The following is a 57,671-nucleotide window of genomic DNA, read 5'->3' on the forward strand; positions in this document are numbered from 1 at the left end:
GGTGTATGGCCCTCGCGTCGCCAGCAGCCCCGCTTCGCCTCTCGGCACCGGATTACCGTCCATGTCTAACACCTTCACTTCATCGTCCGGGCTCATCGGGTAACCTTGCGTGGTGAAGGTATGTTCATCGCTGTCATCCAGTCGGGTGTAGTTCACCAGCCCTTCCGCCATACCGAGCACCTGCTGTAGCTGGCAGCCCAGCACCGCTGGAATACGTCGGGCAACGGTTTCACTTAACTTCGCGCCGCCCACCTGCAAGATTTTCAGGCTACGCAGCGCGCCGCCAAATTGTTCGGCGGCCTGGATCCACAGCGCGGCGGCAGGCGGCACCAGCGAGGTCATATCGATCTGGTGGCGTTCAATCAGCGGGAAACAGGTCATTGCCCCCGGATCGGGCGCCAGCACGACGCGTCCACCTGCGTAAAACACGCCGAGCGAACCGGGCGAACTTAAGGGAAAGTTATGTGGAGCAGGCAACGCGCATAGGTAGCGGGTGTGTGGCGTCAGCTCGCAAATTTCCACGCTGCGACGCACGCTGTAGTAGTAATCGTCATGGGTGCGAGGAATCAGCTTCGGCGTACCAGTGCTGCCGCCAGAAAGCTGAAAGAAGGCCACTTGCCCCGGCGCGGAAGGCTGATATTGGCTGACTGAAGCACGCGGTTGCAGCCACTCCGTCAGACTGTGCCCCAGCGGGCTGTCGCCGAGCATCACCACCGTTTGCAGGCGGGGAACCTGCGTCTGTAGCCGATCCAGAAATTCACCGTTGCCAAACAGCGAATGTTCGGCCGAGGCGATCAGTAAGCGTGGTTCGATCTGCGTGGCGTACGACAGCAGCTCCAGCTTGTTATGGCTGAACAACGCGTTAACGGGCGCGACGCCAATTTTCAGCAGCGCAAAAAAGGTCAGGTAAAACTCGGCCACGTTCGGTAACTGCACCAGCGCGGTGTCGCCACTGCGCAGGCCGCTTTCCGTCAAGCGCGATGCCAACGCGGAAGCCTGTTGGTCCAGTTCCCGATAGCTCCACTGACGTTCACCGCACACGACCGCTACCGCATCTGGTTGCGTCGTCAAATGGCGTTCCCAGACGTCCGTTAACGGCAGGCCAACCCAGTACCCCTTGTCGCGATAACGCAGTGCCAGTTCCTCTGGCCAAGGCGTAAATTCAATGCTCATAGTCCATCCACACCTGAGTTAAGCCCAAACGCATTCAGCATCGTGTTTAATTTGGCGGCGGTTTCAGCCCATTCCTCCTCGGGGACGGACGCCTCAACAATGCCCGCACCGGCAAACAGGCGGACTTTGTTGTGTTTGATGGTGCCGCAGCGAATCGCGATCGCCCATTCACCATCGCCGTTGGCATCACACCAGCCGACGATGCCGCTGAATACGCCGCGATCGTGCGGCTCCAGCTCGGCAATCAGCTGACGCGCTTCCTGTGTGGGGAAGCCACACAGTGCGGGGGTAGGATGGAGCTGGCAGGCGACCTGAAGCGCCGTCATCTCTGGGTTCGCCAGCTCACCGCGGATAGCGGTAGACAGGTGCCACATGGAGGCGGTGTGCATCAACGAAGGTGCCGATGGAATCGTTAACGACGCGCACAGCGGCATCAGGCGTTGGCGAACGTCATTCACCACCAGCTTATGCTCGTGCTTATCCTTGCCAGAATTCAACAAACGCTGGCTGTTCAGGTAGTCCAGATGTTCATCGCTCATCCGTCGTGCCGAACCCGCCAGCGGATTAGAGACAATCACACTCCCCTGCTTACGCAGCAGTAGCTCCGGGCTGGCACCCAGTAATACGGAACCATCCGGCAACGGCAGTGAGAAGTGATACCCCCCCGCATTCTGTACCATCAGGTTATTGAGGATCGTCTGAGCCTTAACGGGCTGGATCAGCTCAATGTCCAGAATACGCGACAGTACCACTTTGCTCAGTTCCCCACGGCGGAAGCGTTCAACCGCCTCAGCCACGATGGACTTGAACTGGCATTCGTCTGGGACGCTGTTTAACGTTAGTGCGGTAGGGCCCGCAGCCGTGTGCTTACGGGCACGGCTGACGAGTTCAGATTTCGTCGTAACGGTATAACTATCAGGGATATAGAGACAAGACGGTTGCGTGGTATCAAAGGGAATCGCCCCCACAACAATAGGCAGCGACTGCCCTGCCTGACGCGCTCGCTGGAATGCCTGCACGATTGCAGGACTAAGCCTGTCATCGTGCGAGCCAGGAACACAAACAGGGGACGAAATACGTTCAAATAAGCCTGAAGTAGAAAGGCTTTGGTGTTCCGATACATATAAAAAAGCGGTCTGTTCTGGATAGGTTAGCCCGCTAAATGTTTCAGTTTCTGTAATCAGTGTATCCACAAGACAGCTCCTGCGCTCGCAAATTAAATACCAATGATTATTAAAATCATTATCATTTATACCAAGCACAGTTAACCTACACTGAAGTAACGTGTTCGGTCAATCCTTCCACAAAATGGTTATTCCCTCCCATTAGTTGAGGGTTATATTAATGTTAATCAATTTTACTGTTCATCTTTCACAACCATTAATGATTAGCAATAGAAATGCATTGATTATAAAACCCACCTCACAAATGATAATGAAAATACTTATCATTTATTGTCAGGAGAATTAAGCTGCGCTAAACTGCGCCAATATTTTACTAATTGTGTCTAAATGTGAGACCGTCATGGATGAAAGCATGTACCGCCAGCACACCCGATCCGTTGTGCATCTGGCGTTGCTAATCAACATGCTTTCTCTCGGTAGCCTGATGATGGTGATGCCACTAGGCCCCGATTTCATCAGCGCGCTATCGATGGATGCCAAGAACATCGGCTATATTAGCGGCGGCGCAACGTTTGCCTCCGCCATCGTCGGCTTCCTCGCCGCGCCTTATCTGGATAGATTTAACCGTAAACACGCCCTGCTCGTTCTGCTGACGTTGCGCTTCGCCCTGACGGCTGCCTGCATGTTTGCCACCAGCCAAACCCATCTTTTGCTGCTGTTTATTCTGGCAGGCTGTGTTGCTGGCCCGGCATCTGGCGTCTTGATGGCGGCGGTTGTTGATATCGTGCCGGCCAACGAGCGTGGAAAGCAGTTGGCCTATGTCGGCATGAGCTTTTCGCTCGCGGCGATTGTCATCATGCCGCTGTCACTGGAGTTGGCTCACCGTATTAACTGGCAAGCACCGTTTTATACGTTCGGCCTCGGTGGTCTGCTGTTGGTATTGCTGGTACTGTGGCTGTTTCCTTCTATGCCACCGACACGCCGGACTCAACAAGGTCTTTCTCCTGGTACCGCGTCCGTTTCCGTATTAAACGACCTGCTGGCATCCCCCATTTTCCTATTGGGGCTGACGGTGATTTCGCTACAAATGTTCGGACATTTCCTGCTGATCCCTCATTTCTCCAACTATTTTCAGTTCAATCTGACTTTCCCACGGGATGATATTTCCCTGCTCTATCTCTGTGGCGGGCTGGCAAGCATGGTGACCATGCAATTGTGCGGCAACCTGTTGGATCGAGGATATGCCAGCCAGACGATCGTAGTCACAACGCTGCTGCTGGCCGTTGTGATTCTCTGCGGTTTCGTTTTGCCTTTTTCACTTTCCCTGTATCTGGTGTTCACTCTGTTCATGGCGCTCAGCGCCGCCCGCTCCAGCAGCACGCTGGCAATTACCGCCGGTATTCCGCTGCCGCATCAGCGCGCCGCGTTCATGTCCTATCAGGGAACCGCAGCCAACGTTGCGTCAGGGTTGGCCAGCGTTGCCTCAGCCGCTTATCTGAGCACCTCCGCCGAGGGGAAAATTGACGGATTCTCACAGCTTGCCGTGGCCAGCACCGTATTTGCGCTGGTCGCTATGCTGCTGACCATGCGCTTGATTCCGCAGTTGGCTGAGCGCAGCCGAAAGATGGCCGCACACCAAACGGTACAGGTTACAGAGCAATAAACCGAGTAGGTCGGCAATACACGCAACACAGTGAGTTACTTACGGGGATGTTTTTTTCTACTCTTTGATGGGGTCTTTGACATGCAGCTAAAACCGGACAGTCGTTTTTCACATCATCATTTTCCACACAGCAAGGTGTATCACGCCCTGCTGGTGACCGGATTATTGGCACTACCTGCACTCGCTCAGGCAGAAAACGCGGCAGATGAAAAAATCGTCGTGACAGCAACACAGACGAAACACACCACGCTGAGTGCTCCCGCCAGCGTCTCTGTCATCACCCGCGCCGAGCTGGAAAAGATGTCAGTGAATAACGTTTCCGACGCCATCAAAAAGCTGCCGAGCATTAATATTAACCCTTCTACCAGCTATGGCCGTAACGAGATCAAAATCCGTGGTATGCGGGCAGACTACACGCTGCTACTGGTGAATGGTCGACGTATCAACACCCAAGAATCACTCGCAACTGATATGGGGAATGATTTCGATCTGAGCTCCATTCCTATGTCGGCGATTGAACGTATCGAAGTCATTCGCGGCCCAATGTCTTCCTTGTACGGTGCCGACGCGCTGGGCGGTGTGGTAAACGTGATTCTGCGCCAGCCGGGTGAGAACGTTACCGGTGAACTCGGCTATAACTTTCAGGCACCGACCGAAGGTTCCGGCGGTGACCATAATCGTCTGAATGGCTACGTCAGTGGACCATTGGTGGAAAATACGCTGCTGGGCAGCTTGATTGTGGATGGTGGCAAACGTGACGCCTGGCGTACCGAGCAATCCAAGAATCGCAACTCAGATGCCTTGGAAAAACGCGATAACTACAGCGTACTAGGCAACCTGACGTGGTTGATCGATTCTCAGCAGAGCCTGGATTTTGATGCGACTTATACCAAAGATGACCGCTTCGTCGATTGGAATAACTCTGGCGCAACAGCTCACAACACACAAAAACTTGATCGCCTCGGTCTGGGACTCACGCATAACGGTAGCTGGGATAATTTCGATACGCGGCTGCGCTACTACTACGAAAATATCGATTTAATGGATAATTCTGAGCTTAATAAAGGCATTGCCGATATCACTCAGAATAATCAGACGGTTGACGGGCAAATATCTGGCTATCTGGGCGATCACCTGCTGACCGGCGGCGGCGAATACCGCATCACATCGCTGGAACACAGCATGAACCTGAAAAATGGCAAAGTGGACGTCAACCAGAGCGCACTCTTCCTGCAAGATGAATTCAAGATTGCGGATTTAGCCCTCACCTTTGGCGGTCGTGTTGACCATCATGAAGTCTACGGCACCGAGTTCAGCCCACGCGCCTACGCCACTTATAGTCTAACCGACAACTGGGTGATCAAAGGTGGCGTCAATAAGGCGTTTAAAGCCCCAACTCTCGCTCAATTTACCACGGGCTATACAAAAGCAGCATGCCGCGGCCAATGCTACATCGTCGGTAACCCTGATCTGAAGGCTGAAACATCCATCAGCTATGAATTGGGTACCGCCTACGAAGCCGAGCACTTCGGTACGGGCATCACCCTGTTTAACAATGACATCAAGGATATGATTCAAACCAATGCAGTGACACGAACCTATGAAAACGTGAGTAAAGCACGGGTGCAGGGAATCGAGACTTCATTCTGGGTCGATGTAATAGAGGATCTAAACTGGACCACCAACTGGACTGTGGTTGATGCTGAAGACCGCACCACCAGAAAGCGCCTGAAGCAAACGCCGAAAAATACGGTTAACACGCAGTTGAACTGGCAGGCACTGGATAACCTCTCGACCTATGTGTCCTATCAGTACACCAGTAACCAATTTTTACGCGATAAAGAAGCGTATAAAACACGCGGCTTCAATACCGTAGATATCGGTGCCACCTATACGCCGGTTAAAAACGTGGACCTGAAACTGGGCGTCACTAACCTGACCAACGAAAAGCGGGACTACGTTGCTACCGATATCGACTACTTCCTGTCTGGGCGTACGGTGTACGGTGGCGTGAGCTATAAGTTCTAAGCAGATAAGTTCTGAACAATGACTCTAGCCCGCTATTCGCGGGCTTTTTTAGCAGCAGAGAAAGGTGGTGACGTCGTACTCTCTTAACAGATACGCACCTTTAAAACGGCGTCCGGCATAAAACGTTGGCGTCAGATCGGTCAGCAGTTCCAGCTCGAATTCGCGTTTGGTGATATCCAGCGCCACCAGCCGGGCATCCAGAAAATCGAAATAGTGCCGGACCTGCGGGTAAAGCGCCTTGAACAGACTCTCTTTCGCCGAGAAGCTGATCGTCAGCAAGCAGCTAAATGCCTCATCTCGCTCCTGAAACCACTGGAACTCTTCATCGCCAATGATGCCGGGCCACAGCGACTGCGCACGCTCGTCGGACATAAATCCTTCGATATCCACACCCACGCACGATAGCGCATCGCTACGTAAATGGGCGGCGCAGAGTACGCTGTCTTTGTTATGGCTCAGCGAACCGGCGATGTTTTCCGGCCATTGCGGCGAGCGATCTTCCCCGCTATGCAGAACAAAATCGGGGTGGCTCAACTTATTCAACACATGTCTGGCAAGATAACGTCCAGCCAAAAATTCAGCCCGTCGTTTCGGTACGGCGCGCTCTAGCGCGTCGGAAAAAGGAATGTTCGCCTCGGCAAAAAGCGCGTCGTCGTAGGCAGACAAATGGAAATGGCAGCGTGCAGTAATACCTGGGTAGGCGGCACCGTCCGTTGCCCGTGGAAAAGAAATCCATTCAACATCATCAATAAAAGCAGAAAGCATGTTGCTCCACTCAGGCAAGCATATCGCACCCGCATTCGGTAAATGCTGCGCAAGCCACGCTTAAACCATGAAAAATGTAGGGGCATAAACGAACAATGGGCGACTTTCGCCGCCCATCATCTCGCTACTGCAAGAATGCCTGGTTACATTTACAAAGCCAAAAAGAACCCTGCAATGCAGGCGCTCATCAGGTTAGAAAGCGTACCTGCCGCAACCGCTTTCAAACCAAAGCGGGCAATATCCTGACGCCGAGTCGGTGCCATACTGCCCAAACCTCCAATAAGAATAGCAATAGACGAAAGGTTAGCAAAGCCGCACAGTGCAAACGAAATCACCGCTTTGGTATGATCCGACAGAACCTGCAAGCCCGCGGCCTGCACCACCTCATCCGCTTTCAGATATTCACTGAAATTCAGGTAAGCAACGAACTCGTTGACGATCAGTTTCTGCCCAATGAACGAACCCGCAACGGTCGCTTCACTCCAGGGAATACCAATCAGGAACGCGACAGGCGCAAAGCACCAGCCCAGAATCAGTTCCAGTGACAGCTGCGGATAGTCAAACCAGCCGCCAATGCCGCCCAGAATACCGTTCAACACGGCGATCAAGGCGATAAATGCCAGTAGCATCGCCCCCACATTCAGCGCCAACTGCATACCGGAAGCGGCACCGCTTGCCGCCGCATCGATGACGTTAGCTGGGCGATCGTCTTCATCGACAAACCCAACCATTTCATCATGGTCGTGCGTTTTTTCCGTTTCCGGCACCATCAGTTTGGCAAACAGTAACCCGCCCGGAGCCGCCATGAAGGACGCCGCAATCAGGTATTCCAACGGCACGCCCATCTGGGCATAACCCGCCATCACGGCACCAGCAATCGATGCCAACCCACCACACATCACCGCAAACAGTTCTGACTGCGTCATGTTGGCAATATACGGACGGACCACCAGAGGCGCTTCCGTTTGACCGACAAAGATATTGGCCGTCGCAGAGAGCGATTCAGTACGGGAGGTTCCCAGCAGTTTCTGTAATCCGCCACCGAGTACCTTGATGACTATCTGCATAATGCCCATGTAGTACAACACGGCGATAAGAGAAGAGAAAAAGACGATAATCGGCAAGACGCGGAGTGCAAAAACAAAGCCACCACCGCCAAATACTTCGAACATTTTGTCGGAGACCAGACCGCCAAACATGAACGACACGCCTTGATTTCCATAGGCGATAACGTTTGCTACACCGCCCGTCAACCCTTCCAGAATCTTGCGGCCTACTGGTACATACAGCACCAGCGCACCAATACCGATCTGAAGAATGAAAGCACCGGCTACGGTGCGCAATCTGATAGCTTTACGGTTATTGGACAGCATAACCGCGCACAGTATCAGAACAATCATGCCGATGAGACTCATAACGAGTTGCATGTGTAGTTCCCTATAACGCGTGAAAAAGTGAGAGCAAAAATAAAAATCAGCCGCCAGAGCAAAATAACGCTCTGGCGAGCTGATTATAGAGATAGGCTCGTGAAGGTCGCTAATTTATGTCACAAATACATACAACATCGAACAGTCCAAAACACATAATAGTGATCTACGTCACAATTTAATGATTGGTATATGAAATCGAAATGGCTGTTCTGCCTGTTGTCGCACAGAAATAACAGAAAAGCAGAAGCAGTACGTCCTTCCGCTTGGGGAACGATCGTGGCGTAACAGGCCGTTCACTAACAACAGCCGTGTTACGCCGGAGTGAGCCGCCCAAACAGCCTAAACGAATTCTGCCAGAGTGCCTCCGCTATCACCTCAGGCGATTCAGCCCGTAGCTCACATAGCGTTTGAAACGCACACGAAATACGTTCGGGTCGGTTTGGTTGCCCCTGATAGCCGCTCATCGGCATATCAGGGGCGTCGGTTTCCAGCAGCAACCGATCTAACGGCAGTTGCGCGATTGCCTGACGCGTTTTATTCGCTCGGTCATAGGTTATGGTTCCCCCTACGCCGATGTAATAGCCCAGCCGGATAAAGGCCTGCGCCTGTGCCAGGCTGCCTGCAAACCCGTGAACCACGCCGGTACGCGGCACATCGATACGACGCAGTAATTGCGCCAGCCTGTCGTGGCTACGTCGCGAGTGCAAGATCGTCGGGAGATCGTATTTTTTCGCCAGCCGAAGTTGAGCCTCAAGGAAGGTAAACTGCCGCTCAAACTGCGGTTCTGGCATAGTGAGATCCAACCCAATCTCCCCCACCGCCACCAGTTTGGCGGGCAACTGGCGCAGTTCGTCTTCCAGACGGAGCAGGTCGCTCTCCTGATGCTCGGCGATATAAAGCGGGTGAAGGCCCAGTGCGGCATAGAGCGGTGAATAAGTACGAGTGAGCGTCAATACACGCTCAAAATGCTGAGCAGCCACGGCAGGAATGATGATGCGATCAACTCCCGCGTCTTGCGCCAGACGCAAGCTTTCCGGTGCGTCATCATAGAATAAGGGGAAATCAAAATGGCAGTGGGTATCGATAAAACGGTATCGTTCAGCGGGCACGTCGCTTCTCTCCGTCAAAATTAGGTCCGTCTGGATGAGGCGACCTAATCTACGCCAAAGAACTATCCTGCCAAAGCCTCATGGCAGAATCGAACCTGTCGTTGCGGTGAGGCCTCAGTGTAACGTGGTTTTATCTGAGGATACCTCTTCGTGCGCTTTTCCGTAACCCTCTTGCAAGACACCGGACAGGTAATCGTTACTTCCTTCCAGCCAGGCACAGTCGCTGTCAAACCAATCGGCCCACAGCGCCAGAAAGTTCCCTTTCCACTGTTTCCATTTGCCAACAATGATATCGCTATTCATCACAAACCTCCTGATAAACTGTCGAAATGCAGCAAATACGCGGGTAGCATCAGTAAAAGATAGTGTGCCGATAAAATATGACAGCCGCGTGGCGCGGCTGTGTGCTCTGTATGACGAATGTATAAATGTGCGGTGCTACGGCCGCTTCCGACCCGTGAACAAGCTAACCAGAAACAGAATAATACCGACGACAAAGACGATTTTCGCCGCGCCAGCTGCCGTACCGGCCAACCCGCCGAAACCTAGCGCTGCCGCGATCAGTGCGATAACTAAGAATATAATGCCCCAACGAAACATACGCTCTCCTTACCAGACAAAATGGAAAATCATGGTGGTCATCCTGACGCGCTTCGTGCGTCCTGACTGCGTATCCACAGGTGGTGTTTTATAGTGCGGATTTAATAAGGTTATCCGCGATGACGGATAACCCCGTGTGAAATGGCTATTATTTAACTGTCAGGTCATTCTTGACGCTTTTCACACCGTCAACGGCCTTCGCAATACTCTCTGCACGGTCGGACTGCGCTTTGTTATCCACTGTGCCACTCAATAGCACAACGCCTTCCTGAGTTTCGACTTTCACTTTACGGGACGGAACAATGTCATCCGCCAACAGTTTGGCCTTAATCGTACTCGTTACCACGGCATCATCGGTGTAAGCGCCAACCGATTGTGACGGATTATCTTTCACCTGCAATTTGTCGCTGACAGATTCGACACCCTCAACCTGAGTGGTAATTTCCACCGCTCGGGTACTGAGTGCTTGGCTACTGACAAAACCACTCAGCGTAACGACACCTTTGGACGTTTCAACGGAAATGTCGCTGCTGGTAATCGATTTGTCTTCCAGCAACGCACTCTTCACTTTTGCTGTGATAGCGCTGTCGCTCATGTAGTCAGACGCTTTATTCGCGGAGCTATCAATTTTTGTACCCGTTGTATCCGCGATACGATCGACTTTCTGCCCTAACGTTTCTTCAGCCATCGCACCACCAGCCAGAATAGAACCCAGAGCAACTACGATCAGCGATTTTGTCAATGTAGTCTTTTTCATCGATGTCTTCCTTCTTATGCTTTTCTGTAAACCCGAAATAACCTATTTGGGTCACGTTAACGCCTGCACAGTCATCAGCAAATCAAGGTGATAATGACGTTGCCAACACTCCGATGACTCTCTCTTTCTGCATAAAAAATCGGAGTATTGAATTGCAAAAGCGAAACAAATAAAAATAATGAACCAACTTAAATTGCATTAACAGTTGAACAAGCCAAATCAGTTAACACGCTGTTAACTATAGCCCACAGAATGAAAAATCACAGGGGAACAGGGGGATATACACAGCAATTCAGATTTGTCTGTGGCACCAGAGTGAAAAGAAGTTATTTGCAGGAAATAAACTTAATTATTTGTTTTTTAATACATTTTAAAATAAAAAACCCGGCTATTTTTGGCCTAAAACCAAACCTAACCGGGTGATGTTTCTTTTAGCGATGTGGTCACTATTTAAACGCCACAGTCACGATTATTTTAGTAAAACCGTGGCTTTATCAATCCATGTAGTGATAACGATTAATGCTCACGCGTTTGGTGGAACGTGACTTCAGGGTAGCGTTCCCGCGTCAGGTTCAGGTTCACCATCGTCGGGGCGATATAGGCCAGATTATCGCCACCATCCAACGCCAAATGCAGCTCGTTCTTACGCGTAAACTCTTCGAATTTCTTCGCATCGCTGCACTCAACCCAGCGCGCGGTTGAAACGTTAACGGACTCGTAAATCGCCTCAACGTTGTATTCCGTTTTCAGACGGGCAACCACCACATCAAACTGCAACACCCCGACAGCTCCCACAATAAGGTCGTTGTTGGTCAACGGACGGAATACCTGTACAGCACCTTCCTCAGACAGCTGTACCAGCCCTTTCAGCAGTTGTTTCTGCTTAAGCGGATCACGCAAGCGGATACGACGGAACAGTTCCGGCGCAAAGTTGGGGATACCGGTGAATTTCATGTCTTCACCCTGCGTAAACGTATCGCCAATCTGGATTGTACCGTGGTTGTGTAACCCGATGATATCGCCCGGGTAGGCTTCTTCAATGTGGGAACGGTCGCCCGCCATGAAGGTCAGCGCATCTGAAATCACCACGTCTTTGCCCGTACGCACCTGACGCAGCTTCATGCTTTTTTCATATCTCCCGGATACAACGCGCATAAACGCCACGCGGTCACGGTGTTTCGGGTCCATATTGGCCTGAATTTTGAATACAAAACCGGTGAATTTCTCTTCCGCCGCCGTGACTTCTCGGGTATCCGTTTTACGCGGCATCGGCGTCGGTGCCCAGGCGACTAACCCGTCCAGCATATGGTCAACGCCGAAGTTACCCAGCGCGGTGCCAAAGAAGACCGGCGTCAGTTCACCAGCCAGAAACGCGTCCAGCTCAAATTCGTGCGATGCTCCTTGCACCAGCTCCAGCTCTTCGCGCAGTTGTGCTGCCAGTTCTTCACCAACAGCGATATCCAGCTCTGGATTATCCAGCCCTTTAACAATGCGCACTTCCTGAATCGTATGGCCTTTACCGGTCTGATACAGATAAGTTTCATCTTTATAAAGGTGGTACACGCCTTTAAACAATTTACCGCAGCCAATCGGCCAGGTGATCGGTGCGCAGGCAATCTTCAGCTCGCTCTCGACTTCATCCAGCACTTCCATCGGATCGCGGATGTCACGGTCAAGTTTGTTCATGAACGTCAGAATCGGGGTATCACGCAGGCGAGTGACTTCCATCAGCTTACGCGTACGATCTTCGACCCCTTTTGCGGCGTCGATCACCATCAGGCAGCAGTCTACCGCCGTCAGCGTGCGGTAAGTATCTTCGGAGAAGTCTTCATGCCCCGGGGTATCCAGCAGGTTAACCAGACATTCATGATAAGGAAACTGCATCACGGACGTGGTGATGGAGATACCGCGCTGCTTTTCCATCTCCATCCAGTCGGATTTCGCATGCTGGTTGGAACCACGCCCTTTTACCGTACCGGCAGTCTGAATCGCCTGTCCGAACAGCAGGACCTTTTCGGTAATCGTGGTTTTACCGGCATCGGGGTGAGAAATGATAGCGAACGTTCTTCTTTTGGAGACTTCGCGGGCGTATTCACTTGGAGACATGATTTTCAGGTTTCTTTTGTTAGCCACCCGGCGTCAGCATCAAGTCAACAACACACCGATGTCAGATCGTCAGGCAAAGCGGAAATAAACGGTAGCAGAGCATTTTCCCTGATTTAACGTGCAGACACAATCAGTGATGGCATAAACAGCAAAGCGACGTCTTTGAGCCATTAGCGTATCAGAGGCGTTTTTCTTCCCCATCCTTTCTCACTGCCCCGCTATCGCTCTCTACCTCATCCTCTTCTTCTTTCACTGGTGTACTCGCAGTAAGAAGGTAAGGTGACTGCTGCCAGCGAGTACGGCGATTCTGCAACAGCGTTCGGGTCAGAATGATGCCGATAGCCAGCGAAAGTAAGATCATCAGACGCAGAATATTGGTAGTGTTATCCACTTGCCTGGCTTCGGTCGCCAGCACATGGGTATCTAAAGTAATACGCAGGAAACCGATAGGCCCTTCTTTTCCCTCAATGGGCTGCACCAGTTGATGGTTAAAGTAGCTTCCGACTCGATTACCGTCCAGCGCCAGCCGATCTCGCAGTTGCACCTGTTCACCAACATGTGCCACCAGCGAGCCGTCCTGCTGATACACGCCAGCATCCAGAATACGGCTATGATCGGTAAGCTGTTTGAGGATGGTCGTAATCTTTTGACTATTATCATCCACACTGGTCATCAGCGGCGAAAGGCTGTAAGCCACCTGTCTGGAGAGCGTGCGCGACAGATCTTCGACCTGTTCAGAGCGCGCCATCTGGTGACTTAAACTGAAATAGGACGCACCTTGCATTAACACCACCAGTAAGGCGAGGCAAATCAGCACAATCACCGTGCGGTGTAGACGAAATTTCAACCGGGCGCGAACCATGATAATCCTTACACGATTTGGATACTTTCATGTTGCCAGAAGCGCCAGCGATAGGATAGCTTGTTGCCCAGTTTTTGGAGGGATATGTTTGCTCGACGCCAGATCCCTTTTTATCGCACGACTTTATCGCACGACTGCCAGCAGAGGATTTTCCCCATGTCGAATAGTCTGACCTATTGTGATCTCCCCGATGAGATCAACTGTTGGCCGGGACTGCCATTATCACTGAGCGGTGACGAAGTGATGCCGCTTGACTACCGCGCTGGCGACACCGGCTGGCTGATTTATAGCGATGTCCTCGATAAAAACCTGATTTCCCGCTACCAGCGCAAGCTAGGGAGTGCCATGGTCATCGTGAGCGCCTGGAATGTGGGCGATTATCAGGTCGTCCGTTTGGCGGGTACGCTGACGCCACGTGCCACCAAACTGGCTCACGAGCTGGGTATCGATGTTGCGGCCATGCGTAACGCACCGACGCTGCGGTCACCGGGTTTACTGGTGATGGACATGGATTCCACCGCGATTCAGATCGAATGCATTGATGAAATCGCCAAGCTGGCAGGCACAGGCGAGTTGGTGGCGGAAGTCACCGAACGCGCGATGCGTGGCGAACTAGATTTCGCCGCCAGCCTGCGTCAGCGCGTAGGGACATTAAAAGGTGCCGACGCCACTATTTTACAGACGGTACGCAAAACCCTGCCGCTGATGCCGGGCCTAACCCATATGGTTAGCCAGCTTCAGGAAGCGGGTTGGCACGTTGCGATTGCATCGGGCGGGTTTACCTACTTTGCTGATTATCTGCGTGACGAGCTAGGTCTGGTCGCCGCCGTTGCCAACGAATTAGGCATGCAAGACGGCAAGCTGACGGGTGAAGTCATCGGCACGATTGTTGATGCTAAATATAAAGCGACTACGCTGCAACAGTTGGCAGAAAAGCTGGAAATCCCCATGCACCAGACCGTTGCCATCGGGGACGGCGCAAACGATCTTCCGATGATCAAGACCGCTAGCTTAGGCATTGCCTATCACGCTAAGCCCAAGGTCAATGAGCAGGCGGCGGTGACGATCCGTCATGCCGATCTGACTGGCGTGCTTTGCATCCTCAGCGGCAGCATGAGACACGAAAAGCGTTAATTAGCAGGAGGTGAACCGTGGCAAAAGCCGTCAAACGGGCGTTTGTATGTAATGAATGCGGGGCGGATTACCCACGCTGGCAAGGGCAGTGCAGCGCCTGCCACGCCTGGAATACCATTACCGAAGTCCGCCTGGCCTCGGCGTCTGTGTCACGTTCTGACCGTCTCACTGGCTATGCAGGCGAAAGCGCTGGCGTCAGTCGGGTACAGAAGCTCTCGGAAATCAGTCTTGAAGCGCTGCCTCGCTTTTCTACAGGCTTTCAGGAGTTTGACCGTGTTCTGGGCGGCGGCGTCGTTCCGGGCAGCGCGATCCTGATCGGCGGTAACCCCGGCGCAGGTAAAAGTACCCTGCTGCTGCAAACGCTGTGCAAGCTGTCAGAAAATATGAAAACCCTGTACGTCACCGGCGAAGAATCCTTGCAGCAGGTGGCAATGCGGGCACATCGCCTCAATCTGCCGACCCAGAATCTCAACATGCTGTCGGAAACCAGCATCGAACAGATTTGCCTGATTGCCGAGCAGGAACAGCCGAAATTGATGGTGATCGACTCCATTCAGGTCATGCATCTCGCCGATATTCAGTCGTCTCCCGGCAGCGTGGCGCAGGTGCGTGAAACCGCCGCCTACCTGACGCGCTTTGCCAAAACGCGCGGCGTGGCTATCGTCATGGTCGGCCACGTCACCAAAGATGGCTCACTCGCTGGGCCGAAAGTATTGGAACACTGCATCGATTGCTCCGTGCTGCTGGACGGCGATGCCGATTCGCGTTTCCGCACGCTACGCAGCCATAAAAACCGTTTCGGTGCCGTCAATGAGTTAGGCGTGTTCGCCATGACGGAACAAGGACTGCGTGAGATCAGCAACCCGTCAGCCATTTTCCTCAGTCGCGGAGATGAAGTGACGTCCGGCAGTTCGGTCATGGTGGTGTGGGAAGGCACGCGCCCGCTGTTGGTGGAGATTCAGGCGCTGGTCGATCAATCGATGATGGCGAACCCGCGTCGCGTCGCGGTTGGGCTGGAGCAAAACCGACTGGCGATCCTGCTGGCGGTACTGCATCGCCACGGCGGCTTGCAGATGTCGGATCAGGATGTATTCGTGAATGTCGTCGGCGGCGTCAAAGTCACCGAAACCAGCGCTGACCTGGCGCTGCTGCTCTCGCTGGTTTCCAGCTTCCGCGATCGCCCGCTGCCACAGGATCTGGTCATCTTCGGCGAAGTCGGTCTGGCGGGCGAAATTCGCCCGGTTCCCAGCGGACAAGAGCGAATTGCCGAAGCTGCCAAACACGGTTTTAAACGCGCCATCGTTCCTCATGCCAATATGCCGAAGAAAGCCCCGGCCAGCATGCAGGTGTTCGGCGTGAAAAAGCTGGCCGACGCGCTGGCGATCCTCGACGATCTCTAAACGGACCACAGAAAACTATCCGTTGCGCTTCCCCCTGTGTACCTTTAGCGCAAACAGGCGTGTGAAAGAGTAGCGGAGGTTACCCTATCTTGTGGTATTTTGTTTAGTAAGCTAAACAAGAGTGTTGCACCATGTCATCCTTTGATTACCTGAAATCCGCTATCCGCCAAAAGGGTTGCACCCTACAGCAGGTTGCCGACGCAACCGATATGACCAAAGGCTATCTCAGTCAATTACTTAATGCCAAAATAAAAAGCCCTAGCGCCCAGAAACTGGAAGCGCTGCATCGCTTTCTTGAACTGGAATTCCCGCGCTACGAAAAGAATATTGGTATTGTCTTCGGTAAGTTCTATCCGCTACACACAGGCCATATTTATCTGATTCAACGCGCTTGCAGCCAGGTCGATGAACTGCATGTGATTTTAGGTTACGACGAACCGCGTGACCGCCTGCTGTTTGAGAACAGTTCGATGTCACAGCAGCCCACCGTTAGTGACCGCCTGCGCTGGCTATTACAGACCTTTAAGTATCAGAAAAATATTCATATTCACGCCTTTAATGAGCAAGGGATGGAGCCTTACCCGCACGGTTGGGATGTGTGGAGCAAAGGAATTCAGGCGTTCATGCAGGAAAAAAGCATCACGCCTAATTTCGTCTACACCAGCGAAGAACAGGATGCCGCGCAATATCGCGAACATCTGGGGATTGAGGCAGTCTTGATCGACCCACAGCGATCTTTCATGAACATCAGCGGCTCGCAGATTCGCCACGATCCTTTCCGTTATTGGGACTATATCCCGACCGAAGTGAAGCCGTTCTTTGTGCGTACCGTTGCCATTCTTGGCGGGGAATCCAGCGGTAAATCCACGCTGGTGAACAAGTTGGCTAACATCTTCAACACCACCAGCGCCTGGGAATATGGCCGCGATTACGTGTTCTCCCATCTGGGTGGCGACGAGATGGCGTTGCAGTATTCCGACTACGACAAGATCGCGCTAGGTCAAGCGCAGTACATTGATTTTGCGGTCAAATATGCCAATAAAGTGGCCTTTATCGACACCGATTTTGTCACCACGCAGGCATTCTGCAAAAAATATGAAGGGCGTGAACACCCCTTTGTTCAGGCGCTGGTCGACGAATACCGCTTCGATCTGGTGATTTTGCTGGAGAATAATACACCGTGGGTAGCCGACGGGCTGCGCAGTTTAGGCAGTACCACCGCCCGTTCGGAGTTCCAGAACCTGCTGAAAACGATGCTGGCTAACAATAATATCCCGTACGTTTACATCAGAGAGTCGGACTACGATTCGCGTTTCCTGCACTGTGTGGAATTGGTACAGCAGATGTTGGGTCACGATCGGTCGCCTGAACCGATCAAAAGCTAGCGCGAATGCCACTGCCAATGGTGGGAGGGGGTAATAATTTCCGGCAGCGGAATGTCCCAACTTTCCACTGGCAAAGCACCAACCTGCTGACAATCGTGGGCCAGACCGATCGGGTAAGGCCCGCGAGATGTCTCATTGCGATACTGCAATGTTCGGTCATAAAACCCGCCCCCCATACCCAGCCGCTGCCCCTGACGATCAAACGCCACCAGCGGCGTCAGCAGGACGTCTAACTGCGCTAACGGCAACACCTGACGCACATCCAGACGCGGCTCCATAATCTTCAGACGATTGCGCACCAGTTCGGTGTCCGGCGCATAGCGCAGGAACAACAGATGCCCGGTACGAAACGGGTGCAGAACCGGCAAATAGACGCGCTTCCCCTGCTGCCATAGCTGTTGAATCAGCGTGGAGGTATCCAGCTCGCCGTCAAACGACAGAAAAGCCGCCACGCTATCTGCCCGTATGATTTTCGGGTGCGCCATGACGCATTCACACGCCTGCTGCGCAAAGCGCGACTGCTGTTCCGACGTCAGTAAACGACGCTGCTGACGTACAGTCTGACGAATCTGCTGACGTGATACGGCCGTAGAAGAGAATGAGGGTTTGGGAGAAATTGGCGGTTCAGAAGATGACATGGGCTATATTCGCCACGGGTCAAGAATAATAAAAGAAAGGGAATCTCCGAGATGCCGCCGCAGGCTGTAACCCTTGAACCCTTGGTTCAAGGTGAACATAACGTCGCAGTTTTAAGGCTTCTCGGACGAACCGAGCGTGCTCACCAACCGCAGAGCATTACATTCTGTTTGGTATGAAATATCGGCTCAGGGGACTGACCCGCTGACAAACATCTCAGAGAAATTTTATTCGTTACTCGCGATAAACCTTAGCACGTCTTATCGCGTAAAAACACCGTACTTTTGTCAAAATACGACGTTATTCAAATTGTGTACCCTGACGCTCTGTGATCTTACCTTGCTCCAGCAGCGCCTGCTCAATAGTCTGCTGTAACATACGAATACGTTGTTCCATATTCGACGCATAATCACGCGTTTTGCCCCGTTCCTGCGCCAGTTCATGGCACACATTCAGCGCGGCAATAAACACCAGTTGCTCGGTGTTGGTGACTCTAGTGCGAACTTTAAGATCTTGCAACCGCTGGTTAAGATCTTCCGCTGCCTGATTCAACGCTTCCTGTTGTTCTGGCGGACAATTCACTCTTAACGAACGGCCAAAAATTTGAATATCTACTGGTTGTGCAGACATACCACCTTCCTGCCTTTTGTCGTTCTTGCGCCCGCGTGTCGCATAGCATGAGCATTACCCGTTACATCGGGTTCGTTAAAGCGGGCGCCACTATATATAGCCGAGATCTAAGATACAAGCCCTTTCTGGAATCCAAAGGGAGCTTGGTGGTAGCATAGCACGAACCAATCCAGCCAACGATGACGAATCCGCATGTCCATAGAGAATACGTTTCCTGCCTATGAAGGCCTTGACCAACTGCTTCACCAACAGCAAGTCGCGCTGACCGCTGCAGAAATGCACGGCTTGATCAGCGGAATGCTGTGTGGTGGAAACCATGACGACAGTTGGAGAACGCTGGTTTTTGAACTGACGAATGAAGGTATGGCGTTTACTCAAACACTGTCGCAACCGCTTCAGGACCTGTATCAGACTACGCGTGAAGCACTGGAAGATGATGGCTTCCTGTTTCAGCTTTTTCTGCCAGATGATTCGCAGGACGAGGTAAGCGTCTTTGATCGCGCCGATGCGCTGGCAGGTTGGGTCAACCACTTCCTGCTTGGTCTGGGTGTCGCTCAACCTAAGTTGAACAAGGTTAAGGGCGAGTTGAAAGAAGCCATCGACGATTTACGCAACATCGCACAGCTTGGCTACGACGAAGATGAAGATCAGGAAGAACTGGAACAATCACTGGAAGAGGTGATTGAGTATGTTCGCGTTTCTGCCATTTTGTGCCATACCGAATTTACCAACCAGCACGTTGTGACTGCGCCAGAACAGCAAAAACCAACGTTGCACTAATACCGTATTACGCCAGGCGGTAGGGAAACACAACCGCACGGACTACTTTCAGGAGCAGGTGATGAATCCACAAGAATTTCTTCGTCGTCGTCAGGGTCTGTTAGAAAAAATGGCACCGGGCAGCGCGGCGATTATTTTTGCCGCGCCGGAAGCGCAGCGTAATGCCGACAGTGAATATCCTTATCGTCAAAACAGCGATTTCTGGTATTTCACAGGGTTCAACGAACCAGAATCCGTTCTATTGCTGGTAAAAAGCGATGCTAAACACCATCACAGCGTACTCTTCAATCGCGTGCGCGACCTGACCGCTGAAATCTGGTTTGGTCGCCGTCTTGGTCAGGAAGCGGCACCCGCCAAGCTCGGCGTTGACCGCGCACTGCCGTTTGATGAAATCAGTGCACAACTGCATCTGTTATTGAATGGATTGGACGTGGTGTACCACGCGCAGGGGCAGTACGATTACGCCGACGAGCTGGTCTTCACTGCGCTGGATACCTTGCGCAACGGCACCCGTCAGGGATTGGCTGCCCCCGCGACACTGACCGACTGGCGTCCGTGGGTACATGAGATGCGTCTGTTCAAATCACCGGAAGAAATCAGCGTCATGCGTCGCGCCTGCGAAATTACCGCACTGGCGCACACCCGCGCCATGCAAAAATGCCGCCCCGGCATGTATGAATACCAGCTTGAAGGTGAAATTCACCACGAATTTACCCGTCACGGCGCACGCTACCCTTCCTACAACACGATTGTTGGCAGCGGTGACAACGCCTGTATCCTGCATTACACCGAAAACGAAACGCAAATGCGCGACGGCGATCTGGTGTTGATTGACGCGGGCTGTGAATACAAAAGCTATGCTGGCGATATTACCCGCACCTTCCCCGTCAACGGTAAATTTACCGCGCCGCAGCGTGCCATTTACGACATCGTACTGCGCTCACAGTTACGCGCACTGGAGCTATTCGGGCCGGGTCGCAGCATCCGCGACGTGAATGATGAAGTGGTGCGCATTATGGTCAGCGGCCTTATCAAGCTCGGCGTGCTGAAGGGTGAAGTCGAAGAGCTGATTGCAGAGCAGGCACATCGCCAATTCTTTATGCATGGTCTCAGCCACTGGCTGGGTCTGGATGTGCACGACGTTGGAAATTACGGCACCACCGATCGGGGCCGTCCGCTTGAACCGGGTATGGTACTGACCATCGAGCCAGGCCTTTACATCGCGCCCGATGCCAAAGTGCCACAGCAGTACCGGGGGATCGGTGTGCGTATCGAAGACAACATCGTCATCACCGAAAACGGCAACGAAAACCTGACGGCTAGCGTAGTCAAAGACGCCGATGCCATCGAAGCGCTGATGGCGCAACAGCATGACAAACAGAACTAAGCAGCGCTTTCAAAGGACAATGACATCATTGCAAAGGACAACAGCATGGCGGTCATGATTGTCGGTGGCGGCATGGCGGGCGCGACGCTAGCGCTGGCGGTATCGCGGCTTTCACAAGGTACGATCCCGGTTGATCTTATCGAGGCGCATTCGCCGCTCGACAAGGAACATCCGGGCTTTGACGCACGCGCCATCGCGCTGTCTGACGGCACCCGCCAGCAGCTCGCGGCGCTGGGCATCTGGCAACCCCTGTCAGGCCATGCGACAGCGATTACCGACATTCACGTCAGCGAACGCGGACATGCCAGCGCGGTGAATCTGCACGCGTCAGACTATCACGTTCAGGCATTGGGCCATGTGGTTGAGCTGCACGACGTCGGGCAACGCCTGTTTTACCTGCTGCAACAAGCTCCCGGCGTGCGCCTACACTGTCCCGCCAAAGTGGTTACCGTCACGCGGACGCAAGAGAATGCGACGCTAACGCTAGACAATGGCACTGAGCTAACGGGCCAGCTACTGGTTGCTGCCGATGGTTCGCACTCCATGTTGTCACAATCCTGCGGGATTCAGTGGCAACAGCATGATTATGATCAGATCGCCGTGATCGCCAATGTGACGACCGCCGAGCCTCATCGTGGGCGCGCATTCGAGCGATTTACTCCGCACGGCCCGCTGGCGCTCTTGCCGATGAATAACGGTCGCTGCTCGCTCGTCTGGTGCCATGATAAACACCGTCAACATGAAGTTGATAGCTGGAGCGAAGGCGAATTTCGTCAGCAGCTACAGCAGGCCTTTGGCTGGCGTCTGGGGCAATTTACTCATATCGGCGAGCACCATAGCTATCCGCTACGCTTACTCACGGCCAACCAGCATATTAGCCATCGGCTGGCGCTGGTAGGCAACGCGGCACAAACACTACATCCCATTGCCGGACAAGGCTTTAATCTGGGAATTCGCGATGTGATGTCGCTGGCGGAGACGGTCGTCGATGCAGCGAAAAATCAGCAAGATATCGGCCAGTACAGCGTGCTCAGCCGCTATCAGCAACGGCGTGAACCCGATCAGCACGCCACCGTGACAATTACCGATGGTCTGGTCAGACTGTTCGCTAACCGCTATACCGCATTGGCCGTCAGTCGTAATTTGGGTCTGATCGCCATGAATAACCTGCCGCTGATGCGCGATGCCTTTGCCCGTCGCACGCTGGGTTGGGTAAAACGTTAATTAAGCTCGCCAACAGGAAAATACGGAAATGCAATCATTCGACGTGGTTATTGCCGGTGGCGGTATGGTCGGTCTGGCACTTGCCTGTGGTTTACAGGGGAGTGGCCTGCGCATCGCCGTACTGGAAAAGCAGGCGGCAGAATCTCAGCCGCTTGGGAAAGGCCATGCTCTGCGCGTCTCCGCCATCAACGCCGCCAGCGAGTGTCTTCTGCGCCATATCGGTGTTTGGGAAAATCTCGTGGCGCAACGCGTCAGCCCTTACAACGATATGCAGGTCTGGGATAAAGACAGCTTCGGTAAAATCAGTTTTAGCGGCGAAGAATTCGGCTTTTCCCACCTTGGGCATATCATTGAAAATCCGGTGATTCAGCAGGTACTGTGGCAACGCGCCTCTCAGTTAAGCGATATCACCCTGCTCTCTCCCGCGTCGCTAAAACAGGTTGCCTGGGGCGAGAACGAAGCCTTTATTACGTTGCAGGACGACAGCATGCTGACCGCCCGGCTAGTGGTCGCGGCGGACGGTGCCCATTCGTGGCTGCGTCAGCATGCGGATATTCCGTTGACCTTTTGGGATTACGGCCATCATGCGTTGGTCGCCAACATTCGGACAGAACAGCCTCACCAATCCGTCGCACGTCAGGCGTTCCACGGCGACGGCATTCTGGCATTCCTGCCACTGGACGATCCGCACCTTTGTTCGATTGTCTGGTCGCTTTCACCAGAGCAAGCGCAGATGATGCAGAGCTTACCGGTGGAGGAATTCAACCGTCAGGCCGCCATGGCGTTTGATATGCGATTGGGGCTGTGTGAACTGGAAAGCGAGCGCCAGACTTTCCCACTGGTGGGACGCTACGCTCGCAGCTTCGCGGCACACCGGCTGGTGCTGGTCGGTGACGCGGCGCACACCATTCACCCACTGGCAGGGCAAGGCGTCAATCTGGGCTTCATGGATGTCGCCGAACTGATTGCCGAGCTGAAGCGTTTACAGGCACAGGGCAAAGATATCGGCCAGCATCTTTATTTGCGGCGCTATGAACGCCGTCGCAAACACAGCGCCGCCGTGATGCTCGCCAGCATGCAGGGGTTCCGTGAACTGTTTGACGGTGACAATCCGGCGAAAAAGCTGCTGCGCGATGTCGGTCTGGTGTTGGCGGATAAACTGCCCGGTATTAAACCCACACTGGTACGTCAGGCAATGGGATTACACGATCTGCCAGATTGGCTCAGTGCCGGGAAATAATAAGATCGGCATTGATCAACCTCGCCGCTTAAGCGGCGAGATATCAATAACACTGCATTGTTAATTAAAGCACTAACGTCTTCAACCATCTCTCTTGTTATTTTAGTCACCAATTTTTTATTTATATAATAAACCCATCACTAAATATAATTAGCTGGCTAATAAATAAATTTTATCCCGCATAACCATTTATCAATAAAAACAATTGATTATATTTTTTTGGAAAGGACATTTTTCTGACAGGAATCATATTTCTTATTAAATAATCGAGTTCTTCTTTTGTTCAATCAAGATTTACGTTATAACGTTCCCAACAAGGATTTTTTAACAGGGAGTGATACGAATGGCTAATTCTATTTTCATGAAGATCACCGGAAAAATTCAGGGACTGATCTCTGAAGGGTGTTTAAGTATCGATTCTGTAGGAAATAAACATATATCTGGTCACGAGAAAGCCATTTTCATCGTATGAAAACGATCTTAACCATCTTCATTTCATTATCTTCCCTGCTGTTTTTTTGGGGATGGCTTATCATCGTTCCTTATACCGTTTATACGGAAAAAGACATTTTTAAGTACTATACATTAACCTATAAAAAAATCAGGGACGTGCCGAGGCTGTCAAATAATTATTATTTTTCTTATGGGCCGAGTGATGAGGCAACCCCTCAGATAAGTACAATATATTTATGCGATCTAGATAACATTAATGAGGCTTACGATGAGCTACTCGATTATGTTAACAGTACTGGAATCCCATTAGTTGATGATTTTTCCTTAGGTAATTATCCATCATTCGATGAATATTTTCAGATCATTAAAACAAAAGAGAAAGATAGGGTAACGATGAAAGAAATCGAATGTCTAATGTTGGATTTATCCAAGGAGCAACGCTAATTAATACTATAATTGAGTGAATAGAATAATGACTTAAAATATGATTACATTTGCGTTCTAGCTGCCTTTGGCTTAGAATCCACGATCGCCTTCAGATGCTCAAACCTACACCTTGAGGTTTATTGAGTATAATAAATTCATCATTAAAATATAATTAGCTGGCTAATAAATAAATTTATTCCCGCATAACCATTTATCAATAAAAACAATTTATTATATTTTTTTGGAAAGGGCATTTTTCTGACAGGAATCATATTTCTTATTAAAGAATCGAGTTCTTCTTTTGTTCAATCAAGATTTACGTTATAACGTTCCCAACAAGGATTTTTTAACAGAGAGTTACACGAATGGCTAATTCTATTTTCATGAAGATCACCGGAAAAATTCAGGGACTGATCTCGGAAGGGTGTTTAAGTATCGACTCCGTAGGAAATAAACATATATCTGGTCACGAAGATGAGATTTTTGTTTATGCCACAAATTACGACTTATCAAGAGATCGACACGTCAATCATCATCCCTTTTCCGTGACCAAAGTCGTTGATAAGTCTACACCGTTAGTCCTAACCAGCATCGCTAATAATGAACTGCTGGAAGTTGAGTTGAGATATTACCGCACCTCCGCCAGCGGGACGCAAGAGAACTACATGACAATAACATTAAGAGATGCCTCTATTGTCAACCTCTCTAACCAGAACCCCAATTCATTGACGCATAGCGACATGCAGCCGTTTGAAATCCTGAGCCTGCGCTATGAAAGCATTACCTGCCAACACAATATTGCAGGGACATCAGGGTACAGCATATTAACGGAAAATATGTACTGAATTACCACAAAAACACCACCTAGTTAACTTTATAGTAAATTATAGGTTCTTTATGAGCAAAAGAAGTGATATAGAGAAAGGAACATTAGTTTATACTGAGGTACTAGGATGGGTAGACCTAGCTCATGCCAAAGGAGATGATGCCAGGGCATTAATGGCTGCAATAAATTCAGGTGAAGAGAGAATAGAAGACCATTTTATTGTCATATACTCACAGTACATGGGAAAAGGATTCAAATACGGAACATCAAAAACCACAAGATGGAAAATAAGGAAAGGGCTATCTTCGCATGATAAAAAAAGAGTCGCTCTCACTATTATTATATATACAAGTCATCTATTCGAATCCTATCAAGGTTCACCGCTATTCAGTTGGTACAGTGATAGTGGATATAGTGGTGAAGATTTAGTATCTAATCTACTCGGATTTTATCGGGCAGTAGATAACATCAATTATTTACTTCAACTCAGGGTTGCTAGTCAAGCCGACACATTTATAAGGTGGGATTACTATGGCCCTATAGGACAATATAAAAATAAAGAGTTTAGACCCTTACTTTTCCCACACCCAGAGAAATACCCAAATAATGCCAGGCCTTATTACACTGTTCTTCCTGAATTTATGAAATCAGTATCACCCATAAATAATATTGAAAAGAGTGATCTTTTAACACATCTTAATGATAAAACAGGATTCAACATTGGAGTAGAACGCCGTGTCACTATTCAAATCGAGTAACATTATTAAAATCACTGCATTTTTCATTACTTGCATAGGGTTTATGCTACTGCTGCCGTATTTATTCGTTAATGCAAGTTATTCTTATACAAAAGATGACTATATAAAGTATCATTTTCTCACTTTTAAAGAAGTAAAGGAAATGCCTTTTATTTCAACAAACTACTCGATTGAATATGATTCCCCAGATGGTACATCTGGGTCAACTAACAGTGTTTTCTTTTCAAATGTTAACCTTGAAAAAAAATCAGAAATAATCAATTACCTCAACAAACTGGGCTTTAAAAAACATGAAGATATGTTTTGGATTAAGAGTGGGGAAATTTGGAAAAAAGGAGATAACAGCGTTAGCGTCATACAAGATCATGAAAGGAAAATCATTATTATTTCATTTGAAAAAAAATAATTATACTTTCAAATACTCATTATCAGACATATAGTAATCAGGCAATTGAAAAATGTTAATGAAAATCAGGTATATCCACAACGTCTATTTTTATGCCTATTCTGCGTTATGCCTTTTTTTAATCAATGCTTTTTCTACCACCGAATATGAATGGATGATAGATGGCGACTCAGTTGAAGATTTCTGTGAAGTGCCGGAAGCCGATGCTGATGGCTTTTTCAGTGTCATTATCGTTCCTTTATCTATCCCTTTTTTCATTTTTAAAAAAAGCCTACCTAGAATCATTACTTATCTTATCATCCTCGGATATCATTCATACCGTTTTTATACACGAATCAGTCTTTGTCCAAATTAGTCTATTTTGAGCAAACTATAAATCAATAAAATTGACGAATTGAATAACAAACAAAAAAGACAATCATATGTTGAAATTCAAATACAGTGACTTCATAAAAGCAATATTTCTATTATTCTTCTCAATTGGCGTATTTATTATTTCCGCAGGTTTATTCTACGAAGAAAGCTACCACTACAAAAAAAATGATTATTTTACATATTATACCTTAACCCTAGATGAAGTAAAAAACATACCAGTTATTTCTGATAACTATGAATTTTACTATTATTCACCAGATGGCACGCAGCGATTAACCAATGGCGTAGTTTTTTATAACCCAATGCCTGAACGTAAAGCTGAATTGGTAAAATACATAGAGACGCTTGGGTTTAAAAAAAACCAAAGCATCCCATGGAGTTACGGAAATATAAGTGAAATATGGATAAAAGGAAATGATGAGGTTAATCTAATACAAGATGATAAAAATAGAACGATTGATATCTCATTTGTTAAATAGTAAGATTCATTTTTCATAAAAATTAAAAAATGAATTTGAAAGCATGATTAGTAAAAATCACATATATAACATCTATTTTTGTGCTTATTCTGTCCTATGTATTTTTTTAATTCATGCTTTTTCATCAATCGAATATGAATGGCTATTTGGTGACAGCTCACTTAAAAATTTTTGTGAAAATCCGAGAAGCTATGCTGACAGTTTTTCAAATTTCATTATCATCCCTTTGTCTATCCCTTTTCTTTTGGTTAAACGAACACCACCTAGAATAATTACCTACCTTGTTATTCTCATGTATTACTCAGGCAGTTTCTATACACGCGTGACTATCTGCCCGTACTGGTAACATACTCTGTCGAGTGCAAAACTCGCCGCCGCAGCGGCGAGTCCAGTGTATCAGGCATCTGGCCCGATTCTGACCACTAACTTACCGAAGTTTCGGCCGTGCAGCAGGCCGATAAAGGCCTCTGGGGCATTTTCCAACCCGTCGACAATCTCTTCCCGATATTTGATCTTACCTTCCTCCACCCATGGCGACACATCCTTCCAGAACTCATCGAAGCGATGACCATAATCATCAAAGATAATGAATCCCTGCATCCGAATACGTTTCTTCAGGATCGTCCCCATCAGTAGCGGTAGGTGATCTGGCCCATCCGGTAACCCTGTGGCATTGTAGCCAGAGACGAGTCCGCACACCGGAATACGCGCCGAGGTGTTCAGCAGCGGCAGCACGGCGTCAAAGACTTTTCCGCCAACGTTTTCAAAGTAAATATCGATTCCCTGCGGACAGGCCTGTTTCAGCTGTTCTGCAAAATCATCCGCTCGGTGGTCGAGGCAAGCATCAAACCCCAGAACCTCAACCGCGTAGCGACATTTCTCTGCGCCCCCCGCCACGCCAACCACCCGACAGCCTTTTAATTTCCCGAGTTGCCCAACCGTCGCACCGACCGGGCCGGTCGCGGCGGCCACCACCAGCGTTTCACCCGCTTTAGGCTGGCCAATATCCGTCAGGCCCATATAGGCGGTGAAGCCCGGCATACCCAGTACACCCAACGCGTAGGAAGGATTCGTCGGCGACTGACCCAAATTCGTTAATCCTTTGCCGTCAGAAACCGCATAATCCTGCCAGCCGCTGTAGGACAGCACCCAATCACCTGCCTGATAATCCGGGTGTTTTGACTCCACCACGCGGCTGATTGTCCCGCCTACCATCACGTCATTCAGTTCGACGGGTTTGGCATAAGAAGGTGCGTCGCTCATGCGGCCACGCATATAAGGGTCAAGGGAAAGGAACACCGTACGCAGCAGAATATGTCCTGAATCGATCTGTGGGACAGGCTGCTGTTCCAGACGGAAGGTCTCTTGTGTTGGCGCGCCGTGCGGGCGCTGAGCCAGAACCACACGGCGGTTAATTTGATCGGTTTGCGGCATAATATCCTCCGTTAAACAAAGCGTGTTGATAAGATCACTTCGTTAACAATAGGATCTGTTCTTTCATCTGGCTACGCAAACCGTGCGGCGTTGATTATGCCGTTTTGCTTTTTTCGTAACGCGACATGCGATCCAGATACCCCATGACAAGTGCAGACAGCACAAACGTCAAATGGATAATCACGTACCACATCAGCTTGTTATCCGGGATATTACGGGCATCCATGAACACGCGCAGCAGATGGATCGACGAGATAGCGACAATCGAGGCGGCAACTTTATTTTTCAGCGAACCGGAGTCCATCTTACCAAGCCAGTTCAGCTTTTCTCTGCCTTCGGTGATATCCAATGCCGAAACAAAGTTTTCGTAACCGGATAGCATGACCATCACCAACAATCCGCCGACCAGCGTCATATCGATCAGTGACAGCAGCACCAGCACCAAATCGGCTTCAGCGATATCCAGGATATTAGGCAGGACGTGGAACACCTCCTGGAAAAATTTGATCGCCAGCGCCAGCAAACCCAGCGACAGCCCGAAATAAACAGGGGCAAGCAGCCAGCGCGATGAGTACATCAGATTCTCAATAAAACGTTCCATAACTCACTATATGCAGGTGGAAAAGAGGGAAATAATAGCGAAAAGTCCTGCTGTGGTGGTAATCAATTCTTGAGCAGAATGCACCATTGACAGAAAGCTCTGCCCTGTTGTGCCCCCAGCGATGATTTCCGCGTTTTGTGATCCGGCCTGCACTCACCTTCAAACCGATGCCGTCCTCCTGCCGCTCGTGGCACGCATCTGAAGGTTCACCCTTTTTCACCTTCCTACACTGTCTAGCGCCAGCAGGTCTGGCAGCAATCATACACTGCACTCTACATTCAGAGCCGAATACAGGCTTACCACAAACTAAAACAAGGGGTTACGAATGAGCGATCCTATTTTCCTTGGTATTTTCTGGCATTTCATCGGTGCGGCCAGCGCGGCCTGTTTCTATGCACCGTTTAAACAAGTCAAAAACTGGTCGTGGGAAACCATGTGGTCACTGGGCGGATTTTTCTCGTGGATTATCCTGCCCTGGAGTATCAGCTGGTGGTTACTGCCTGATTTTTGGCGTTATTACGGTTCGTTCGATATGGCGACCCTACTCCCCGTTTTTCTCTTCGGCGCGATGTGGGGCATCGGCAATATCAACTACGGCTTGACGATGCGCTACCTTGGCATGTCGATGGGCATCGGTATCGCCATCGGCGTGACGCTGATTATTGGTACGCTGATGACGCCCGTCCTACAAGGTAAATTCTCGGTTCTGTTTGGTTCGGCGGGTGGCAAAATGACGCTGCTGGGCGTGCTGGTCGCAGTCATCGGCGTCGCGATTGTCAGCTACGCTGGCTTGTTGAAAGAGCGGGCGCTCGGTATTCGCGCCGAAGAATTCAACCTGAAAAAAGGGCTAATTCTGGCTATCCTGTGCGGGATCTTCTCCGCTGGCATGTCCTTTGCGATGGATGCTGCCAAGCCGATGCATACTGCGGCACAAGCGTTGGGGATCAACTCGCTGTATATCGCGCTCCCCAGCTATGTCGTGATCATGGGTGGCGGGGCTGTCGTCAATCTGGGCTTCTGTTTTATCCGTTTGGCTACCTGCAAGGGAATCTCACTAAAAGCCGACCTGGCTCAGGCTAAACCGTTACTGATTGCCAATGCACTCTTCGCCATTCTGGGCGGCGTCATGTGGTATTTGCAATTCTTCTTCTATGCCTGGGGGCACGCCAATATTCCGGCCGATTACACCTATATCAGTTGGATGCTGCACATGAGCTTCTACGTGCTATGCGGTGGCATTGTCGGCTTGCTATTTAAGGAGTGGAAAGCCGTGGGGCAGAAACCTGTGCGTATGCTGGTATTGGGCTGCGTGGTGATTATTTTGGCGGCGAATATTGTTGGGTTAGGGATGGCCGTGTAAGCATTTCGCCATCGCGTTCGGTATGGTCGGGGAAATAAAAACGCCCTGAGAGCATCTCAAGGCGTTTAGCATAGACAGAGATATTTACTGTTAATTTATAGTGCGACACTAAAATAATAAGCATCGCAATATGTTATATCGCTAAAATAAAATCACAGCCTATCGTGAAGCAGCCAAAGCAATCTCTGGATCAGGTTCGTGCGTCATACGGTTACGCAAATCACGACGAATAATCTCAATAGACCAAAACCAAATTAAATGACCCACGATCTCTGATACATGTTCATACCAAGGGAGAACAAATAGAGAAGGCGTCAGCCCCATTAATGGGAATGAAATCATATGAACAAACAGTTGAGCCAGTGCACCCGCCAACAGTCCTTGCCATAATTTTATTTTAGGAAATACTTCTGCAACGACGCAATAACCAACAGCGAAAACAATAGAGAAAATAATATGCGTCACACCAACCCAATTGAATACATGGCCGGCAAAGGTATAAACAGCAGCATTAGGGTCAACAACGCCAAGCCAATCGCGTAAAAAGATGTAGGGTGGGTTAAGAAAATTACGCGAGCAATCAATGTGCTCGGCAGCTCTAATCAGTGATTCAGGTACGCAAGCACTACTAAACATATCAGTAGGACTACGTGGAGGAAGCGGATTTTCTGCGCCCCACTTAACAAAAGATGAAACAATACCAGCAATCAAACCAATAAAAGCAGCTAAGCCATAACGTCTACGGGACGGAGCCGTTTGTTCAAAAAAGTTCATTTTTCTACCAATCTAACCATTAAAGGTTATATTCTTACATAGGTATGATGGACTGATAAAGAGGTTAATTGATATATCGAACAATTTCTCTAGGTTATTTTGTTATTAGGAATGCCGCTTTAAAATTTATAAAATTAAAATAAAAATAATGCATTGACTTTTTGTGGACTTTTTATTCAATAATTGAAAAAACAGATTCTATAAACGTAGATGAAATGTATATTTCCAGAGAGAAATGAATAATAACTCAGCAATAAAAAGGCTTAATAAATAAGCTAGTTGTTTATTTGTGAAATAATAACAATTAAGTAACTCATGTTCTCGCCTGCATCACATATGACCCAGTGACAAAGAACACCCCGCCATGTAGTCAGCAGCACCACATCAGCGAAGTAAAGCGTTTCTGCCAATCCCTTTCGCATATATATTTTTATGGAATTGAAAATCAATTTTTATTCTTTTACATGCATAAGACAGCTCTCTAGAGTAGCGAAAAGACCGCCGTGTATGGCCTCATGTCATCGTAAAGGACACAGGGAATGGAAAAAAATCACCCACAAGTTACGACCCTCGCAGCAGGATTACTCACGCTGCTTTTCGCACTCAATCCCGGTGCTTACGCTGCACAAGGCACTGAAAAACCGGTATCCGGTGGTATTCTGAACGTAGGTCTGGGTAGCGATACGCCGATCATCGACCCGCACATTACGGCCTATGGCGTAACGGCGCTGATTTCCCGCAACGTGGTCGATTCACTGGTAGGACAGGCGGAAGATAACCGCTTTACGCCCTGGTTGGCGGAAAGCTGGAAAATTAACGACAACAACACCGAGTACACTTTCCACCTGCGCAAGGACGTGACATTCAGCGACGGCACCAAGCTGGATGCGGAAGCGGTGAAATACAACATTGAGCGTATTCTCGATCCGAAAACCACCTCCAGCTACGCGAAATCGCTGTTAGGTCCTATCGACAAGATCTCAACGCCGGATGACTATACGATTGTGCTCCACTACAGCTCACCGTTTGCGGCGCTGTTACAGGGCCTGAGCCTGCCATATCTGGGCATTCAATCGCCGACGTACCTGAAGAAAACACCAAATACCAGCACCACCGTGGTGGGTTCCGGTCCGTTTATTCTTGATTCCTTTGTGAAAGGCAGCGGCAGCAAGCTGACGAAGCGCCCTGATTACAACTGGGGACCGGGTTATGCCAAGCACACGGGCCCCGCCTATCTGGATGGTCTGGTGTTCAAATATCTGCCAGAAGCGTCGGTTCGCCTTGGCGCACTGAGCAGCGGCCAGATTCAGGCCATTGACGCCGTGCCACCTGCTAATTTCCCGACAGTGAAGCGCAATCCAAAGCTGGAAGTGATTACCTATGAGAACCCGGGCGTTAACCGTGTGCTCTATCTGAATACCACCAAAGGCCCTTTCCAGGATGTCGCGGTGCGTAAGGCATTCCAGAGCGCGGTAGATACCAACGCGGCAGTCAAAGTCGCTTTCTTCGGTACACTGAAAGCCGCCGATAACGTTCTCGGCCCAGCCACGCTGTACTACGATCCGAGCATCGCCTCCCGCTGGGGCTTTGATGTGAAAAAAGCCAACGAACTGCTGGATAACGCAGGCTGGAAACAGAAAGACGGTGAAGGCTTCCGTACTAAAGATGGCAAGCGCCTGAGCGTCAGCTTCGTTTATGCTTCAACCAACGTTGAAGCCGCAGATGTCGCGCTGTTCCAGGCGGTGCAATATCAGGTGAAGCAGGCAGGCTTCGAAGTCAAACTGACGCCAGTTGATGCGGGTGAATTCACCACACGCACCAATGCCAACGAGTACGATATCGCCTCCAACTTCTTCGTGCGCGCAGAGCCAGATATTCTGCGTACCGTGTTCGATTCGGCCTATGCGCCACCGAACGGTAACGGCTTTACTCGCATCAGCGTGCTGGACGATAAACTGAGAAAAGCGATTGGCGCGGGTGACGCGGAACGTAAACAGCTCTATAGCGAAATACAGCGAGAGGTCATCGATCAAGCGTATGTTGTTCCGCTGTATGTTCCAGCCTACCAACTCGGCCTGTCCAAACAGGTACAGGGCATAAGCTGGGCCACCAACGCAAAACCGAACTTCTATGATGTCTGGATTAAACGTTAATCTGTACGCGCTAGGTAAACGTCTACTCACCATTCTGGCTGTGCTCTGGGGCGCAGCCACATTGACGTTTATTGCCGTCAAATTGATCCCCGGCGATCCCGTCGCTATTCTGAGTGGCGGCGATAACGTGGTGGATGAAGCGTATCGCGCTGTACTCATCAAACAATTTGGGCTCGATCAGCCGCTGTGGGTGCAATATCTGCGCTACTGTGGACAGGCGTTACAGGGCGATTTTGGCGTCAGCTATCTCTATCGTCTGCCAGTCGGCAGCGTGATTAGTGATGCAATGCATGAAACCCTGCCGCTGGCGCTTGGCGGCTTGATTCTGGCTCTGTTCCTCGCGATTACCAGCGCGCTGCTCACCGCAGGTCGCTATGGTACGCTGCGTACCAGCGTATCGTGGCTGGAGCTAACGCTGCTTAGCACACCGGTCTACTGGATTGGTATCGTGCTATTAAGCCTGTTCAGTTTTCGCCTGCAATGGTTTCCTGTCACGGGTAACGACGGCTTTATGTCGTTGGTATTACCGGTGATCACGCTGAGCCTGCCGATTGCCGCCATTCTAAGTCAGGTACTGCGCGACGGTTTGGAAGATGCGCTCTCCCAGCCGTTCTCGCTCACTGTACGCACGCGCGGCGTCAGCGAAATCCGACTGCGTTTCCGCCACGGTTTGCGCCACGCGGCGCTGGCCGCCTCAACGCTGACTGGCACCTTGCTGGCAAGCGTACTCGGTGGCTCCGTGCTGACCGAAACCGTCTTTGGCCGCGCGGGTATCGGGCAGGTCACGTTGAGTGCAATTGAAAACCGCGACATGCCGCTGGTGCTAGGTGTCGTCATGTTGTCCGCATTCCTCTTCGTCGTCATTAATCTGCTGGTGGATGCGCTGTATCTCCTCATCGATCCCCGCTTACGCAAGAAGGCGAGCGCCCATGAGTAGTGAACCGATGCCCTTCACGCAGACACCATCAAGAAAACACTACCGCAGCCCGTGGCTGGCTACCTCAACGCTGTTGCCTGCCGCACTCGTTTTCCTGCTCGCGCTGGCGGTCTTTTTCCCCTCGCTGTTTACCAGCCGCACCGCCGATGAAATGGACATGGGCGCGGTATTCCAGTCACCAAATGCCACCTATTGGTTCGGCACCGATCAGTTGGGACGCGACATTTTTGCTCGCATCGTTCACGGCACGTCGCTGTCGCTAGGGATTGGTGTCGGGGCGATGCTTATCGCCTGCTTCGGCGGTGTACTGTTTGGTACGCTGTCGGTGCTCGCTCCGCTGCGTATCCGCCAGGTTCTGGTGCGCCTGCTGGACATCATGCTGGCGTTTCCCGATCTGCTGCTGGCGCTGCTGGTGATCGCCGTGCTGGGGCGCGGGCCAGAAAACACTATGCTGGCCGTCGGTCTGGCGGGGATTGCGGGTTATGCTCGCCTGATTCGTTCTCAGGTGCTGCAAGTCAGGCTCTCGGGCTATGTGGAGCACGCCATTGCGCTGGGCGAACACCCGCTGTATATCGTCTTTCGCCATATCATTCCCAATACGCTGCGCCCGCTGCTGATTGTCGCCACTATTGGCGTCGGCCACGCGGTGCTGTCCGCCTCGGCGCTGAGCTTTCTGGGGCTGGGCGTCGTTCCGCCGACCGCAGAATGGGGCGCATTACTCGCCGACGGACGTAATTTTCTTGATATCGCACCGTGGGTCAGCTTGTTGCCCGCCAGTGTTGTCGCGCTGTCAGTGATTTCCATTACCGTGCTCGGTCGCCGTTTACAGGCTATTTTGGCAAAAGGAGAGGCTAGATGAGCCTGAACACACTGCCTCACCCCTCTTCAGATACACCCGCAAAAACGCCGCTGCTGCGCGTAGACGACTTGAGCGTGACTTTCCACAGTCCCTTCGGTCCGATTCGTTCGGTTAAAAATCTCTCTTTTCAGGTCAATGCGGGAGAAATTCTGGCGCTGGTCGGCGAATCGGGTTCAGGTAAATCTGTCACCGCCCGTACGCTGGTAGGGTTATCCGGTGAAGGCGTTGACGTACAAGCAAACGCGATTGAACTCACACGCCATGATGGCAGCCTGTGCGATTTACGTTATCTGACCGATCGTGACTGGCGGGCGATTCGCGGCCGTGAAATTGGCTTTGTTTTGCAGGACGCGCTGGTGTCTCTCGACCCCCTGCGCAAGATCGGGCAAGAAGTCGCCGAGCCGATTCTGACTCATCGTCTGTTGCCCCGCGAGCAAATTCCCACCCGCGTCGCCGAACTCCTGAAAAAAGCAGGTATTCCCGATCCTGAGAATCGCGCAGCGCAGTACCCGCATGAGCTTTCTGGTGGCCTACGCCAACGCGCGTTGATTGCTTCCGCATTGGCTGCGGGTCCACAGTTGCTGATTGCCGATGAACCGACCACCGCACTGGATGCAACGGTGCAGAAGCAGGTGCTAAAAGTCTTCACCGCCTTGGCGCAGGCAGGTCACGGCGTTCTGCTGATCACCCACGATCTTGCCGTCGTCGCTGACGTGGCGGATCGCGTGATCGTCATGCAGCAAGGCGCGCTGGTAGAAGGCGGTGAGGCAAAACAGATCCTGTCAGCACCGACACACCCCTACACCCGCAAATTGCTGGCGGCGATCCCGACCGCGTCTACGCGAGGAAAGTGGCTGGCTGGCGTTGATCCGTTACAAGGTGGCATTGCGCCATCACAGACTTCTCTGGCAGCAGATCACGTCAGCACCGACGCGATAGCTCTGACGGCGGATCGGATTGCCGTGTCATTCAAGCGCCCAGACGGTAGCCGGATGCAGGCGGTGAATCAGGTTTCTCTCCAGATCAAACGCGGTGAAACGCTGGGTATCGTTGGAGAATCCGGCTCCGGTAAAACGACGCTGGGGAAAGTCATTCTGGCGCTACAAAAACCAGATAGCGGCGACGTCCGATTAGCAGACAGCGCCTGGAGCACACTGACAGAACGTGAGCGCCGACCACTGCGCGCCCGTATTCAGACCATCACACAGGATCCACTCAGTTCTTTCGATCCGCAATTTACCGTCGCCCAGATTTTGCGCCAGCCGCTGCGCTTGCGCCGCGATTTGAGCGACGATGAAAAACAGCGACGCATTTTGACACTGCTGGACTATGTCGGACTCACACCCGACCTACTCACCCGACGTCCGACGGCATTGTCCGGCGGGCAACGCCAGCGCGTTTCCATCGCACAGGCATTGGCTTCAGATCCTGAAATTCTGATCTGTGACGAACCGGTATCAGCGCTGGATGTCACCACACAGGCGCAGGTGCTGGATTTGCTGGTAGCATTGCAGCGCCAGTTGGGGTTGACGATGCTGTTCATTTCCCACGATTTGGGCGTAGTGCAGCACATGAGCCACCGCATCGCGGTGATGAAAGACGGGGATATCGTAGAAACCGGGCCAGTCGAACAAATCTTCAACCAGCCGCAGCATCCTTACACGCGTTTATTGCTCTCGACGGTGGCGGAATAATGATGTTGACGAAAGATTGAGCGGTTAAAAACGCAGCGACATTGTACAATGATAAGTACATATCAGGAGGTACAGATGCGTACAATTAGCGACAGCGAAGCCCGACAAAATCTATCGGCGACCATGATGAAAACGGTCGAAGACCGTGCTCCTATTCTTATCACTCGACAGAATGGTGAAGCCTGTGTGCTGATGTCTCTGGAAGAGTATAACTCTCTAGAGGAAACCGCCTATTTACTGCGTTCACCCGCCAATGCCAAAAGACTGATGAATTCAATCGAGAGCCTTAAGGCTGGCAATAGCGAAGAAAGAGATATCATTGAGTGAAGCTAATCTGGTCAGAAGAAGCATGGGAAGACTACCTGTACTGGCAAGACATCGATAAGTGGATGGTCAAAAAGACCAATGAATTAATAAAAGAAGCACGCAGAACACCTTTTGAGGGAAAAGGAAAACAGAGCCACTTAAACATAACCTTGCTGGTTTCTGGTCGCGCCGTATCACCGAAGAACATCGTCTGGTTTATGCCATCACCGATGACGCCATGATGATAGCCGTCTGCCGCTACCACTATTAGCCCTTCATTGATTCATCACACTTAATCGCTAAAAAAGCACAATCACTCCACATTCAGAAAACGCTGGCGGTAGGCGCTGGGCGAAACACCGAACGCCTGATGGAACACCACGGAAAAGTAATTGCTGTCTTCAAAACCGCACAGTGCGGCAACTTCACCGATTGTTTGCCAATCATAACGCAGCAACTCCATCGCTTTGCATAGCCGTAGCTGACGCAGGTAATGCGGCACACTCATGCCAGTTTGTTCCTTAAAGCGAGAACGCAAACTACGGGCGCTAAAGTGGTGCTGTTCGCAGAAGGCTTCAAAACGGAATGGTGTGGCAATACTGGCGCGTAGGGCATTCATCAACATATCTAGCTGGTGGGCATCCGCCAATTGCGGATTATCGGGCGTGTGGCGATAGCGCGCCGCCAGCAGCGCGATCTGCAACAGCAGCGCCTCACTCAGTTGCAGCGACAATGCATCCGATTTCATACACTCCTGTGTCAGCGCATCCACCTTCTCACGAAGGGTATCCATGCCTTCCGAGCCCAAACACCAGTGGCGCTGGCTTTGCGGATGCTCTCCGCCCGGCAGTAACGTTTGCCAGTCGGCGGATAACGTCAGGCGATTGCGGATATAGAGAATATTGTCCAGTTCAAGCTCGTGGACGGATTCATAGCTGTGGCGATCGTGCGCGGAAACATAGAACATATCGCCGCGGGTAATACGGTAAGGCACATCGTTCCAGAGGTGCAGGCCATTGCCACGCCAGACAATGACCAGTTCATCAAAATCATGATGATGCAGCGGAAACACAGGCTGTGGGTGCCGTTCGGCAACCATTACGGCATTTTTGTCGGTGAGGAAATAGTCTTCAGTCTGTAATTTCAAACCCCGTATTGCTGTCGCCATTTCCTCACCCGCAGTGACTATTGCCTACTCTTCACGAGAAAACGCCTGATGGCGTAGTGATTTGGGCGCCTGCGAAAATGCCTTGCGGAATTGCGTCGAGAAGTGATTGCTGTCGCTAAATCCACAGGCGTGTGCAATCGTGGTAATGGAATCATCACTCTGCTGCAACCGCCGACGCGCCTCCAGCAATCTTAACCGATTCAGGTAGCGTTGTGGTGTCATACCCGTGTGTTGTTTTAGCTGGCGGTGCAGTGTGCGCAGCGGAAGCGAGAATTGCTCGGCCAGACCGCCCCAGTTCACTTCTTCACTGTAGTTGTTTTGCAGCCAGCCCAGCAGCGCCTGTACCCCCTGACGCTCGGAGCCGTTACCCTGCGTTTGGAAACAGTGCTGACGCAGTTGCACCAGAATGTGCAGAAACAGGCTCTCGCTGGCCGCAATCGCTTCCGGCGCATCGCTCTGTGCCAGCTCCGCCAAACTGTTCAGCGACTGCTTCAACTGTTGCATTCCCACCGCATTCACCTGCCACTGCCCCTGCCACTCGCCGTTCGAACCATACGGTAAAAACGCGGCGATATCAGACAGGAAGCGAAACCCGCGCGGCGAACGGTACAGCATGTTGGTCAGGCACAGCCCTTCTACATCTTCGAACAGATGGCGATCGTTATCGCGAACAAAGAACACCGTCCCGCTACACAGGGCGTAGGGTTGGTCGTTAAACACATGGACGCCAGCGCCCTGTTCCACCAGCACAATTTCCCAGAAATCATGATAATGCTCAGGAAAGGCCGTCTGTGGGGTACGCGGCTCTACCGCGACCGTCACGGCACGCGAAGTAAAAAAATCATCACCACGAAGTAACGTCATTTCAGTTCTCCATTCCGCCTTTGGCAAAACTCAGCCTTTGAAAAAGAGTAGTCATAAGCCACAAAACCAGCCTTCAAATACCGTCACCCACGCGCCATCTGCCTGCTCTTTTTTTAAGATTGCACTGCCTAATTGATTGAAGTGTGGCAAGGATCACACGGCTTTTCCCCTGAATTTCTCATGGTTATTCTCTGAATAATTTCCCAGATTGTGAGCCCTTTCACGGTCAGCTTTGTCATTTTGCCAATCGCTTGTTGCAGGTGGCACTCACCGGAAGGTGGCTTCTGTTACCGCTCCTTACACTGCAACACATTCAATGATAAGGAGTGGCGGCTATGGCGGTGAAGAATATCGTGGCGGTGGATTTGGGCGCATCCAGCGGTCGGGTGATGCTGGCAACGTTCCATACCGCCACGCAGCATCTGACGCTGAAAGAAATTCACCGTTTCAGCAACACGTTGGTGTTTCAGGACGGTCATTACCAGTGGGATCTGACCATGCTGGAACACGATATCCTCACCGGATTGCACCAAATCGATGCCATGGGTATCGCCCCCGATAGCATCGGGATCGACAGTTGGGGCGTGGACTATGTGCTACTCGATAAGGACGGGCAGCGTGTTGGCCTGCCGTATTCCTACCGCGACCACCGCACCGACGGCGTAATGGCCGCGGTTACCGCAGAACTGGGACGTGAAGCGATCTACCGGCGTACCGGCATTCAGTTCCTGCCATTTAATACGCTATACCAGCTTAAAGCGCTGGGCGATGCGCCCTCTGACGATCTGGATCGGGTGGCACACCTGCTGATGATCCCCGACTATTTTCACTATCGCCTCACGGGGAATGTCGTCTGCGAATACACCAACGCCAGCACGACCCAATTACTTAATCTGCAACAGAAAACCTGGGACAGCGAACTGCTGGAGTATCTGGGCATCCCGCGCCGCTGGTTGAGCAATCCGGTGCAGCCGGGACACACCGTCGGGAATTGGGTTGCGCCAAGCGGACGACAGATCCCCGTTATCGCTGTCGCCACGCACGATACCGCCAGCGCGGTAGTCGGCGCACCGTTGCTGAGCCGCGACAGCGCCTACCTCAGTTCCGGCACCTGGTCGCTAATGGGCATCGAAAGCGACACGCCGTTTAATAACCCGCAGGCGCTGGCCGCCAATATCACCAACGAAGGCGGCGTAGACGGCACCTATCGGGTGCTAAAAAACATCATGGGTCTGTGGCTGCTACAGCGCGTTTGTCAGGAGCGTAATATCAAGGATTTAGGCGCACTGATTCAGTCCGCCGCCGCCGTACCCGCCTTCGCCAGCCTGATTAACCCCAATGACGATCGCTTTATCAATCCGCCGTCCATGCATCAGGCGATCCGCGACTATTGCCGTGAGCACGACCAGCCTGTGCCCCACAGCGATGCCGAACTGGCACGCTGTATCTTCGACAGCCTCGCGCTGCTCTACCGGCAGGTGGTGCTGGAACTCGGCGAACTGCGCCATGCGCCAATCCGCCAATTGCATATTGTCGGCGGTGGCAGCCAGAACGCGTTTCTGAACCAGCTGTGCGCCGATGTGTGCCAGATTCCGGTTCTGGCCGGGCCGGTCGAGGCCTCAACGCTTGGCAATATCGGTTGCCAACTGATGGCGCTGGGCGCTGTCGCCGACCTTGCCGCCTTCCGGCACATGCTGACTCATAACTTCCCTCTGCATCGCTATACCCCGCGTGCGGAGAGTGATTTTGCCGGGCACTGGCGTCGCTTTCAGGCGCTCAGCCAGCCAGAAACCGCCCCACAGGGCAAAAAGGAGACAACGCAATGAGCACACCAATTGAAACCGCATGGCAGTTGGCAAAAGCGCGTTATGCCAGCCTGAATATTGACGTAGAGGCAGCGCTGGAACAGCTCGACCAGATTCCGGTGTCAATGCACTGCTGGCAGGGAGACGATGTAGCCGGATTCGAGAACATCGGCGGACCATTAACCGGCGGTATTCAGGCCACTGGCAATTACCCCGGTAAGGCAAGTACGCCGGATGAACTGCGTGCCGATCTGGAACAGGCATTTGCGTTGATCCCCGGCCCCAAGCGACTGAACCTGCACGCCATCTATCTGGAATCCGCACAGCCTGTCGCCCGTAACGAGATTGCTCCCGAACATTTCAGTTCCTGGGTCGCGTGGGCCAAACGTCACCAGCTTGGGCTGGATTTTAACCCAACCTGCTTTTCTCATCCGCTGAGTGCAGACGGCTTTACCCTATCGCACCCAGACGAAAAAGTGCGCCGCTTTTGGATTGAACACTGTCAGGCCAGCCGCCGGATTTCCGCCTACTTCGGTCGCGAACTCGGTACGCCGTCAGTCATGAACATCTGGGTGCCAGACGGCATGAAAGACTTGACCATCGATCGTCTGGCATTCCGTCAACGACTACTCAGCGCGCTGGATGAAGTCATAGCCGAGCCGCTCGATCCGTCACACCATATCGATGCAGTGGAAAGTAAGCTGTTCGGCATAGGTGCGGAAAGTTTTACCGTCGGCTCCAGCGAATTCTACCTCGGCTACGCGACCAGCCGCGGCACCGCGCTCTGCCTGGATGCGGGGCACTTCCATCCAACCGAAGTGATTTCCGACAAGATCTCCAGCGCGATTCTGTACGTTCCACGCCTGCTGCTGCACGTCAGCCGTCCGGTACGCTGGGACAGCGATCATGTCGTGCTACTGGATGACGAAACGCAGGCTATCGCTCACGAGATCGTGCGCCATAAATTGCTTAACCGCGTCCATATCGGGCTCGATTTCTTTGATGCCTCAATCAACCGCATCGCAGCCTGGGTCATCGGCACACGCAATATGAAGAAAGCCCTGTTGCGCGCACTGCTTGAGCCCACGGAAACCCTGCGCACACTGGAACAAAACGGCGATTACACCGCGCGTCTCGCCCTGCTGGAAGAGCAAAAATCGCTGCCGTGGCAAGCCGTATGGGAACACTACTGCCAGCGTCATGACGTCATCCCAGGCAGCGACTGGCTGCAACAGGTACGTCAGTATGAAGAAACCATCCTCACTCAACGTCAAGGGTAAGACTATGCAAACAATTCTCTCTTCCTGGTTTGTAAAGGGAATGATTAAAGCCACTAGCGACATGTGGCTCAAAGGCTGGGACGAACGTAACGGCGGTAACGTCAGCCTGCGCCTGACGGCCGAGGATGTGACGCCTTATGAAAGCGATTTCTATCCGCAGCCGCGCCATGAAGCGCTATCGCAGCCGATGTCGGAACTGGCCGACTGCTGGTTCATCGTTACGGGTTCCGGCAAGTTCTTCCGCAACGTTCAACTAGACCCGGCGGATTCTCTGGTGGTCTTGCAGATCGATAGTGATGGCAAAGGCTATCGCATTTTCTGGGGGCTGGCCAACGGTGGCCTGCCAACGTCTGAACTGGCCTCGCATCTCCAGTCGCACATTGTGCGCATGGGCGTGAGCCACGGACACGATCGCGTCATCATGCACTGCCACGCGACCAATCTGATTGCCCTGAGCTATGTGCTGGAACTGGATACCGCCACGTTCACCCGTGAACTATGGGAAGGTAGTACGGAGTGTCTGGTCGTCTTCCCAGACGGCGTAGGCATTGTGCCGTGGATGGTGCCGGGCACCGATGCCATTGGCGATGCCACCTCCGAGCAAATGAAACGTCATTCGCTGGTGCTGTGGCCATTTCACGGCATCTTCGGTACTGGCCCAACGCTGGATGACGCCTTCGGCCTGATTGATACTGCCGAGAAATCCGCCGACGTCATGGTAAAAGTGAGATCGATGGGCGGTAAGAAACAGACGATTTCGACCGAAGAGCTGATCGCTCTGGGTAAACGTTTCGGCGTGACGCCACTGGAAGCCGCGCTGCGCGTGTAGGTCGTGTAACCCATCTACGGATAGCATTAGCTTCAGCCTCAAATCGCCACGGCATCACCGCCGTGGCGTTCTGCCAACGACTACAGGGGATTCGTCCATGTTGCGTAAAGCTTTTGTGATGTCGGTTTTTCCTGACTGCCACGACGACTATCAGCGTCGCCATAACCCCATTTGGCCGGAGCTGGCCGAGGTGCTGAAAAACCACGGCGCGCACCACTACAGCATTTTTCTGGATAAACCGCGCAACCTGCTATTCGGCTATGTGGAAGTCGAATCCGAAGCGCGCTGGGAGGCCATTGCGCAAACGGAAGTCTGCCAACGCTGGTGGAAACACATGAGCGACATCATGCCCTCCAATCCCGACAGTAGCCCGGTTAGCACTGCACTGGAACCAGTGTTCTATCTGGACTGAGGAATGCTTTGAACTAAGAATAATCCTGCGCAGGTAATATAATAAATATATTACCTGCGTGATTTGATAAATAAAGAAATGAAAAGAAATATTTTGTCATTTAATGAATAACTTCTGTTGCAGAGAGTTGTTATTTTAAAAGATATAAATAATTAGAGATTGTTGATGACAATCACATTTTGTCTATCCTATTTGTGAAGAGCCTCTCCTTCACATCAATAACAAAAAGATCTATTAAAATAATGTTGAGCACCGTCACCATTAGGTGTTATGCATTGAAAATTTGTTATTAATTAGGGTTTATCGCTGACATTTCAATTTAAGGCAACATTAATAACCGTTTACTCATTAAAGCCAATTTATCGAATTCCGTATTATAAAGATCTTATTTTCTTTGCCGTTATCACTACTACTCTCTCTCTATAATCAATAAGAATAGCGATGAAATTTTCTCAACTCACAGTGTTTTCCAAGTTATTACTCGGATTTTCCGTCCTGGTAGCCATGATGTTGCTACTAGGTGTGGTTTCACTACTCCAGCTTAGCGTTAATAACAGCCGTATTGTTGAATTAAGCAGCAACAGCTTGCCCGGTGTGCGATATAGCCTGGAAATGCGCGGCACGTTGTCTGAAACGCGTTTGCAGCAAATACAGTATATCGACTCCAAAACGCCCGAGGAACGCGAAAGTCACCGCAAAGAATTACTGCAAAACGCCGATGCCTTCCTCACCGCATTGAAGAATTACCAAACCGTTGCGAACAGCGAGGATAAAAAAGCGCTGATTAAAGTTATTGGCGATGATTTTTCCGGTTTTAACTCGGTCAATGCCACGCTGATTGATACCGTTAACCGTGGCGATTTGGCCGAAGCCAGCAAAATCAGCGGTGCAAACTCAGCAAAATATCGCATTCAGCTAATGAAAGATCTGGCCAAATTGGTGGAGATGGAAGTGGCGACGGCAAAAGATATCGTTATCAGTGCCGATTCAACGTATCGAACGTCACAATACTATGTCTGGGGATTACTGCTGCTCGCCCTGCTGACAACCACCGTTATCGCCGCCCTTATCTCACGTAATATTTCTCGCCAACTCGGTGGCGATCCTCACTACGCACAAGAAATCATGACCGAGATCGCATCCGGTAACCTGACGGCAGAAATCCAACTGCGTCAGGGCGACAACTCAAGTCTGCTCGCTTCAATCAACCACATGAACCAACAGTTGATGAACATCGTGCATACCATCATGAACGGCAGTGAATCCATCTCGCTGGCATCCAGCGAGATAGCGCAAGGTAACAGTGACTTGTCACAGCGTACCGAAGAGCAGGCTGCCTCGCTGATTCAGGCATCGGCCAACATGCAGCAGTTGACGCACACCGTGCGACAGAATGCGGATAACGCTAAAGAAGCCAGCCAGTTGGCGCAGCAAACCTCGGAAACGGCTTCTCAAGGCGGGCTTATCGTGGATGACATGCTTAAACGTATGCACGAAATCTCCGACAGTTCACAGAAAATCGTCGATATTATCGCCGTGATCGAAGGTATTGCCTTCCAGACCAATATCCTGGCACTGAACGCCGCGGTAGAAGCGGCCAGAGCAGGCAGCGAAGGGAAAGGTTTTGCCGTTGTGGCGGGCGAAGTACGGACGCTGGCGCAGAAGAGCGCCAACGCCGCCAAAGAGATCAAAACGCTGATCGAAGGCACCGTCGAGAAGATCACCGACGGTTCCGCGCGGGCAGATAAAGCCAGTCAGGCGATGTCGGAGATTGTGCAATCGGTTAAAAAAGTGACGGATATCGTGGCGGAAATTTCTCAGGCATCCAACGAGCAGCATATTGGCATCAAAGAGATCAGCGTCGCGGTAGAACAAATGGATCGCGTCACCCAACAAAACGCCGCGCTGGTGGAAGAATCCGCCACGGCAGCACACGCGATGACGGAACAGGGTGAACAACTGCGCGACGCAGTTCGTTTCTTCAAAGTTAATCAGGAGCACATGCTGAGAATTCATTAACCCCTCTGCCCCGTCGACCACTCGGCGGGGCAATAAACGGCTTCTTAGCGCCCCTCACCACTGCATAGCAATACGCCGCCGACACCCGCTGATTGGCGACAAGCACACCTGATATCACTCATGAGTCAACGTTGACGTACGGTTTAGGCAAACTGAGTTATGGTTGCACCACTAAACTACGTACTGTGTTTTTACGTAGTCGGCTTCGTCAGTTGACGATTATTTTTACATCTCGCCGCACGGCGATAAGGAGACCACATGGACGAACACCCTAGATGGCCCGGTAAACCGCATCCGCTAGAATAAGGACCGTCTTCTTCCCCGACCTCTCTGTTCTCTCCGTCTGCGCGGTTTACCGCCCTTAATACCTTCATTTTTTTCCGCTTTACGTCCCTTTATCCGGGATGCGCGCCCGTGTGCGGCGGACAGGCACCATTAAGAGAGCAGCATCATGACCGATATGATCACGCAAACGGGGCATCACCGTGCCCGTAAGACACCCGCAGCCACCTTTGCGATTGCCCGTGAGGCGCAAAACAGCCTCGACCAAACGCTGGCTAACCTGAATACCCATCTGCATGGCTTAAGCCATGATGACATCGTTGAGCGTCAGCAGACTTATGGCGAAAATCGCGTCGCCCATGAAAAAGCACCCCATGCACTGGTGCAGTTGGCTGCCGCGTTTAATAACCCGTTTATTTACGTACTGATGGCGCTGGCCGCGATCAGCTTTTTCACCGATTACTGGCTACCGCTGCGTGATCATCAAGAAACGTCGCTTACTGGCGTTGTCATCATTCTGGTGATGGTTAGCCTAAGCGGCCTGCTACGCTTCTGGCAGGAGTTTCGCACCAATAAGGCCGCAGAAGCGCTGAAATCCATGGTGCGAACAACGGCTACCGTGCTGCGTCGCCCTCACCCCAACGCTGCTGCCGTCATGCAGGAAATTCCACTTCAGCAACTGGTTCCCGGCGATATTCTGACCCTCTCAGCCGGCGACATGGTGCCTGCGGATGTCCGGCTGGTGGAATCACGCGACCTGTTCGTCAGCCAGGCAGTACTGACCGGTGAATCACTGCCGATCGAAAAATACGATGTGTTCAGCGATATCTGCGCAAAAGGCTGTCAGCCCACTGGCGGCAGCGGAGAAAGCGATCTGCTGGCGCTCTCCAATATCTGTCTGATGGGCACCAACATTTCCAGCGGCACGGCGACAGCAATCGTGGTGGCAACAGGCAGCCACACCTACTTCGGCTCGCTGGCGAAATCCATCGTCGGCACCCGTTCCCAAACCGCCTTCGATCGCGGCGTCAACAGTGTAAGTTGGCTGCTGATCCGCTTTATGATCGTGATGGTGCCTGTCGTACTGCTGGTTAACGGTTTCACTAAAGGTGACTGGATGGAGGCTAGCCTGTTTGCGCTGGCCGTTGCCGTTGGCCTGACGCCAGAAATGCTGCCGATGATTGTCTCTTCCAATCTGGCAAAAGGCGCGATTGCGATGGCGCGACGCAAAGTGGTGGTCAAACGACTGAACGCGATTCAGAACTTTGGCGCGATGGATGTGCTGTGCACCGATAAAACCGGCACGCTAACGCAGGATCGTATCATCCTTGAGCATCACCTAAATACACAGGGTCAGGTCGATGAGACGGTGCTCCAGCTTGCCTGGCTCAACAGCGCACACCAGAGCGGCATGAAAAACCTGATGGATCAGGCCATCATGCAGTTTGGTCGCCATAATCCCGCCATTGCCGCACTGGGTCACTACCGAAAAATCGATGAGTTGCCGTTTGATTTTATCCGCCGTCGTCTGTCCATCACCGTGGCCGATGAACACAACCAGCAGCGCCTAATTTGCAAAGGCGCGGTAGAAGAGATGCTGGCTGTCGCGACGCATATCAGTGAAAACGGGCTGCGGCACGAACTGGACGATGAGCGCCGCAACATGCTGAAAACGCTGGCAGAAAGCTATAACCAGCAGGGATTTCGTGTGCTGATGATTGGCACCCGTGAACTGAGTCCGGTCGGCAGCACCCTACCGCTCAGCACCGAGGATGAACGCGATCTAACGCTCTGCGGCCTGCTGACGTTCCTCGATCCGCCGAAAGAAAGCGCCTCTGCCGCGATTCGCGCCCTGCATGAAAACGGGGTGACAGTGAAAGTCCTGACGGGCGATAACGCGATTATTACCCGCAAGATCTGTCGTGATGTCGGGCTGGAACCGGGCGAGGTACTAGAAGGGAACGAGATCGACGCACTCAGCGATAAACAGCTCGGCGTACTGGTAGAGCAGCGTACCATTTTTGCCAGACTGACACCGCTACAAAAATCCCGCGTGCTAAAGGCGCTGCAAGGCAATAATCATACGGTTGGCTTTTTGGGCGACGGTATCAACGATGCGCCCGCCCTGCGCGATGCCGATATCGGGATATCCGTCGATACCGCGACGGATATCGCCAAAGAATCGGCTGATATCATTCTGCTGGAAAAGAACCTGATGGTGTTGGAAGAGGGCGTGATCAAAGGGCGCGAGACATTCGGTAATATCATCAAATACCTGAACATGACCGCCAGTTCCAACTTCGGCAACGTGTTTTCAGTACTCGTCGCCAGCGCCTTTATTCCTTTTCTACCGATGCTGGCGATCCATCTGCTGATTCAGAACTTGATGTACGACATCTCTCAGTTGTCGCTGCCATGGGACAAAATGGATAAGGAGTTCCTGCGCAAACCCCGCAAATGGGATGCTAAAAATATTGGTCGCTTCATGCTGTGTATCGGGCCGACGTCATCGATTTTTGACATCACCACCTACGCGCTGATGTGGTTCGTGTTTGCCGCCAACAGCGTCGAGCATCAGGCTCTGTTTCAGTCAGGCTGGTTCGTTGAGGGGTTGCTGTCACAAACGCTGGTGGTACACATGCTGCGTACCCAGAAGATCCCATTCATTCAGAGTACGGCAGCACTGCCAGTGATGTTGATGACCGGACTGGTGATGGCGCTAGGCATCTATCTGCCGTTCTCTCCACTGGGAACGCTGGTCGGTTTGCAGCCGCTGCCGTGGGAATATTTCCCGTGGCTGGCTGCTACGCTGATTGGCTACTGCACCGTCGCACAACTGGTTAAACGCGCCTACATCCGTCGCTTTGGCCAATGGTTCTGATCTTTTCTCCACATCTTCACGGCGGGCGCGTTATTACCCGCCGTAAGCCAGAGGGTCAAAATACCGACATCGAGGCAAAAAATTCATACCACCTTAGAGGTGATGTAAGTTAAAGGTCTCATTGCAGAAAATTACATAACTCATTAAATAATAATAAATATATTTTCATCAATACGGTGGTATTAGGAATAAGCGTAATTTTTTTAATGGGAACGATGAAATCAATGCTAAACCATTGTCCCATTACGCCGAAACTAAAATAAACCCCTGTCTACTTTTGCATACAGCACATGTCAGAAACGGACGGATTACAGGCAATGGAGCATATCTATGCAGTCCCTACATCACATCTCGATCCGTAGTAAGTTCATTTTGGCTCTCCTACCGCCAATCCTTGCCCTACTGTGGTTTAGTTTTTCCGGCGTGGTGGAGCGACGCAGCACGGAAAATGAAATGATCCGCATGGCGAAACTGATTACTCTGGCGCGCGATGCAGGCGAATTCGCCCACCAGATCCAGCGTGAGCGCGGTTTGAGTGCGGGCTATTTTGGCAGTCAGGGGAAAAATTTTGGTGCAGAGCTCACTACGCAGCGGCAAGCGACCGATCGGGCACAACAGGTGCTGGAGCAAACCGCCGCAAACCTGAGCCGCGCCGAGCTTGGCGATGCCGTCAGCGAGGAACTCAGTCGTGTCACACAGAAAACACAGCAGCTTACGGAACATCGCCGCAGCGTCGATAGCATATCGATACCCGTTGCCCAAGCCATAGGCTACTATTCCGATTCGGTCACCTATCTGCTGAATATTGTCGGGGATATGACCCATCTGGTCAGCGACGGCGGCATTGCCCAGCGGCTGGCAGCCTACTACAACCTGCTGAACGTCAAAGAACAGGCCGGGCTTGAGCGCGCCGTACTCTCCAACGCCTTCTCTGCCAATAGCTTTGCTACCGGGATGTTCGAGCGTCTGAACCAAATGGTGGGTAAGGGAGAGGCATATATCACTGCCTATAACATGTTCGCCAATACCGAGCTGCGTAAGGCTTTCGAACAGGCGCTTAACCAGCCTTCAGCCCAGAGCGCGCTGCAAATGCGCAATAAAGCCATCGCTTCCTCTAGCGGAAATTTTGCGATTGATGCCAGCCAGTGGTTTAACCAACAAACGGTAAAGATCGATGAACTAAAAAAAGTTGAGCAGCTCGCCACCCAAGATCTGGCTACGCAGGTTAACACCTTGGCTGCTGATGCCCGCCAGTCCTGGATTAGCTATTTAGCAGGGGCGCTAATTTCTCTGCTGATGGCGATCGGCCTGGCCTTAATGATTATGCGCAGCATCAACGAGCAACTTCAGCAAACGCTGACGACCATTCGTGAGATGGGCGGAGATCTGACGCGCCGCCTACATGTACCGGGAACCGACGAACTGTCGCAACTGAATCAGGCGTATAACACTTCACTGGAGAACATCGCCGATATGGTAGTGAATATTAAGCGCAGTTCACAGACTATCGGGCGTGCCAGCAGCGAAATCGCCAACGGAAATCAGGATCTGGCACAGCGTACTGAAGAGCAATCCGCTTCGCTGGTGCAAACCGCCAGCAGCATGGAAGAAATCACCGTCACGGTAAAACAAACCGCAGATTTTGCCGGGCAGGCGCGTCAGTTAACGACGGAGGTAGACGATCAGGCTCACCGTGTTGGAACCATTACTGAATCCGCCAGCAGCGCGATGAGCAAAATTCAGGACACCAGCCAGCGCGTGAATGCCGTCGTTGCCGCCATTGATGCCATTGCCTTTCAAACCAATTTGCTGGCGCTGAACGCGGCGGTTGAAGCAGCACGGGCGGGACAGCATGGCCGAGGATTCTCTGTCGTCGCGGCGGAGGTGCGTCAACTGTCGCAACGTAGTGCAGACGAAGCGGGGAAAATCCGTGCGCTCATCGCCGATAGCATTGCCAGCGTCAGTGAAGGGACAAAGCTGGTGAACCAATCGAACCAGGGGATTAACGACATCGTCACTGGCACGCGTAAAGTGCGCGATCTGGTGAATGAGATTGCGGTTGCTGCCGATGAGCAGTCGCTGGGCATCGCGCAAATTAATGAAGCACTCAGCCAATTGGAGATGGTCACGCAGCAAAATGCGACGCTGGTTTCGCAGGCTTCCGTTGCCAGCCAATTACTGGATGAGCAAGCCATTGAAATGGAATCGCTGGTCAGCCGCTTCAAGGTTGACGACAGCGCACCACAGCAGCCTTTGCCGCACGCGCTGTTATCAAGGTAGCGGAGACGATATCGTTCAAGAAGTGAGACAACATCGCCCAATGGTCTCAGCATTATGAGACTCACGCCCTCATTGAGGGCGTTGACTATTTGGCTCTCACTAAGCACCGCTGACGGCGCTCATCGACACGTTGGGCAAACCATGCCGTGGTGAGCTTACGGGTGATTTTCGGGCTTTCCAGCGTGATCCCCGGCAGGATGGCGCGCGGAGCCTTCGAACCCGACTTATCCGCCAACGCAAAGACACGTTCATACAGGCTGGTGTCTTCAAAATCGAGGCTATTGCCTTTCTCCAGTGCACGACGAATCGTGCTCTCGCTCATATCTAACCGTTTCCCCAACACACGCACCGCTTGTTCCGTAGCACTGGCTTTATCCGAACCGTAGTTGATTAAATCGCCATCCAGTGCCAGCTTAACCCCCGTAAGACGGCTGACGGCTCGCTGGAACGCCGCATTTCGGCTGGCATACCGTCCTGCATTGAAATCTGCGAACCGATATATAGACTGCGGGTAATTCGCTGGATAGCCCAGCAGATGCTTGATGCCAAAATACATCCCGCCACGACGGCTGAATACTTCGCGGCGAAGAGAGCCGTCCACGGTATACGGATAACCTTTTGCGTTAGCTTCGGCAAAGGCGATGCTCACCTGCATTGGCCCACCGGTATGCACTGGGTTCAACCGACCAAACAGCGTCTGTCCCATCGGCACCATGTCGATGAAATCATCAAAGATCGCGCTGAGTTCCTTTTCCGTGCGTACCTTATCGAGCCGCTCACTGTAACTTTTGCCGTTAGGGGATTTGATGAGGAGCGCGGTGCGCACCAGAAATGCGGGAACATGAATTTTCTCCGCACGACGGTCAATCTCCTGCCAGGCGATTTTTGACAGATTCGGCACCTGCGGATCGGCATTAAACGTCGATTCCTGTTCGGTTACGGCCAGTACCGAGCACAGATTTTCATTACTGGGATCGAGCCCCTGCGTGGTAAATGCCGTGGCGATATCGGTCGCCCAACCCTGACGATCTTTCACGTTGTCCGGCAACAGCTTGAGTAGCTGCGCACGAACATCCGCAGGCCGCGATTCCGGCGTCGTCGCCGTTTTACTGGCACAGCCCGCCAGCACCAGCAGAGCCAACGCACACAGGGGACGAAACAAGGGAATAGAAGAACGGGGCATAATCTCTCGGCATCATGATAGGAAGGCTGTCAGAACGTTAGCGCAGCCCGCACCAATTATCCAGCCGGAATCAAGCGCATGCATTTTACGGACTGACCTGGCATAGTTAGCGCTATCACTAACCGAATGCGCTAACGAACGGACGACACACGCATGGCTGCCACCAATCATTGGACACGGGATCAGTTGCTGATCGCCTTCACCCTGTACAGTCAGCTACCGTTTGGCAGGCTGCATTCACGTAACCCCGATATCATTCGTTACGCCGAGTTGATTAACCGCACGCCTTCCGCACTGGCGATGAAGCTAGTCAATCTCGCCAGCCTCGACCCGTTTATTATCGACTCCGGCCGCACCGGCTTGCGCGGCGCGTCCAACTCCGACCGCGCGCTGTGGAAGGAAATGGACAGCAACCCCGAGCTATTCGAACAGCAGTGCCAGCAGGCGATGGTATCGCTCGAAGAACGGGCGGCAGAAGCGACGTCGGTGCCATCACCGTTCCAAGCCAACGAGAGCGAAATCCCTGATTATCACGGCGGCGAGCGCCTTACACAGGTAAAGACGCGTATTGGTCAGCAGCTATTCCGCAAACGCGTACTCAGCAACTACGGCGAACGCTGCTGCGTGACTGGATTAGAAGAACCCGCTCTGCTGGTCGCCAGCCATATTCAACCGTGGAAAACGACGCCAGAATATCGCCTCGATCCCAGCAACGGCCTCTGCTTGTCCAACCTGCATGACAAAGCCTTTGATATGGGGCTTATCAGCTTCAACGACTCGCTGGAAATGCTACTTTCTCCACGTATCAAAAAACTGAAAAGCGCCATCAGCGACGTCAATTTCGCCCAATACGAAGGCAAACAAATCCATCTGCCAGACACCTACCCGCCCAGCCTGTCACAGATGGCATACCATCGTGAGCATATTTTTTTGGGGCGTGGGTAAAAAGCGACAAATCAGCGATACAAAAACAGGGCGATATACGGGCTTTCGCGCGAGATAACGTGCGGATTTTCATCCAGCAGCATCCGCAAACGCGCCTGTTGTCGCGTATTCGGTAATATGCCAGAACGGTTGAACCGCTGTACCCAGCTCGTCACGCTAGCCTGTGTTAGTGCCGTATTCTCTGGCTTAGCGTTATCCAGCAGGAAAATCAGCCAATCCCATTTGTTCAGCTTGTGTGCTAGAAAATAGTACACCTCAACGTGTTCTTTGGAAGATGCCTCTTCCAGACAGCGCTGAAGTTCAGGCAGCGACAAGTAGCCCCTCTGCTGGTAAAACAGCTTCCGCGCCACCTTAGCAATAGCCAGCGAGTGATGACGCAGAGCGGCCAGCAGTTGCTCACGCGCGTCGTCACCGGTACGTAGAATGAGAATACGTAAAGCGCTGTGATAAAGGCTGGGGTAACGCACATCCAGATTACGTTCTGCCAGCGCCACAACGCCGTTGTAGCGATGCTCATCCAGCCCCCACAGCGTGATTTTACGCTCTGTCACAGTAACCGCCCGATCCAGCGCTGCAAGGTAATGCGCCACAGGATCGTCGTGTTTTTCACGCAGCAGCGTTGAGGCACGCTGGCGCACCAAGGCATTCTTATCAAACAATAAGGCTATCAACAGAGGTGCAGGCACGGGAAACGCATTATCCATTACATACTGCAATGCCAGCTGCTTAATGGGCGCGAAAGTGTCTTTTAATAAGCGCGTCATCACTTCATGATCGACATCCTGATCCGCATTGAGCAAATACCGCGCCGCGTTCGCCCTGACTAACGGATCGCGATGCAACATCGTCTGACCAAAGATCTGCTTCAACGGAAACTGTTCGCGCTTAACCAGAATATCCAGTGATAATCGAGCAACAATTTTATCTTCCGAACACAATCCCGTCAGTAACGACGGCGCGCGCGCCTCCTCGGACAGAAAGCTGACGATCTCATCCACCAGCGGCTGATGATCTTCTCGCTGGCACTGCAACAGCCAGAAAATGGCAGGCAAATTGGCGACAAAAGACGCGTTGTTTTTCGGCGTTAACAGCAGCCGCACGCTCTGTTTAGCTGCACGCCGCACGGGTTCCGCCCAATCATTCACTCGTTCAATCAATGCAGGCAATGCCGAGACTTCGTCCATGAAGCCCAGACACAGCACTGCACGCTGCCGAATATGTCCGTTATAGTGACGCGTGAGCGTTATCAGGTGTGACACCGAGCCCAGAGCATCTGCCTGCGCTGGCTGATAATAGTTGTCTGGCGAAGCCACCAGCTTTTCTAACTGGTGTAGTAGTAAGTTATATGATGCCATATTCCCTGCCCTCTTCTTTTTCCGTTGCTCACAGATGCCTTACGCCATCACTGTCCGGTACAGCAGCGCATCCAGCATCGTGTCGTCAGCGGCCTTACTGTCTGGCAATATTGCTGGGCTATCGGCGTCGTTCAGCATCTGCGTGATGAACGCGTGGATCACCTCCCGACGCGGGCCGTATTCCGCTTCACCCGAGCGTTGCTTGATCTCAAGTAGTTGATGGATTTCAGTCAACAGGTGCGGATCGTCTACCGTTTCAGCGAGCAGTTGAGAAAAACGCATCGGCGGCATACCCTTGCCTGCCTCAATCCAACGCACCGCCAGTAGCGGGCGCAGGACATAGAAATACTTTTTGAGACGTACCGTTTCCTCTTGCAGATAACCACGAAAATTTTTACGCGCCATAGACAGGTAGTGCCAGCGAGCCTTGGACGGTGAGAACCACGTCGGCACCGCTGCCCGCAGTGCGGATGTAGCATCCCGATCTTCTTGATAGACCACTGGTGAATCCAGCCATTCGATCAGCGTCGGGTTAGCCCGTTTAAGCAGGCCGAGCGCTTTGCGCCATTCCCAACCGCAGACGTCCAGCTCATCGTCGATAGGCAGCTCTATCACATCGCGCTGCGCTTCAACGCGCAAATACCATTCCGGCCGATGCACGTAGAGAAAGCGCACGTCGTAGTCGCTATCTGGAGACGCAAATCCCCAGCCACGGCTCCCCGATTCACAGGCATACAGCACCTTCACCTGATACCGTTCTTCTACATCCTGTAAGACTAATTTTATCCGCGTCCGCATGGCAGCATCGACGCGATAATCGTTTTCCATCATGATCTTATCCTTTCACACACACCACCTGACGCAGCGTATGTACAATTTCCACCAGCGATGACTGTGCCGCCATCACCTTATCGATATCTTTGTACGCCATCGGGATTTCATCGATAACGTCGCTGTCTTTTCTGCACTCGACGTGTGCGGTCGCGCGGATCTGGTCTTCCACGGTAAAACGTTTTTTCGCGGCGGTACGGCTCATGGTTCTCCCCGCGCCGTGGCTACAGGAACAGAAGCTCTCTTCGTTCCCCAATCCCCGCACGATGAAGCTCTTCGCCCCCATCGACCCCGGAATGATCCCCATCTGGCCTTTCTGCGCCGACACCGCGCCTTTACGAGTAATCAGCACTGATTCACCAAAGTGCGTTTCGCGCTGTACATAGTTATGGTGGCAGTTCACGCCTTCCTGCTGGGTGGTAAACGGCTTCGTCACAATACGAGACAGCGCCGCCAGCGTATGTGACATCATCACTTCGCGGTTATGACGGGCAAAATCCTGCGCCCATTCAACCGCTTCGATGTAATCGTTAAAGTGCAGGCTTCCTTCCTCGAAGTACGCCAGATTACGGTCCGGCAGGTTCGCAATGTGCTGCTGCATATCTTCCTGCGCCAGCTTGATGAACAACGAACCAATCGCATTCCCCACACCGCGCGACCCGCTATGCAACATCACCCACACGTGATCGACTTCATCCAGACAGATTTCAATAAAGTGGTTACCCGTTCCTAAGGTTCCCAAATGCTGATAGTTGTTGGTTTTCAGCAACTGCGGGTATTTATCCGTCAAACGTTTAAAACGCGGTTCCAGCAGTGACCAGTGCGCATCCACCGTTTGTGGTGGGTTTTGCCAGGAACCGACATCGCGTTTAGAACGCGTAACACTACGCCCGTGCGGCACTGCCTGTTCAATCGCGCTACGCAACCCCAGCAGGTTATCCGGCAAGTCACTGGCAACCAGTGACGTACGCACTGCAATCATCCCACAGCCGATATCCACACCCACCGCAGCGGGAATAATCGCACCACGCGTGGGGATCACGCTACCAATCGTCGACCCTTTTCCCAGATGCACATCCGGCATTACCGCCAGATGTTTAAAAATGAACGGCATTTTGGCCGTGTTCAGCAGTTGATCACGGGCTTCTGGTTCCACAGGCACGCCCTGCGTCCACATTTTTACCGGTGCGCTATTCACTGGCGACATCATGTCGTAATCCTGCGTTTTCATTTCTTCCATTTTTTCTTCTCTTTGTTTGTCATTGTTCACCTGAGATATAGCGAAAGGCGTGCCAGATTTATGGAATAGATAAAATAAAAACATAACTGATTGATAATTAATTAATAAAAAATTTACCACCTGAACTAGCAACGCATCAAAATAACAGATAAATTTATCCTAAAGGATAATATTTTATACAAAGGTATAGCATGAAGCGTCGCGTCGTCATTGGTGTGCTGGGCACCACGCTGGACAAACGGGGTAAACGGGAGAACCGCTGGACGAAATGGCGACCGACTGTCGGCCTGTGTCAGCAGCCGGATTTCCCCGTCGATCGTCTGGAACTGTTGCACCAATCACGCAATGAAGGAATGGCACAGCAGGTGGCGGAAGATATCGCCGTGGTGTCACCGACTACGCAGGTCACGCTTCAGGCCGTTGAACTGCGCGACCCGTGGAACCTAGAAGAGGTCTACAGCGCCTTTCTGGACTTTGCGAGCCGCTACCCATTCGATACCGAGAACGAAGAGTATTTCGTTCACATCACCACCGGCACTCACGTCGTGCAGATTTGCTGGTTCCTGCTGACCGAAGCGCGCTATCTGCCCGCCAAGCTGCTACAAACCGCGCCGGGGGAAAAAGCGGATCGCCCGGCACCGCAAGGCATCTACGCCGTCATCGATCTGGATCTCAGCCGCTATGCCACGCTTACCAGCCGCTTCCAACACGAGCAGGAGCGTTCCGTCTCGTTCCTGAAATTCGGCATCGAGACACGTAACGCGACATTCAACACACTGATCGATCAGATTGAACGCGTCGCGCTGCGATCCACCGCGCCGATGCTCCTGACTGGCCCGACCGGGGCGGGGAAATCCTTTCTGGCACAGCGTATCTACCAGCTACGTCAATCTCGCCATCTGGTCAGCGGCCGCTTTGTTGCGGTTAACTGTGCCACGCTGCGCGGCGACAATGCGATGTCGACATTATTCGGCCACGTAAAAGGGGCGTTTACCGGTGCGTTACAGGCGAGAAGCGGGCTGC

Annotated in this window: 52 protein-coding genes, 1 other RNA gene and 1 pseudogene (2 of these 54 only partly in view); 32 read left to right on the top strand and 22 right to left on the bottom strand. The window is 51.8% G+C overall.

What is annotated here, in order from left to right:
* On the bottom strand, nt 1-1,173 hold the 5' portion of the coding sequence (locus AACH44_RS17745; RefSeq protein ID WP_261849289.1) for a (2,3-dihydroxybenzoyl)adenylate synthase. The gene continues 453 nt to the left of window position 1, outside the view; only the first 1,173 of its 1,626 coding nucleotides appear in the window; the start codon lies at nt 1,171-1,173; the stop codon falls past the left edge of the window.
* Entirely contained in the window at nt 1,170-2,366 is a 1,197-nt protein-coding gene (locus AACH44_RS17750) for an isochorismate synthase (protein ID WP_261849288.1), read from the bottom strand. Before AACH44_RS17750 ends, AACH44_RS17745 begins: the two co-directional genes overlap by 4 nt.
* A gap of 331 nt (nt 2,367-2,697) precedes the next feature.
* On the opposite strand from AACH44_RS17750, the gene AACH44_RS17755 reads away from it, so the two are divergent.
* Together AACH44_RS17755 and AACH44_RS17760 are read left to right on the top strand one after the other, a co-directional pair.
* Nucleotides 2,698-3,960, top strand: coding sequence for an MFS transporter (locus AACH44_RS17755; protein ID WP_261849287.1), 1,263 nt, complete (start codon nt 2,698-2,700; stop codon nt 3,958-3,960).
* A gap of 81 nt (nt 3,961-4,041) precedes the next feature.
* Nucleotides 4,042-5,988, top strand: a complete 1,947-nt coding sequence (locus AACH44_RS17760; RefSeq protein ID WP_261849286.1) for a TonB-dependent receptor domain-containing protein — start codon at nt 4,042-4,044, stop codon at nt 5,986-5,988.
* A 48-nt stretch (nt 5,989-6,036) separates the two neighbouring features.
* On the opposite strand, the gene AACH44_RS17765 is transcribed toward AACH44_RS17760, so the two are convergent.
* The 8 genes from AACH44_RS17765 to AACH44_RS17800 form a co-directional block, all read right to left on the bottom strand.
* Nucleotides 6,037-6,753, bottom strand: a complete 717-nt coding sequence (locus tag AACH44_RS17765) for a 4'-phosphopantetheinyl transferase family protein (protein WP_261849285.1) — start codon at nt 6,751-6,753, stop codon at nt 6,037-6,039.
* Between the two features lie 149 nt (nt 6,754-6,902).
* Nucleotides 6,903-8,180, bottom strand: a complete 1,278-nt coding sequence (locus tag AACH44_RS17770; RefSeq protein WP_010303065.1) for a NupC/NupG family nucleoside CNT transporter — start codon at nt 8,178-8,180, stop codon at nt 6,903-6,905.
* Nucleotides 8,181-8,494: 314 nt separating this feature from the next.
* Nucleotides 8,495-9,292, bottom strand: a complete 798-nt coding sequence (locus tag AACH44_RS17775) for a TatD family hydrolase (protein WP_338659364.1) — start codon at nt 9,290-9,292, stop codon at nt 8,495-8,497.
* Between the two features lie 114 nt (nt 9,293-9,406).
* Complete coding sequence (locus AACH44_RS17780) at nt 9,407-9,595, bottom strand: stress-response protein (protein WP_338659365.1); 189 nt, start codon at nt 9,593-9,595, stop codon at nt 9,407-9,409.
* A gap of 135 nt (nt 9,596-9,730) precedes the next feature.
* The gene (locus AACH44_RS17785; protein ID WP_003019081.1) at nt 9,731-9,892 is read right to left on the bottom strand and encodes a DUF1328 domain-containing protein; all 162 of its coding nucleotides are present in this window, start codon (nt 9,890-9,892) and stop codon (nt 9,731-9,733) included.
* A 148-nt stretch (nt 9,893-10,040) separates the two neighbouring features.
* Nucleotides 10,041-10,649 carry a molecular chaperone OsmY gene (gene osmY / locus AACH44_RS17790; RefSeq protein WP_261849283.1) on the bottom strand — a complete coding sequence of 203 codons (609 nt, stop codon included), beginning with the start codon at nt 10,647-10,649 and terminating at the stop codon, nt 10,041-10,043.
* 516 nt (nt 10,650-11,165) lie between these two features.
* Entirely contained in the window at nt 11,166-12,755 is a 1,590-nt protein-coding gene (gene prfC / locus AACH44_RS17795) for a peptide chain release factor 3 (RefSeq protein WP_261849282.1), read from the bottom strand.
* Between the two features lie 178 nt (nt 12,756-12,933).
* The gene (locus AACH44_RS17800) at nt 12,934-13,617 is read right to left on the bottom strand and encodes a YtjB family periplasmic protein (RefSeq protein ID WP_261849281.1); all 684 of its coding nucleotides are present in this window, start codon (nt 13,615-13,617) and stop codon (nt 12,934-12,936) included.
* A 156-nt stretch (nt 13,618-13,773) separates the two neighbouring features.
* On the opposite strand from AACH44_RS17800, the gene serB reads away from it, so the two are divergent.
* The 3 genes from serB (at nt 13,774) to nadR (ending at nt 17,536) form a co-directional block, all read left to right on the top strand.
* Nucleotides 13,774-14,751, top strand: coding sequence for a phosphoserine phosphatase (gene serB, locus AACH44_RS17805; RefSeq protein WP_137741481.1), 978 nt, complete (start codon nt 13,774-13,776; stop codon nt 14,749-14,751).
* A 17-nt stretch (nt 14,752-14,768) separates the two neighbouring features.
* Nucleotides 14,769-16,151: a DNA repair protein RadA gene (gene radA / locus AACH44_RS17810; RefSeq protein ID WP_261849280.1), complete on the top strand. Its 1,383-nt coding sequence runs from the start codon at nt 14,769-14,771 to the stop codon at nt 16,149-16,151.
* A 131-nt stretch (nt 16,152-16,282) separates the two neighbouring features.
* Nucleotides 16,283-17,536: a multifunctional transcriptional regulator/nicotinamide-nucleotide adenylyltransferase/ribosylnicotinamide kinase NadR gene (gene nadR, locus AACH44_RS17815; protein ID WP_261849279.1), complete on the top strand. Its 1,254-nt coding sequence runs from the start codon at nt 16,283-16,285 to the stop codon at nt 17,534-17,536.
* Here the strand turns inward: nadR and AACH44_RS17820 are convergent.
* The 3 genes from AACH44_RS17820 to zapA form a co-directional block, all read right to left on the bottom strand.
* On the bottom strand, nt 17,533-18,174 hold the full coding sequence (locus AACH44_RS17820) for a 5-formyltetrahydrofolate cyclo-ligase (protein WP_261849278.1): 642 nt from the start codon (nt 18,172-18,174) through the stop codon (nt 17,533-17,535). The genes nadR and AACH44_RS17820 overlap by 4 nt on opposite strands.
* 39 nt (nt 18,175-18,213) lie before the next feature.
* Nucleotides 18,214-18,398, bottom strand: a non-coding RNA gene (gene ssrS, locus AACH44_RS17825) — 6S RNA.
* A 74-nt stretch (nt 18,399-18,472) separates the two neighbouring features.
* Entirely contained in the window at nt 18,473-18,802 is a 330-nt protein-coding gene (zapA, locus tag AACH44_RS17830) for a cell division protein ZapA (RefSeq protein WP_005971092.1), read from the bottom strand.
* A 192-nt stretch (nt 18,803-18,994) separates the two neighbouring features.
* On the opposite strand from zapA, the gene AACH44_RS17835 reads away from it, so the two are divergent.
* From AACH44_RS17835 to AACH44_RS17885, 11 genes are all read left to right on the top strand, one after another.
* Entirely contained in the window at nt 18,995-19,582 is a 588-nt protein-coding gene (locus tag AACH44_RS17835) for a YecA family protein (RefSeq protein WP_261849277.1), read from the top strand.
* A gap of 61 nt (nt 19,583-19,643) precedes the next feature.
* Nucleotides 19,644-20,969 (top strand): Xaa-Pro aminopeptidase, encoded by a 1,326-nt coding sequence (gene pepP / locus AACH44_RS17840; RefSeq protein ID WP_261849276.1) that lies wholly within the window; start codon nt 19,644-19,646, stop codon nt 20,967-20,969.
* A gap of 45 nt (nt 20,970-21,014) precedes the next feature.
* Entirely contained in the window at nt 21,015-22,193 is a 1,179-nt protein-coding gene (ubiH, locus tag AACH44_RS17845; RefSeq protein ID WP_261849275.1) for a 2-octaprenyl-6-methoxyphenyl hydroxylase, read from the top strand.
* A 28-nt stretch (nt 22,194-22,221) separates the two neighbouring features.
* Nucleotides 22,222-23,433 (top strand): FAD-dependent 2-octaprenylphenol hydroxylase, encoded by a 1,212-nt coding sequence (gene ubiI, locus AACH44_RS17850; RefSeq protein WP_261849274.1) that lies wholly within the window; start codon nt 22,222-22,224, stop codon nt 23,431-23,433.
* A 468-nt stretch (nt 23,434-23,901) separates the two neighbouring features.
* Nucleotides 23,902-24,330, top strand: coding sequence for a hypothetical protein (locus AACH44_RS17855; protein WP_261849273.1), 429 nt, complete (start codon nt 23,902-23,904; stop codon nt 24,328-24,330).
* Between the two features lie 347 nt (nt 24,331-24,677).
* The gene (locus AACH44_RS17860; protein WP_261849272.1) at nt 24,678-25,157 is read left to right on the top strand and encodes an Hcp family type VI secretion system effector; all 480 of its coding nucleotides are present in this window, start codon (nt 24,678-24,680) and stop codon (nt 25,155-25,157) included.
* Between the two features lie 52 nt (nt 25,158-25,209).
* Nucleotides 25,210-25,896: a hypothetical protein gene (locus AACH44_RS17865; RefSeq protein WP_261849271.1), complete on the top strand. Its 687-nt coding sequence runs from the start codon at nt 25,210-25,212 to the stop codon at nt 25,894-25,896.
* Complete coding sequence (locus AACH44_RS17870) at nt 25,874-26,302, top strand: hypothetical protein (protein ID WP_261849270.1); 429 nt, start codon at nt 25,874-25,876, stop codon at nt 26,300-26,302. The genes AACH44_RS17865 and AACH44_RS17870 overlap by 23 nt, the downstream gene beginning before the upstream one ends.
* Before the next feature lie 58 nt (nt 26,303-26,360).
* On the top strand, nt 26,361-26,657 hold the full coding sequence (locus AACH44_RS17875) for a DUF2645 family protein (RefSeq protein ID WP_338659624.1): 297 nt from the start codon (nt 26,361-26,363) through the stop codon (nt 26,655-26,657).
* Between the two features lie 67 nt (nt 26,658-26,724).
* Nucleotides 26,725-27,156 carry a hypothetical protein gene (locus tag AACH44_RS17880; RefSeq protein WP_261849268.1) on the top strand — a complete coding sequence of 144 codons (432 nt, stop codon included), beginning with the start codon at nt 26,725-26,727 and terminating at the stop codon, nt 27,154-27,156.
* Between the two features lie 43 nt (nt 27,157-27,199).
* Nucleotides 27,200-27,502, top strand: a complete 303-nt coding sequence (locus AACH44_RS17885; RefSeq protein ID WP_261849267.1) for a YjeO family protein — start codon at nt 27,200-27,202, stop codon at nt 27,500-27,502.
* 50 nt (nt 27,503-27,552) lie between these two features.
* On the opposite strand, the gene AACH44_RS17890 is transcribed toward AACH44_RS17885, so the two are convergent.
* Together AACH44_RS17890 and AACH44_RS17895 are read right to left on the bottom strand one after the other, a co-directional pair.
* Nucleotides 27,553-28,590 carry an NADP-dependent oxidoreductase gene (locus AACH44_RS17890; RefSeq protein WP_261849266.1) on the bottom strand — a complete coding sequence of 346 codons (1,038 nt, stop codon included), beginning with the start codon at nt 28,588-28,590 and terminating at the stop codon, nt 27,553-27,555.
* A 94-nt stretch (nt 28,591-28,684) separates the two neighbouring features.
* Nucleotides 28,685-29,191, bottom strand: a complete 507-nt coding sequence (locus AACH44_RS17895; RefSeq protein ID WP_261849265.1) for a TIGR00645 family protein — start codon at nt 29,189-29,191, stop codon at nt 28,685-28,687.
* A 325-nt stretch (nt 29,192-29,516) separates the two neighbouring features.
* Between AACH44_RS17895 and rhaT the strand changes: the two genes are divergently transcribed.
* A complete protein-coding gene (gene rhaT / locus AACH44_RS17900) occupies nt 29,517-30,551 on the top strand; it encodes an L-rhamnose/proton symporter RhaT (protein WP_261849264.1) in 1,035 nt (344 codons plus the stop codon).
* Nucleotides 30,552-30,710: 159 nt separating this feature from the next.
* Here the strand turns inward: rhaT and AACH44_RS17905 are convergent, their stop codons facing one another.
* On the bottom strand, nt 30,711-31,325 hold the full coding sequence (locus AACH44_RS17905) for a YagU family protein (protein ID WP_261849263.1): 615 nt from the start codon (nt 31,323-31,325) through the stop codon (nt 30,711-30,713).
* Nucleotides 31,326-31,864: 539 nt separating this feature from the next.
* Here AACH44_RS17905 and AACH44_RS17910 point away from each other — a divergent pair.
* From AACH44_RS17910 to AACH44_RS17935, 6 genes and pseudogenes are all read left to right on the top strand, one after another.
* Nucleotides 31,865-33,478 (top strand): ABC transporter substrate-binding protein, encoded by a 1,614-nt coding sequence (locus AACH44_RS17910; RefSeq protein ID WP_261849262.1) that lies wholly within the window; start codon nt 31,865-31,867, stop codon nt 33,476-33,478.
* Nucleotides 33,456-34,415, top strand: coding sequence for an ABC transporter permease (locus tag AACH44_RS17915; protein ID WP_261849261.1), 960 nt, complete (start codon nt 33,456-33,458; stop codon nt 34,413-34,415). Before AACH44_RS17910 ends, AACH44_RS17915 begins: the two co-directional genes overlap by 23 nt.
* Complete coding sequence (locus AACH44_RS17920) at nt 34,408-35,274, top strand: ABC transporter permease (protein WP_261849260.1); 867 nt, start codon at nt 34,408-34,410, stop codon at nt 35,272-35,274. Before AACH44_RS17915 ends, AACH44_RS17920 begins: the two co-directional genes overlap by 8 nt.
* Nucleotides 35,271-36,968: a dipeptide ABC transporter ATP-binding protein gene (locus AACH44_RS17925; protein ID WP_261849259.1), complete on the top strand. Its 1,698-nt coding sequence runs from the start codon at nt 35,271-35,273 to the stop codon at nt 36,966-36,968. Before AACH44_RS17920 ends, AACH44_RS17925 begins: the two co-directional genes overlap by 4 nt.
* 75 nt (nt 36,969-37,043) lie before the next feature.
* On the top strand, nt 37,044-37,295 hold the full coding sequence (gene yefM, locus AACH44_RS17930; RefSeq protein ID WP_261849258.1) for a YoeB-YefM toxin-antitoxin system antitoxin YefM: 252 nt from the start codon (nt 37,044-37,046) through the stop codon (nt 37,293-37,295).
* A pseudogene (locus AACH44_RS17935) lies at nt 37,292-37,545 on the top strand (Txe/YoeB family addiction module toxin). The gene yefM and the pseudogene AACH44_RS17935 overlap by 4 nt, the downstream one beginning before the upstream one ends.
* A gap of 42 nt (nt 37,546-37,587) precedes the next feature.
* On the opposite strand, the gene AACH44_RS17940 reads toward AACH44_RS17935, so the two are convergent.
* Nucleotides 37,588-38,442, bottom strand: coding sequence for a helix-turn-helix domain-containing protein (locus AACH44_RS17940; RefSeq protein ID WP_261849257.1), 855 nt, complete (start codon nt 38,440-38,442; stop codon nt 37,588-37,590).
* A gap of 24 nt (nt 38,443-38,466) precedes the next feature.
* The gene (gene rhaS / locus AACH44_RS17945; protein WP_261849256.1) at nt 38,467-39,306 is read right to left on the bottom strand and encodes an HTH-type transcriptional activator RhaS; all 840 of its coding nucleotides are present in this window, start codon (nt 39,304-39,306) and stop codon (nt 38,467-38,469) included.
* 335 nt (nt 39,307-39,641) lie between these two features.
* On the opposite strand from rhaS, the gene rhaB reads away from it, so the two are divergent.
* The 7 genes from rhaB to AACH44_RS17980 all read left to right on the top strand — a co-directional run bounded on the left by rhaB (nt 39,642) and on the right by AACH44_RS17980 (nt 51,094).
* Nucleotides 39,642-41,132: a rhamnulokinase gene (rhaB, locus tag AACH44_RS17950; RefSeq protein ID WP_261849255.1), complete on the top strand. Its 1,491-nt coding sequence runs from the start codon at nt 39,642-39,644 to the stop codon at nt 41,130-41,132.
* A complete protein-coding gene (locus AACH44_RS17955; RefSeq protein ID WP_261849254.1) occupies nt 41,129-42,391 on the top strand; it encodes an L-rhamnose isomerase in 1,263 nt (420 codons plus the stop codon). The genes rhaB and AACH44_RS17955 overlap by 4 nt, the downstream gene beginning before the upstream one ends.
* A 4-nt stretch (nt 42,392-42,395) precedes the next feature.
* Nucleotides 42,396-43,220, top strand: a complete 825-nt coding sequence (gene rhaD / locus AACH44_RS17960; RefSeq protein ID WP_261849253.1) for a rhamnulose-1-phosphate aldolase — start codon at nt 42,396-42,398, stop codon at nt 43,218-43,220.
* A gap of 97 nt (nt 43,221-43,317) precedes the next feature.
* On the top strand, nt 43,318-43,632 hold the full coding sequence (gene rhaM, locus AACH44_RS17965) for an L-rhamnose mutarotase (RefSeq protein ID WP_261849252.1): 315 nt from the start codon (nt 43,318-43,320) through the stop codon (nt 43,630-43,632).
* Nucleotides 43,633-44,073: 441 nt separating this feature from the next.
* On the top strand, nt 44,074-45,651 hold the full coding sequence (locus AACH44_RS17970; RefSeq protein ID WP_261849251.1) for a methyl-accepting chemotaxis protein: 1,578 nt from the start codon (nt 44,074-44,076) through the stop codon (nt 45,649-45,651).
* 451 nt (nt 45,652-46,102) lie between these two features.
* A complete protein-coding gene (gene mgtA / locus AACH44_RS17975; protein WP_261849250.1) occupies nt 46,103-48,814 on the top strand; it encodes a magnesium-translocating P-type ATPase in 2,712 nt (903 codons plus the stop codon).
* Nucleotides 48,815-49,144: 330 nt separating this feature from the next.
* Nucleotides 49,145-51,094, top strand: coding sequence for a methyl-accepting chemotaxis protein (locus AACH44_RS17980; RefSeq protein WP_261849249.1), 1,950 nt, complete (start codon nt 49,145-49,147; stop codon nt 51,092-51,094).
* Nucleotides 51,095-51,179: 85 nt separating this feature from the next.
* On the opposite strand, the gene AACH44_RS17985 is transcribed toward AACH44_RS17980, so the two are convergent.
* On the bottom strand, nt 51,180-52,277 hold the full coding sequence (locus AACH44_RS17985; protein ID WP_261849248.1) for a DUF1615 domain-containing protein: 1,098 nt from the start codon (nt 52,275-52,277) through the stop codon (nt 51,180-51,182).
* Between the two features lie 153 nt (nt 52,278-52,430).
* Between AACH44_RS17985 and AACH44_RS17990 the strand changes: the two genes are divergently transcribed.
* On the top strand, nt 52,431-53,222 hold the full coding sequence (locus AACH44_RS17990; protein ID WP_261849247.1) for an HNH endonuclease: 792 nt from the start codon (nt 52,431-52,433) through the stop codon (nt 53,220-53,222).
* 11 nt (nt 53,223-53,233) lie between these two features.
* Here the strand turns inward: AACH44_RS17990 and AACH44_RS17995 are convergent, their stop codons facing one another.
* The 3 genes from AACH44_RS17995 to AACH44_RS18005 are packed head-to-tail and all read right to left on the bottom strand — an operon-like array spanning nt 53,234 to nt 56,648.
* The gene (locus AACH44_RS17995; protein ID WP_261849246.1) at nt 53,234-54,577 is read right to left on the bottom strand and encodes a HEAT repeat domain-containing protein; all 1,344 of its coding nucleotides are present in this window, start codon (nt 54,575-54,577) and stop codon (nt 53,234-53,236) included.
* Nucleotides 54,578-54,616: 39 nt separating this feature from the next.
* Nucleotides 54,617-55,408 carry a nucleotidyltransferase domain-containing protein gene (locus AACH44_RS18000; protein WP_261849245.1) on the bottom strand — a complete coding sequence of 264 codons (792 nt, stop codon included), beginning with the start codon at nt 55,406-55,408 and terminating at the stop codon, nt 54,617-54,619.
* A gap of 4 nt (nt 55,409-55,412) precedes the next feature.
* Complete coding sequence (locus tag AACH44_RS18005) at nt 55,413-56,648, bottom strand: RtcB family protein (protein ID WP_425606604.1); 1,236 nt, start codon at nt 56,646-56,648, stop codon at nt 55,413-55,415.
* 191 nt (nt 56,649-56,839) lie between these two features.
* Between AACH44_RS18005 and rtcR the strand changes: the two genes are divergently transcribed.
* Nucleotides 56,840-57,671 carry the 5' portion of an RNA repair transcriptional activator RtcR gene (gene rtcR, locus AACH44_RS18010; RefSeq protein WP_261849244.1) on the top strand. 758 nt of this gene lie beyond the right edge of the window, so only the first 832 of its 1,590 coding nucleotides appear in the window; its start codon is at nt 56,840-56,842; the stop codon falls past the right edge of the window.

It is taken from the genome of Pectobacterium araliae (genome assembly GCF_037076465.1).
GTDB lineage: Bacteria > Pseudomonadota > Gammaproteobacteria > Enterobacterales > Enterobacteriaceae > Pectobacterium > Pectobacterium araliae.

Excerpts from the sequence above, each read along its gene's own strand:
- AACH44_RS17755 (WP_261849287.1), top strand. The coding sequence starts at position 2,698 with ATGGATGAAAGCATGTACCGCCAGCACACCCGATCCGTTGTGCATCTG.
- AACH44_RS17760 (WP_261849286.1), top strand. The coding sequence starts at position 4,042 with ATGCAGCTAAAACCGGACAGTCGTTTTTCACATCATCATTTTCCACAC.
- AACH44_RS17765 (WP_261849285.1), bottom strand. The coding sequence starts at position 6,753 with ATGCTTTCTGCTTTTATTGATGATGTTGAATGGATTTCTTTTCCACGG.
- AACH44_RS17770 (WP_010303065.1), bottom strand. The coding sequence starts at position 8,180 with ATGCAACTCGTTATGAGTCTCATCGGCATGATTGTTCTGATACTGTGC.
- AACH44_RS17780 (WP_338659365.1), bottom strand. The coding sequence starts at position 9,595 with ATGAATAGCGATATCATTGTTGGCAAATGGAAACAGTGGAAAGGGAAC.
- AACH44_RS17785 (WP_003019081.1), bottom strand. The coding sequence starts at position 9,892 with ATGTTTCGTTGGGGCATTATATTCTTAGTTATCGCACTGATCGCGGCA.
- osmY (WP_261849283.1), bottom strand. The coding sequence starts at position 10,649 with ATGAAAAAGACTACATTGACAAAATCGCTGATCGTAGTTGCTCTGGGT.
- prfC (WP_261849282.1), bottom strand. The coding sequence starts at position 12,755 with ATGTCTCCAAGTGAATACGCCCGCGAAGTCTCCAAAAGAAGAACGTTC.
- AACH44_RS17800 (WP_261849281.1), bottom strand. The coding sequence starts at position 13,617 with ATGGTTCGCGCCCGGTTGAAATTTCGTCTACACCGCACGGTGATTGTG.
- serB (WP_137741481.1), top strand. The coding sequence starts at position 13,774 with ATGTCGAATAGTCTGACCTATTGTGATCTCCCCGATGAGATCAACTGT.
- nadR (WP_261849279.1), top strand. The coding sequence starts at position 16,283 with ATGTCATCCTTTGATTACCTGAAATCCGCTATCCGCCAAAAGGGTTGC.
- AACH44_RS17820 (WP_261849278.1), bottom strand. The coding sequence starts at position 18,174 with ATGTCATCTTCTGAACCGCCAATTTCTCCCAAACCCTCATTCTCTTCT.
- zapA (WP_005971092.1), bottom strand. The coding sequence starts at position 18,802 with ATGTCTGCACAACCAGTAGATATTCAAATTTTTGGCCGTTCGTTAAGA.
- AACH44_RS17835 (WP_261849277.1), top strand. The coding sequence starts at position 18,995 with ATGTCCATAGAGAATACGTTTCCTGCCTATGAAGGCCTTGACCAACTG.
- pepP (WP_261849276.1), top strand. The coding sequence starts at position 19,644 with ATGAATCCACAAGAATTTCTTCGTCGTCGTCAGGGTCTGTTAGAAAAA.
- ubiH (WP_261849275.1), top strand. The coding sequence starts at position 21,015 with ATGGCGGTCATGATTGTCGGTGGCGGCATGGCGGGCGCGACGCTAGCG.
- ubiI (WP_261849274.1), top strand. The coding sequence starts at position 22,222 with ATGCAATCATTCGACGTGGTTATTGCCGGTGGCGGTATGGTCGGTCTG.
- AACH44_RS17855 (WP_261849273.1), top strand. The coding sequence starts at position 23,902 with ATGAAAACGATCTTAACCATCTTCATTTCATTATCTTCCCTGCTGTTT.
- AACH44_RS17860 (WP_261849272.1), top strand. The coding sequence starts at position 24,678 with ATGGCTAATTCTATTTTCATGAAGATCACCGGAAAAATTCAGGGACTG.
- AACH44_RS17865 (WP_261849271.1), top strand. The coding sequence starts at position 25,210 with ATGAGCAAAAGAAGTGATATAGAGAAAGGAACATTAGTTTATACTGAG.
- AACH44_RS17875 (WP_338659624.1), top strand. The coding sequence starts at position 26,361 with ATGAAAATCAGGTATATCCACAACGTCTATTTTTATGCCTATTCTGCG.
- AACH44_RS17880 (WP_261849268.1), top strand. The coding sequence starts at position 26,725 with ATGTTGAAATTCAAATACAGTGACTTCATAAAAGCAATATTTCTATTA.
- AACH44_RS17885 (WP_261849267.1), top strand. The coding sequence starts at position 27,200 with ATGATTAGTAAAAATCACATATATAACATCTATTTTTGTGCTTATTCT.
- AACH44_RS17890 (WP_261849266.1), bottom strand. The coding sequence starts at position 28,590 with ATGCCGCAAACCGATCAAATTAACCGCCGTGTGGTTCTGGCTCAGCGC.
- AACH44_RS17895 (WP_261849265.1), bottom strand. The coding sequence starts at position 29,191 with ATGGAACGTTTTATTGAGAATCTGATGTACTCATCGCGCTGGCTGCTT.
- rhaT (WP_261849264.1), top strand. The coding sequence starts at position 29,517 with ATGAGCGATCCTATTTTCCTTGGTATTTTCTGGCATTTCATCGGTGCG.
- AACH44_RS17905 (WP_261849263.1), bottom strand. The coding sequence starts at position 31,325 with ATGAACTTTTTTGAACAAACGGCTCCGTCCCGTAGACGTTATGGCTTA.
- AACH44_RS17910 (WP_261849262.1), top strand. The coding sequence starts at position 31,865 with ATGGAAAAAAATCACCCACAAGTTACGACCCTCGCAGCAGGATTACTC.
- AACH44_RS17915 (WP_261849261.1), top strand. The coding sequence starts at position 33,456 with ATGATGTCTGGATTAAACGTTAATCTGTACGCGCTAGGTAAACGTCTA.
- AACH44_RS17920 (WP_261849260.1), top strand. The coding sequence starts at position 34,408 with ATGAGTAGTGAACCGATGCCCTTCACGCAGACACCATCAAGAAAACAC.
- AACH44_RS17925 (WP_261849259.1), top strand. The coding sequence starts at position 35,271 with ATGAGCCTGAACACACTGCCTCACCCCTCTTCAGATACACCCGCAAAA.
- yefM (WP_261849258.1), top strand. The coding sequence starts at position 37,044 with ATGCGTACAATTAGCGACAGCGAAGCCCGACAAAATCTATCGGCGACC.
- AACH44_RS17940 (WP_261849257.1), bottom strand. The coding sequence starts at position 38,442 with ATGGCGACAGCAATACGGGGTTTGAAATTACAGACTGAAGACTATTTC.
- rhaS (WP_261849256.1), bottom strand. The coding sequence starts at position 39,306 with ATGACGTTACTTCGTGGTGATGATTTTTTTACTTCGCGTGCCGTGACG.
- rhaB (WP_261849255.1), top strand. The coding sequence starts at position 39,642 with ATGGCGGTGAAGAATATCGTGGCGGTGGATTTGGGCGCATCCAGCGGT.
- AACH44_RS17955 (WP_261849254.1), top strand. The coding sequence starts at position 41,129 with ATGAGCACACCAATTGAAACCGCATGGCAGTTGGCAAAAGCGCGTTAT.
- rhaD (WP_261849253.1), top strand. The coding sequence starts at position 42,396 with ATGCAAACAATTCTCTCTTCCTGGTTTGTAAAGGGAATGATTAAAGCC.
- rhaM (WP_261849252.1), top strand. The coding sequence starts at position 43,318 with ATGTTGCGTAAAGCTTTTGTGATGTCGGTTTTTCCTGACTGCCACGAC.
- AACH44_RS17970 (WP_261849251.1), top strand. The coding sequence starts at position 44,074 with ATGAAATTTTCTCAACTCACAGTGTTTTCCAAGTTATTACTCGGATTT.
- mgtA (WP_261849250.1), top strand. The coding sequence starts at position 46,103 with ATGACCGATATGATCACGCAAACGGGGCATCACCGTGCCCGTAAGACA.
- AACH44_RS17980 (WP_261849249.1), top strand. The coding sequence starts at position 49,145 with ATGCAGTCCCTACATCACATCTCGATCCGTAGTAAGTTCATTTTGGCT.
- AACH44_RS17985 (WP_261849248.1), bottom strand. The coding sequence starts at position 52,277 with ATGCCCCGTTCTTCTATTCCCTTGTTTCGTCCCCTGTGTGCGTTGGCT.
- AACH44_RS17990 (WP_261849247.1), top strand. The coding sequence starts at position 52,431 with ATGGCTGCCACCAATCATTGGACACGGGATCAGTTGCTGATCGCCTTC.
- AACH44_RS17995 (WP_261849246.1), bottom strand. The coding sequence starts at position 54,577 with ATGGCATCATATAACTTACTACTACACCAGTTAGAAAAGCTGGTGGCT.
- AACH44_RS18000 (WP_261849245.1), bottom strand. The coding sequence starts at position 55,408 with ATGATGGAAAACGATTATCGCGTCGATGCTGCCATGCGGACGCGGATA.
- AACH44_RS18005 (WP_425606604.1), bottom strand. The coding sequence starts at position 56,648 with ATGGAAGAAATGAAAACGCAGGATTACGACATGATGTCGCCAGTGAAT.